Here is a 57,671-nt window from a genome sequence, read left to right as displayed (position 1 = left end):
ACACCCACCATCTTACCGATGTGAAAAAGTACGTCAGATGAGATGTTAAAACAATTGTGTTGGAGTGGTAGTTCAGTTGGTTAGAATACCTGCCTGTCACGCAGGGGGTCGCGGGTTCGAGTCCCGTCCATTCCGCCATTTTCCTTAGTTCTAATATATAAATCTATTAACTCAGGAAAAGGTGAATCCACATCTCATAGATGTAAAATATGATTGGGTGTGTAGCTCAGTTGGGAGAGCGTCGCCCTTACAAGGCGAATGTCGGGAGTTCGAACCTCTCCACACCCACCATTCATATGATTGTTTTTGCTATATGAATCCTTTCTAGTAGTCCTTGATGTATAAGTATATGACTGTCTTAGTAACTATTTATTCCCTTTTCTAAGATTTTAATGTTGAGCTATTCTTAGTCTTCTAATTTTTCATGTGGCGAATTTGTGACCATATGGTGATCCTCTCTAATATTCTGATTTTTAGTCTATTCATTAAAATAATACCAGATCCATATTTTAGCCCATTCTTCGACCTTCGCTCGTTTTAATCCATACGGTAAACATGATGTTTTTGGTCACAAGATTTCTGTAATCAAATTTGTTGTCATGTGACTTTAATGCACCTAAAGTGTATTTTTCTGCATTCTCATAACTGGCTAACAAAGAAATTAGTTGTTAGGGCTAATTGGTATTTTATAACTAAGCTGAAAAGTCAATGTGCCTAATACGCTTTTAAAAGTAATCTCTTTTTGTCGTACGTGCTTCTGCGTGAGTCTTTGCATTAACCCCCTGTGTCAGCTTTTCTATAGAAAAGGCAGCAGCACAAACTCCATGTAGTGTTTCAGCCAGCTGCCTATTTTTCTAATAGTCTGTTTTGGGGGTTATATTAAATCAGTCCGCTACTTAGCTTTGTTGCGTATCGTTTTAGAACATCAACTTCGTCTTTGATTTTGTCTGCATCATAATCTTTCACAGAACGCACGCAACTGATACTTGCTTGAATCTTTCCATCTTGGCTTAGGATAGGAACCGCTAAACCAAATACGGTTTTATCTACTTCTGAAATCGATAACGCATAGCCGTCATCTCTGATCTTTTGTAGATTTGCTCTAAAATCTTTCCAGTTAGTGCCCAAATGGGATTGTTCTATTTGACTCGGGTTTTCAACAAATAGACGCATATGCTGAGCGTTAGGTAAAAATGCCAAGATGGCTTTAGAGGTTGCTCCACTAAACAGAGGTCTTGGAATTCCTCTTGAATAACTAAGGCTAGTTTCTAAATTACCAAAGTGATAAACGCAGACAACTTGATCCTTAAATAGTCTACAAACCAACCAAGCTTGTTTGCCTTCTAGCTCGTACGGTTGTTGTTCAATGTCTTTAGATAATCTCACCAAAGGATCAGATAAGCGTAACTGACGATCCCATTGAATAATACGTGAGCCCAGACTGTAATTGCTTTTTCCTGTTTGAAACAGTAATCCGGCATCTGCCAATTCTTTGGTGTATCGGTATCCGGTAGATCGGGTGTAGTCAAATTCAGTACAGATATCGTCCACAGACCAAATAGGCTTTTCTTGGGTAAACAAGTCTAAAATGCGCAACATTCGCTCTAAACTGCTGCGTTTTACATCTCTATCATTAATTCCTGCGTTTTTATCTTCCAATTTTGTAAGCCCATTTAATTTAGTTATGTTTAACGATACTGATCCGCTCACTAAGTGCAATACCTTGCCGTGCTCATTCCCTATTTAATTGTACCTTGTAATGAAATTAATCTCCTAGAGTTTAGACTGCTTGAATAATGTAGCTGATGTACATCGAAATTAAAATAATCTCACATTGTAGGATTTGTTGATTTTTTATCAATTTGAAATTATAGTGTTCATAACAAACAATCTGACAATCAAAAAAACTGGCATAGCTCCCTATTGTGAGAGTGTCATAAGGAGGAAGAATGAAATTAGTGTCTTTTGAGTTCCAGAATCGTAGCTCTTATGGTGTGGTGGTAGATCACGTAGTGAAAGACCTTGAATCAATGAAGTCTAAGTTAGGCCAAGATCTTCAGCAGGTTTTGCAAAACGGTAATTTGACGAAGATAGAGCAACTCGATTTATCCAATATGCCGGAAATAGCATTGGATGAAATTCGTTATCTACCTGTCATTGCAAGCCCAAACAAAACGCTTTGCATTGGTATTAACTATGCGACTCACGTTAAAGAAACAGGTCGTGATATGCCTGTGTATCCAATGATTTTTACTCGTTTTGCCGATACTCAAGTGGCACATGATCAAGCAATTGTACGACCAACTGCCTCACACAAGTTAGATTTTGAAGGTGAGCTTGCTGTGGTTATTGGTAAAAAAGCCCGCCATGTTGCAGCGAAAGACGCCTTAGATTATGTGGCTGGCTACTCTTGCTATAACGATGGCAGTGTTCGTGATTGGCAAAAACACACCATTCAGTTTGTGCCAGGAAAAAACTTCCCTAGCACTGGCGGTTTCGGGCCTTTCCTTGTTACTACCTCTGATATTTCTGATCCACAAAAGCTTCATCTAACGACGCGTTTAAATGGTGAGGTAATGCAGGATACCGATACGGACGACATGATTTTTTCTGTCGAGAAGTTGATTGAGTACTGCTCAACCTTTACCGAACTGGCTCCTGGCGATGTGATCGTTTCAGGAACCACAGGCGGTGTAGGGGCATTTCGTCAGCCACCAGTGTGGATGAAACCTGGTGATGTGGTTGAAGTGGAAATCTCTGGAATAGGCATTCTAAGAAATACCATAGTAGACGAAGAGCAAAAATAGAGTTGTTTCTTCGCATTTCATTGCTCTTTCTTAATTTACATTGAAGAAAAAGTAATGAGGAGGCTGTGTTTTTTAACAATAATAAAGAATTTCATTCTCACTTTTAAAAAGGAGAGTTGGTATGGCACTTAATGCACATTTAAGCCATTTGGCGATTGGCAGTCCGGACCCATTAGTAATGGTAACCTTCTATGAAAAAGCCATGGGCAACACCATTGAAGAAATTGACCAAGGTTATCTTTCTACTGGCCCAGGTAGAAAGCTTTTGTTCACTTCTGGAAAAGCGAAAGAACTTAAATATTTTGCCATGGGGATGACAGAGGAAAATTTAGATCTCTTACGTGATGCTTTATTGGCGAAAAATGTCCAATTAAGTGCTTCACCATCGCCTCTTTTTGATGATAAAGCGTTTGCTCTTCAGGATCCTGATGGTAACTGGTTAACCTTTGGCGTTGAGGAAAAAAACAACTCTCAAGCCGAATTGCCAGCTCGCTTACAACACTTTGCTTTTGCCACCAACAACATTGAAGAAATGGTGGATTTTTATCAAAACACTGTTGGTTATTTAGTCAGCGACAAGGTTTTTGATGAAAATAAAACATTAAAAACTGCCTTCTTAAGAAGTGATAATGAACATCATTCGTTAGCTATCTTTCAAGCCAAAGAAAAATGGTTTGATCACCATTGTTATGAATCATCCAACTGGAATGCCATTCGTGATTGGGCAGACCATTTGTCAACTTTTGATATTCCACTGAAATGGGGTCCTGGCCGCCATGGTCCAGGTAATAACCTGTTCATTTTTATTCATGATCCAGATGGTAATTGGTTGGAAATCTCCGCGGAACTACAAATTCTTCCTGAAGATGCTCCAGCAGGGGAGTGGGTTCATGAGCCTAAAACCTTGAATTATTGGGGGCAAGCGTTTTTAAGAAGTTAAAAACGGTTCTCTAGACTGGCGTATCAACAAAATTTCATGGGCATGATGGAAATTCAGTCGTGCGGCTGGAGCGGTTAATGAATATGAGTGAAAAAGTCTTAAACGAAAAGTATGAAGTTGTCGTTATTGGCGGTGGGCCAAGTGGTATGACGCTTGCTAACTTACTGGGTAAATACGGTGTGAAAACGCTTGTTCTTGAGCAAAATAAACACACGGTATTAGAGCCAAGAGCCGTATCGATTGATGATGAATCATTAAGAACGATGCAAGCCATTGGGCTGCATGAAAAAGTGAAGTCTTTTTGTGCATTGGACTATGGGTCTGTTTACTACGGCGTTGATGCTAAACCTTTTGCCAAAATTGAGCCTACTGCCAGCGAATATGGTTACCCTCGTCGTAATGCTTTTTCACAACCTGATCTAGAGGCGACTTTGCGAGAAGGCGCAACGAGATACGAAAGTGTTGATGTTCGCTTTGGTCATGTCGTGACTCATTTTACCCAAGATGATAATGAAGTATTTATTACCGTTTTGGCTGAAGGACAAACCTATGAGGTCAGAGCCGATTATCTTGCGGCGGCTGATGGCGGAAGAAGCTTCACTAGAACATCCTTAGGTATTCCTTTGGAAGGTTTAACCTACGGTCAAAAGTGGCTAATAATCGATATTAAAGGTACGAAAGATACCTTCCGCCAGACTCGAGTCTATTGCAACCCTAAAAGACCTGGGATTAATTTACCAGGGCCAAACGGCACTCGTCGATTTGAGTTTATGGTTTTACCTGGTGAAACCGATGAGCAGGTTGTAGAAGAAGACTTTGTTAGAGGGTTAATGGATCAATACGGACCAGATCGTGATGCCTTTATCGTTAGAAAACAGGTGTATGCCTTTCATGCTCGTAAGTCTGCGCAATGGAAAGTCGGGCGTATTTTCCTATTAGGTGATGCTGCACATTTAACACCTCCTTTTGCTGGACAAGGTATGAATAGTGGATTACGTGATTCTGCTAATCTGGCTTGGAAACTCGCCTGGGTTATTAAGCACGGTATGCCTGATAAAATGTTAGCAACCTATGAAGAAGAGCGTATGCCTCATTCCTGGCAGTTGATCGAAATGGCTGAGATGCTAGGACGAATAATGATGCCTAAAACTGTGTTTAGAGCAAAGTTGATTCAAGGCTTTTTCCGCTTGCTTGGCCTTTATAAACCTGCTCGCGATTATGTAACTCAAATGCGTTACAAACCGAAGCCTCGATTTCCTAGCGGTTGGTTCGTTAAAGATGCATCTGACAAAAATTCATCAACAGGATTAATGGTCGCACAACCTTGTTTAGAAACGCCTGAACGTGAGCATGTGTTGTTGGATGATATTTTACAGACCGGGTTTTGTTTGGTCGCTTATTCTGACTGTCCTGAGTCTGCATTCGATATGCTTAAGCCTTATAGCGCTGTTTATAACGAGAAAATTCATCGTGTCTGTATTACTCCTAGGATTTGGAATCCTGTTGAAATTCAGAATGAAACAGTTGTTCGAGATTATAAGGACGAAGCAAAAAAATGGATTTTTAATCGCTCATCATCGTCAATATTTCTAATAAGACCAGATAGATACATTGTCGCAGAAATAACACCAAAGAATTTAGCATCTATGACTGATTCATTACCTAATTATGTTCCTTCTTGAGTGTTAAATATCGTTTTAAAAAGAATGAGGTAAGTAATTAAGTAATGTTTTAATTAATAGAAAAATGAAAAACAGAAATGCATCTAAAATTGATAATAACAAAAAAAGGTAATCGAGATGAAAGCATTATATTTGAAAAAGCTTTGCTCTTTTTGTAGTGCAACAGCCGTTGCTTTGACAATAAGTGTTACTAGTATGCAGACGATTGCAGAAACTTTACGTCTGAGTACGCCCGTCCCTCCAAGCCATATTTTTTCTAAGGTATCAATGAAGTTTGCCGAAAATTTAAGCGCTAGAACGAATGGTGACTTTAAAATTAAAGTTTTCCCATTTGGCAAGTTGGGTAGCGATCCTGAAAACACATTAATGATTCAAACTGGAGCTATTCAGTTTGCCGTTATTCCCGCTGCATTTATGGCGAATCGAGAGGAGTCGTTAAATGCTTGGCTGCTTCCTGGACTGTTCGATGATGTTGAAGCAGCTGGAGCTGCGACCCAATTGCCCGCTGCTCGAGAGATGTTAGCAGCACTCGATAAACAAGGTATGATAGGGCTAGGTTATGTCTTTGCAGGAATGCGAAACCTTCTTGCCGTCGATCCAATATCAAATCTAAAAGAAATTAAAGATAAGAAAATTCGCACTTTCCCAGGGCCTATTTTTAATGATTGGTGGTTAACTTTTGGTGCCGCTCCCACTGCACTCCCAACGCCAGAAATCGCATCAGCATTAACAACCAATTTAATAGATATTGTCGATGTCGACCTTGATTTGGTCACGGCTCTAAAGCTCTATCAGCAAGCCCCTAATTTAGCTATAACCAATCATATGGCATTTCCAGGCATTATGGTGGTATCGAAAAAATGGTGGCAAAGCAAAACACCTGAACAGCAGTCTGTGATCCGTGAGGTATTTTTAGATGCTGAGGCGTGGGGAGTAAAAGCACAGGTTATGGCAGAAGAGAGTAACTTAAAAATGCTTAAAGATGCCGGTGTTGTGATAACAAATATTAAGAAAAGTAGTTACGCCGCTAACACGGCTGAGATTCTGAACAAATACGTTAGTAAAACGTCATTAATTTCTGATTTTTACGAGCAAGTGAACGAACAAAAATAATACAGCGATTGGGGAGGCTCACTGGATACTTTTCTAGTGAGCAAGGAGAATGTGATGTTGGCTTTGTTAAGTTGGTTTGATGATCGGCTCGCTCAAGTAGAGAAAATACTGTTAATAACGTTAACCTTTGCTTTGGTGACTCTACTTATTGCGCAAGTTTTTCTGCGTTATGTTTTAAATAGTCCTTTATTTTGGGCAGAGGAAGTGGCTGTTCAAGTTTTTGTGGCAATCAGCTTTTTTGGGGTTAGTTATCTAATTTATCAAAAACAGCTAGTTGGAATTGATTTCATTACTGTGATACTTCCATCCTCTTTTCGGTTGGCAATAGAGTGTGCCTTTCAAGTTATCTCGCTATTAACCTTAATGGTTATGCTGGTTCTTACCTTTCAATGGGTAACTGAGCCAATGGTTCAAAATGAGCTATCTCCAACGACTCAGCTACCACGTTGGTATAACTATTCGATATTACTGATTGCTTTAGGTTCGATGAGCTTTCATCAATTAAAGCACTGTTTCAAATCCCTTAGCGGGCTGTTTCGTGGAGGAAAATCATAATGGCTACGATACTAGTCTTTTTTCTTACTTTGTTCTTAGGCCTGCCCATTTTTATCACTTTACTCATTGGGTCATTGGTGTTCCTAGAGCAATCTGACTTAAATATGTTAATGGGGTCTTTACCGCTACAGTTTTACGGTTCTCTTGAAAAGAGCGGCTTGCTGGCTATTCCATTATTTATGATGGTAGGGGAGTTGATGAATCGAGGCGGTCTGACTGATCGTTTGATTAGTTTGGCTTCTCTGTTCGTGGGGCGATTTAAAGGTGGGCTTGCCTACGTGAACCTATTAACAAACGCCATTGCTAGCTCTATTTTAGGCTCAGCACTCGCGCAAATTGCCGTCATGAGTCGAGTGATGATTCCTGCGATGGAGAAAAAGGGTTTTGACCGAGGTTTTTCATCTGCCGTGACTATTGCTGGTGGGTTATTAGGGCCAATTATACCGCCATCTATGGTGATGATCATTTACGGCGTTATTGCATATCAGCCGGTAGGAACCTTGTTTATGGCCGGAGTATTACCCGGCCTGCTTCTGACCCTTGCTTTTGGGATTGTCATTTTTTTAACAGGCTGTCTTTCTGGCTTTCCAGAAAATACCGAGAAGGATGTCCCTAAAGTTCGTTTTACGGAAGTGCTAAGTAATCTTACGCCTCTTTCGATACCTATTTTGATTGTCACTGGTATAGGCGCGGGCGTAATGACTCCTACAGAAGCAGGTGCAATTGGTGCCTTACTTTCTCTTTTAATCGGTAAGTTTGTCTATAAAACCATTAAATGGAAGGAGTTACCTGATGCACTTTTTCATGTTTCGCTTAATTCTGCTTTGATTACAGGATTAATTGCCGCTGCTACTATGTTTGGCTGGGCCCTTTCATTTGAAGGTGTCCCAGATCGTATAGTGGAAACTATGTCATCATGGACCAATTCATCATTGGTTTTCTTGTTACTGGTAAACTTGCTTATTATTTTTTTAGGAATGTTTTTAGAAAGTATGAGCATTCTGATTGTTATGGTGCCCATTGTGTTACCAGCAGCACTTGCAATGGGTATTGATCCAATACATTTTGGTGTGGTTATTAGTTTAGCTACTTTAGTTGGATTAGTGACACCGCCTTTAGGTCCTGGATTATTTGTCGTTAAGGCCAGTACGGATATTTCTATGTCTAGGCTTTTCATGGCGATGGCGCCATTCCTTTTTGCCATGTTTCTTTTTATGGCAATAATCAATATATTACCTATTTTATCATTATGGCTACCTGGATATTTAGGTTTACTTTAGTTTTTCCTATCAAATTTCTACTTATTAACTTTAGGAGATAATATGGAAGAATCTTATTTTTTACAGGGTGAGACTAGAGTCCTGCATGCGCATTTGTCACGAGCTAAAGCGCTTATTGAGCAAGATATGGAGTCTTTATCTGGCTTGTCTGCACAGACATTACGCTATGTTCATGCAACAGGCAGAATCGATGATCGAAACAGTTACCTAGATTTTGTTCCAAGTGTGGAATACATAAGTATCGAAACCGATGGTCGAAATATTGATTTAATAGGTGATGTAGCAATTATATCTGGTGTTATGTCCATGTGTATTTATAAGCAAGGTGACGATTCGCCAATTTACCCTACATCATTTTTCATAGAAGTATGGCGTCAATATGAAAATAAGTGGAAACTAAATTTTTTCCAGTCTACAGCATCTTCTAAAAAATAGATCGAATTAAAAATTCAAATGATGGAGAGTTTTCATGTTTATTTTCTGGTTTTCGGTTGGGTATTTATAATACTTATATTTTCAATAAATTGTCACTAAGGAGTAAAATTGGCATCTTCAGACAATTATTAAATTTTTATTAGAGGTAATCTTATATATACCATTATTTTTGATTTTTAAAGCTGCTATTAGCAACTTTTTCTTAATAGAATCTGCTGATGATAAGGTGAATTCACCTACTAAAACTAACATCGTAACACCTAAAATGATCGGGAAAAATGGGATAATAATCCCCTTGTTATTCCATAAATTTCTATCATGTCAAGAGCCTCATTTGAGGCTCTTTTTTTTGCGGTGTAAAAGAGCTACAGCGCTAGGCTCGGCCTATACGCAGAGCTGAAACGGTCATGCATACTTTAACGTGGGGATGTTTTCTGTTTTGAGAGCCATTAATACGGCAAATTAGACTAAATGAATACTAGATTAATCTTAATATGTGATATTTATTGATTGATCCCGTATATTGGGATATGTTTACTTTGAAGTATGACCGTCTTAAGCTTCTAGCGCATCATTTATTTGACTTTAGGTGTTGCTCAGTGCGTAGGTGGTTGGAGAGCTTTGAACCATGACTATAAAAACAACTAAGTTGATTATGATCAGCATGAGGTTTGTATAAAATGAATATAACCAATAATAGCCCAGCAAAATATTCCGATTTCTCACGACAGTTTGTAGATGGCGAGTGGGTATCTGGATCTTCATCTCGTTCCTTGGAAAGTGTCAATCCGTTTAATAATGAGGTACTTTGCACTATTCCGCTCGCTTCATGTGATGATGTTGATAAGGCTTTTCACTGCGCTCAATCTGCACAGATATCTTGGGCAAAAATAGATGCGGCAGAGCGAATAGGTTACATAGAGAAAATTCTTTCTATTCTGAGTGACCGAAAAGAAGAGATTATTGAATGGATCATTCAAGAAAGTGGAAGTACGCGTATTAAGGCAACTTTAGAATGGCAGAGTACTTATGCATTAACCAAAGAATGCATGAGCTACCCTGATCGTGTTGAAGGCAAAATAATGAGTCATCCGGTTAATGGCAAAAAGAGTTTTGTTTTTCGAGAAGCACTTGGTGTTATTGGTGTCATCAGTCCGTGGAATTTCCCTCTTTACTTAAGTATTCGTTCTATTTTCCCTGCTATTGTGCTCGGTAATACCGTTGTTGTTAAACCTGCGAGTGATACGCCCGTTACAGGGGCGTTGCTGATCGCAAAGATTTTGGATGAGGCGGGGTTACCACCAGGTGTTTTTAATGTCGTAGTGGGCGCAGGTAGTGAAATAGGTGATTATTTTTCAGCGCATAAAGTACCAAGTTTAATCTCTTTTACCGGCTCTACCGATGTTGGTCGTAACGTTGGTCGGATCGCAACCGGCGGGAAGTACATTAAGCGTATTGCATTAGAGCTAGGAGGAAACTGCCCTCTTGTCGTGCTTGACGATGCGGATTTAGATGCTGCGGTACGAGCAGCAGTACTTGGGCGCTTTTTGCATCAAGGCCAGATTTGTATGAGTACAAACCGTATCATAGTTGATAAGTCTCTCTACGCTGATTTTTCCGAGATGTTTGTTGAGCGTGTTCGTAATCTTAAAGTTGGCAATCCATTTGAAGCAGACACAATTATTGGCCCTATTATTAATAGGCAGCAGCTAAATGGCTTGCTGAATAAGATCAAGCACGCTGATGCTAGCTTAGACAAGCTGTTCGGTGGTGAGCATCATGGACAACTTTTACCGCCACATGTCTATGGCAATGTTTCCAATAGTCATGCGTTAGCACAAGATGAAATATTTGGGCCTGTAGTGTCTTTAATTGCTGCGGAGAACGAGTCGCATGCTTTGCAGATTGCGAATGATACTGAATATGGGCTGTCGAGTTCTGTCTTTACTTCAGATATGGATCGAGGCATTAACTTCTCTCGTGGTATCGTTGCGGGTATGACGCATATTAATGACATCACAATCGATGACCAGCCTAATGCCCCTTTTGGTGGTGAGAAAAATTCTGGGCTTGGTCGCTTTAACGGCAATTATTTGGTTGACGAGTTCACGCGTACGCATTGGGTTACTTGGCAGAACGCACACTCGAATTACCCTGTTTAACATCTATCGATTCAAGTAACTGCAACGATTGAATAGAGATAAAAAAATCCGATTAGTAAAACTAATCGGATTTTTAGGTTATTTAGCCTAATGCAATTCTTAATCGAATAGTATTAGGCTTAATGGCTGCTATTGCGCCGTCTTAGTTTTTAGGCACTCAACTCAACTGCAAGCTCTACAGGACCTGTACCTTTTGAGGACGTGATCGATAGCATTTGGAATAATTGTGGATCAGTCATCTTTAGTGTCCTTTTTCATTTCTACAATTCAAAGACTTACACATTAAAGCGGGTATTGCGGGGCCTCACCTTTCAATGTTAGCCATTGCCACTGTGTAAACTCTTCCCAGTTAGCAGGACCACCAATACTGGTTCCATTACCAGATGCGCCAACACCACCAAATGGGTTAATAATTTCATCGTTTACTGTTTGATCATTTATATGTAATAACCCTGTTTGTAAATGCTCTCCTAGCGCTAATGCCCTGCCAACATCTTTCGAAATAATGGCTGCAGATAAGCCAAATTCGGTATCATTAGCCAGCTCTATTGCTTCTGCATCTGTATCGAAAGGGACTAAAACTGCCACAGGCCCAAACACTTCTTCAATAAAAGCAGGGTTATCTTGTTTTACACCGCTAAGGACCGTGGCCTCAAAAAATAAACCATTGTAGTTTCCTCCGACCTCCAATGTTGCTCCTGCTTCGACAGCGGCTTTAACTAGGCTCGCGGCATGGTCCCGTTGCTGCTCATTGATTAATGGACCTAATGCAACTTGCTCTGTGGCAGGATTTCCTGCCGGTAAGTTCTTCGCTTTTTCAATCATCATAGCTTTGAACTTGTCATAAATTTTGCGCTGTACCAAGACTCGACCGGTAGACATGCAAATTTGTCCTTGGTGTAAATAAACTCCCCAGGTGGCATTGGCTAATGCAATATCTAAATCCGCATCTTCAAGAATAATGAGGGAATTTTTACCACCTAGTTCCAATGAGACTTTTTTAAGGTGTCTGCCAGCCGCTTCGCCAACTTTACGACCGGCGGGAGTTGAACCGGTAAATTGAATCATTGCTACATTAGGATCAGCCACTAATGCGGCACCTGCAGCGCCATCACCGGGAAGAACAGATAGAACACCTTTAGGTAAACCTGCCAATTCAAAAATACGTGCGATCACAAATCCACCGGAAATAGCAGTGCGAGGGTCAGGCTTTAATACGACACTATTTCCCAAGGCAATGGCTGGAGCGACAGCACGCATAGCCAGGTACAGCGGAAAATTAAAGGGAGAGATAACACCAACGACGCCTAACGGTTTTCTTCTTGCAATACTAAGTCGGCCAGCGCTAGATGGGAGAACTTGCCCGTGGCTTTGAGATGGTAGACTTGCACTTTCAATTAGAGACTTAATGGTAAAACTCAGTTCAGCTTGAGCTTTAGGTCCAATTGAGCCGCTTTCTTTTACTAACCATTCTAGGATTTCATCTGAGTGTTGCTCTGCGATGCTAATGGCTTTTCGCAAGATGCTCGCGCGTTCATCGTAATGTAGGTCAGCCCACTTCTTTTGTGCTTGTCGCGCTTCTTGGCAAGTCTTATGGATTAGAGTTTCATCGGCCATGCCTATATTACCGAGGGATTTTCCTGTGGCGGGTTCAATGACTGAGCTTAATGCTTTTGTCGGGCGGCTCCACTCACCGGTAAAAAGTGCTTCATCCCATAATGGAGCAGGTAAGAATTCTGTAGTGTTTTTCATAGTTTGCCTCATTTTTTATTGATTTTGTTTTAACTTCTTTATACCTATTAGTAGCCCATAGGCTCCCGTACCTAGTACCACGCCCCAAAAGGCTGATCCTATACCGAATAGCTGAATACCAGAGGCAGTTGTCATAAACGTAATAGCAGCTGCATCAATACTAGACTTATCCTCTAAAGCGAGAGTAAGGCTATTAAATATGGCTCCGAGAAGAGCCAACCCAGCGATAATTGCAATCATTTGTGCAGGGAAAGTGGTGAAAAATAGAACAATGCTACCTGCGAAAATACCACCAATTAAATAAAATACACCATTAAAAATACCTGCTATATAGCGTTTATTTGGATCTGGATGGGCATCTGGACTGGTGCAAATAGGCGCAGTAATCGCAGCTATAACAGTGGTTATACCTCCAAAAAAAGCGATAGGAATGGAGACTAGCCCAAGTACACTGATAACTGGGCGAGTAGGCACTTGATAATTAAATGTTTTTAAAATAGTAAAACCCGGTAAGAACTGACCTGTAAGACTAACAATAACGAGGGGAAGCGCTAGGCTTAAAGTTGATGACCAGCTCCACTGTGGTGATATCCAAATAGGTGATGCCAATTGCCATGTAAAATGGCTGAAATCGGCATGTAAAACCGTAATAGATAAAAAGCTACCTAGGGCAACTAATAACATTAAATAATAGGTTTTACTGATGGCTTTAAAAACAACAAAACCAATGAGCATCGAAACCGTCAAAATTGGAATGCTGTTGAACGACTGAAAGGCAGAAATACCAAAGTTGAATAGAATTCCCGCCATCATAGCAGCTGCGACGCTCTTCGGAATCCAATGGATGACTTTGTCAAACCATCCACTTATGCCAATGAAAAAGATAATAATGGCAGCCGTTATATACGCTCCAATAGCTTCATTTAAACTAAGGTTTGGAAACAGCGTCACAAGTAAAGCGGTACCCGGTGCAGACCAAGCAGTAATAATCGGTACTCGAAAATAGATGCTAAGGGCAATACCACTGATCGCAGCGCCAATCGATATGGCGAAAACCCATGATGTCATCATCTCTGGTGAAATATTAGCGCTGTTAGCTGCTTGGAAAAAAATCGCCAATGGACCTGAGTAAGATACAAGCACAGCAACCAATCCAGCAGTGATAGTTGAAAGGTGTAAATCTTTTAGCATCCTATCGTCTCCTTCACAGGACTTCTAAAGCCTATTGTTTCGGTTACCCTTTTACAGCTATGGCCTTAACTTCTAGGAAATACCCAGGAATACCGCACAGAGATGCCGCCCCAATAGCTGTCCAAGCAGGTAGACAATCACCAAAATAAAGATTACGAACTTCCATATAGAGTGGAAGATCCCTCATGTCAGTGTGGTAGCTGGTGACTTCGACAACATCGTTAAAACTCATCTTTGCTGTGTTTAATACTGCTTTCATATTTTCAAAGCATTGAATGAATTGTTGGCGTTTGTCTTCGACGAGTTGTCGCTCTGAATTGCGTCCGATTTGACCCGCAATATAGAGAGTACTACCGACTAAGACGCCAGGAGCGTAGCCGATTTCATCACGAACGAATTCCATGCCTTTAGGTACGATAGCTTTACGACTTGTCATTTTTATTACCTTACAAGTTTTGTGTTAGGGATAACTTTTGCAATAAGTCACAACCAACCAGCAGAAATATGACTGGTTGTGATGAACTAACCTAAATCACCACCGCCAACGGGAAGAAGCGTGCCTGTGAGGTAAGACGATTCGTCACTCGCGAAGAATAAAATAACATTGGCTTGCTCTTCGGTTGAGCTATAACGATGCATTAATGATGAATCGATAGTTTGGTCGACAATTTCTTGATACCAAGCTTTTTCCTGTTCTGACATAACCTCTTGGTTGCGTGGTATTTTTCGCTCACCAACGTCTGTACCGCCTGGAGCCACTGCGTTAACGCGAATACCATATTTAGCATTTTCAAATGCTAAAGAGGCTGTCATGGCGTTAACGCCTCCCTTAGCTGCAGCGTAGGGAACTCGGTTTATACTGCGGGTAGCGATTGAAGACACATTGACTATGTTGCCAAATTTTTGTTTTTGCATAGTGTCTAGTACTGCATGACAACACCATAAAGTAGGGAAGAGTGAACGTCGTATTTCTGCTTCAATTTGCGCTTCTTCATAGTGCTCAAACGGTTTGGCCCAAATAGTGCCACCCACATTGTTGATCAAAATATCAATGCGGCCGAATTTCTCTACAGCTGAGGCCATGGCGTTGTGACTGTCTGTAAATTTCTCTAAATCAGCGATGATGACTAACACATCTTTTGCGCCTGCGGCTTTAGCCTCTTCAGCTACGTCATAAACTAGCTCTGATCGATCAAGTAATACTAACGTGGCATGTTCCTTTGCCATTTGCAGCGCTACTTGGCGACCAATACTTTGTGCCGATCCAGTAATAACTGCCACCTTATTTTCGAAACGTAGTGCTCTCATTTTGTTCTTCCTTAATGGCTGCTAGCGGCGAATTTTTCATAGTAAAAATTAACAGGTGTGATGTTTTTTTCTTTCATGAATTGACTCACTGCTTCTACCATAGGCGGCGGTCCACATAGATAGATATCCAGATCGCCATCATTCAAATGAGACGGCGTAATATGTTGAGTCACATAGCCTTTTTGTGGCCAGTTACTTTCTTCTGAAGCGACACACGCGCTAAAAGTGACCTGTTCTATTGTTGCAGTCAGGGCTTCTAGCTTTTCTATCTCTACTAAATCTGCATCATGGGTAACGCCATAGATGAGATGAACTGGTTGGTTTGTTCCTATGGCTTTAATTCTTTCTAGCATGGCAAGAAAAGGGGCTAATCCGGTGCCTCCAGCTAACATTAAAATTGGGCGTTTGATATCACGTAAATAGAAGCTGCCAAATGGACCACTCAAGGTGATATTGTCACCTACCTTTGCTGTTTCTGTCATAAACGTGCTCATTAGGCCGTTTGGCACCACACGTATTAGAAAGGATGCAGAGTCATTGCTTTCTTGAACTAGAGAGCTAAAAGAATAGGCGCGTTTTTGGTCTGTTCCTGGCACATGGACATTGACATATTGGCCGGGTAAGAAGTTCATCGACTTCACCTGATCGCCCGCAATGCTAAAGCTGAGGGTTGAATCCGATAGGCGGTTAATATCGGAAATCGTGCCTTTGACATCTTCTTGTTGGCTGCGGACACAAACTTCGGAAGAGGCCGGAACCGAAATAGCGCAATCGGATTCTAATCGCATGCAGCAAGTTAATACCATTCCTGCTTCTGCTTCTTCATCTGATAAGGCGTCTTCTATATAGCCTTCCATTTCAAATTGACCTGACTCAGATTTGCATTTGCAGGTACCACACGCACCATCGCGGCAATCCATCGGGATGTTTAAGCCAGAGCGATAAGCTGCGTCAGCAACCGTTTCTCCCGGAAGTGTTTGCACAAAACGGGTGACACCGTCTTCAAAATTCAGTGCGATTTTATACATAGAAATCACCTTGAGCCCCTTTCTGGGGCGGCTTTTTATTATTCTGTTATCTAAAAAGAAAAAATGTAGTTGGCTGAAATTAACTTGAAATACACAACATAATTAAACGTGGTAAACATCAATCACGTGGTGGATGTAATCATTTACCAAGATGATTTTCTTACGCTTGATTTGTATTTGACCTTCGGCATTTTTGACTAAGGTGACAAAAGTGGTACCAAAGTAAGTGTCTACTGTTTTGTATCTGTAGCTGTTTGTGCTCCAGTTGTAGCGAACCGCTGTACTTTCTTCCGAGTTTTGCATGATCTCAATATTGCTGATCATGTGACTGGTTCTGGCTTCAGGTAGGCTTGATGCACTGGAACGTTCGGTTTTGATCCGAAAAACACGATCTTCTAGACCACCTTTGTGGGCGTAGTACATTAGAGAAACTTCTCTGTGCGGGTCGGTAACAAGCTCACCATCGTCATCCCAACTTGGCATCCAATAATCTACATCAGGGTGATAATAGGTCAGCCAGTCATCCCATTTTTTGTCATCAAGACAGCGAGCTTCGGCATACAAGAAATTACGTACTTCATCATATTGAATTGTCATGGTGTGCTCCTTATCGCTGCTCTTTATCTTTTTGAAGGGCGTTTGTCATCGCGTCTACCCAATATTGATGCTGGACTTTGAATAGACCCTCATCTTCAGATTTCCTACCACTTAAAAGAGGGGTTAAATGTATCTTTTGAGCGGCTTCATCTGGGCCTTGCACCCAGTGTTCAGCGCCACGAGAAAGATCATTCCAAGGAAGATCAGTACCAAGAAAGCCTTCTTGGCAAGAACGAAACTCTTCTAAATCGTCTGGTGTTGCCATGCCTGAAGCGTTAAAGAAATCTTCGTATTGGCGAATACGTTGAGCACGAGCTACATCACTTTCACCTTTAGGTGCAATGCAATAGATGGTTACTTCGGTTTTGTTGACGGAGATAGGGCGGAAAGTACGAATTTGAGAGCTGAATTGATCCATTAAAAAGACGTTAGGGTACAAGCACAAATTACGCAGATTAGAAATCATCCAGTCGGCACGCTCTACACCAAAGTCTTTTTCTAGCTCAGTGCGACGTTCTGCTAATGGACGATCCTCTGGGTTAGGCCAGCGCATCCATAATAAAATATGACCATGTTCAAAAGCATAGAAGCCGCCTTGTTGTTTGTTCCAAGTGCTCGCGTCCATGGCTTTGGTTTCATCTTCAACAGCACCTAATTTGCGGCGTGCAGTCGTAGCGACATAGTTCCAATGCACGGAAGATACATGGTAACCATCTGCACCGTTTTCGGCTTGAACTTTCCAGTTGCCATCATAAATATAAGTGGAAGAGCCTCTTAGCACCTCTAAACCTTGTGGTGATTGGTCGACAATCATATCTATTATTTTTGCCGCTTCGCCTAGATGTTCTGTTAGTGGCTTAACATCTGGATTGATACTGCCAAATAAGAAGCCTCGATAGGATTCAAAACGAGCAACTTTCTTAAGATTATGAGAGCCATCACAGTTAAAGGAAGAAGGGTAGCCAGCGTCTGTGGCGTCTTTTACCTTAATAAGCTTGCCTGAGTTATTAAAGCTCCAACCATGGAAAGGGCAGGTCATTACTGACTTGTTACCTTTTTTCGTACGGCAAAGCATTGCGCCTCTGTGGCTACAAGCATTAATAAAACAATTTAGTTCATCATCTTTGTTGCGAGTAATAAAAATAGGTTGGCGGCCCATATAACCGGTGAAAAAATCATTCTTATTAGGGATTTGGCTTTCATGAGCCAGATAGATCCAGTTGCCTTCAAAAATGTGTTTCATTTCAAGGTCAAACAATTCTGGATCGGTAAACATATCTCGACGAGCTCGATAAAGACCTTTGTCCGTATCGACTTCCATCATACTTTTTATTTTTGTAATGAGTTCGTTATGCATTGTAATGCCCTCCTGATTTATAAACAGATTAGGCTTTGAGGCTACTAATCACTATCCAGCTTGTGTTTTTCTTTATCCTTTATCTGCAAAAAGGTTTTAGAGTAAAAATGTGAGGATAACGATGGAGTGGGTGTGCTGTAAGGGAGTCCGGCAAATCACTTGTTTTTTAATTTATTCAAAATTCCTAAAGTTTTTAACTCGAATGAAATGCTTGTGTTTACCGTGTCTTCATGATTATTGTTACTGGCATCTTTATCCCAATTAACATACACAAGGCCATATAATAGCTTTTAATTGCGTTACAAGTGATTGGGAAAAAGCCACTTCCTGTGGCTAGGGACAGATGATAAGCAATTAACAATTTTAAATCGCACACCGATAACTAAATTGTTTTTTTGATGTTCTACCGATTTATTCTTAGGAGGCTCATCCATGTTTAGCCTATCAATATCATGATGATTAAGTGCTGAGTGGATGTAATTCACTACATTTAGTAATTAGCTTACAGTTGCAGCACGTTCCTTATTGGCGTTTTTTTCTTCGTAGAAGGCTTCTTCATTCTCAGGTGTAATCCCATGCCTTTTTTGCCAAGCAGCTAACCAAGCAACAAAGAACGGAAGAATAAAAGCAGTAGTAACTACCGCCGCAGCGATTTGGGCAGTTGCAGCTCCTTGGATAGTTAAATAATTCGGATCTAAAGAAGCAACTATAGCAGGTGTAGCGATAGCATTACCGGCGACACTTGCCTCAGAAGCAGCAGAAACTAAATTCCTACATTGTTTAGGGTGTCTGCGTATCACGTGCCAGATATATAGAGCTGCAATAGCTGCTCCTCCAGAAATTACTGCCGCAGCAATTCCTAATAAAATCCCAATAGATCCTTGCCCTAGTAATACCTCTAAATTGATTCCAGCCCCAATTGTAAAAGCAGCAAAAGGGATAATTAGTTTCTCCCCCGGTTCTAAAAATTTCTTGGCGATAGTGCTACTATTTCCAAGAATAAACCCAAAGATCATCGGAAAAACTGCAGAAAAAAGAGCTAGAAGCGGAAATGCAGCAAGACCAGCTACACCAAGAGCAACCATAGTAAGGAAAGGCCCATCATTAATCGAAAGTATAGAAATTGCCCCTTTGTCAGTTTTATTGCCAAATTGACTTGTAAGTGCCACAAATAGTGAACCATTTGAGTTGGACATTGCTGCAATAATAGCTAAAGGCAATAGCCCAAAAAGCATGCCTTCTGGAGTGAAGAAAGCAACAGATAGACCAAAAACAACTGCAATGCCAAATTTTGAGATTAATAGGACAAAACCTTTTTCTACAGACGGTAGAGCTGATTTAAAGCTAATTTGAGAGCCCACGGCCAAGAAAAAAAGACCAATCAAAACAGCTAGCCCATTTTTAAAAAGGGCTGTAGTGAAACTGCCAATATTTAATATGTCAGGAGCTAAAGTATTAACCATTACTCCAAGAAATAGAGGAACGATCATCAATGCCCCAGGTATTTTTAAAACCTTAAGAAATAGTTTGTCTAAAATTGTATGACTTTCCATATGATTCTCTTTTTTGTTTTTGTTTGATCCTTTGATAGTAAAGTCTTCATGGTTTTTTTATCTAATACTATAAAGGTTTTTTTTTATACCTATAAAGTATCTCTTTATAATTTTGATCATGATTTTTTATGAGATTGATAAGGTTTTAATCATTTAAATAGACACCACAGCCCATAAAGGCATTATTTCTTAACTTTTTAATATAGAGAAGTTTACTAGCAACTTGGTCTGTCTGTGGATTTACAAATCGAAACTGGTATGACCTCGCTTCTGATTTTGCAACCTTTATCATGTCTTGTACCATTAATTGTCCGTCAGCATCTTTGGCATTATAAAGGTTTTTACCTACTAACTCTGGGTTTGCTCCGTACGCTAATACTTCACCACTAAAGGTAATAGCAACGATAAATAGTTCACCATAAATGAAGCCGCCATTAGGATCCGCAAAATCACAGAAGGCTTTTTCTTCCCCGTGTTTTTCTAGGTGCTCATAGGCTTTGTTAAGTAAGTTTTCAGCATCTTCTGGATGAAAAAGGCGGAATTCGCCAATAGTCGCTTTGGCAAGTTTAGAGAAATTAGAAAGCTTGGTAACCGCACTGAGGTTTGAATGTTCATCTTTACGACTTTCGTCCATTGCTGAAACAATGTGCTGCAAAGTTTCAGAAAGCCCGACGGCGGTATTTTTTTGTTCGGTCGTTGTATGATTAATGTTTTGTACCTCTTTTGCTACTCGCTCTATTTGTTCAACAATGTTTTTTAAAGCTTGCTCTGAAAAAGTCGCTTCCTGTTTTGCTTGCTGAGTAGCTTGTTCACTTGCGGACATGTTCGCTAATGCATTTTGTAGTTCAGATTACATTACGCCCACTGTTTGGCTTATTTGTTCTGTCGCGTTAGCTGTTTCTGTGGCGAGCTTACGAACTTCGTCAGAGACAACAGCAAAGCCCCGTCCATGTTCGCCAGCTCTTGCTGCCTCTATAGCCGCGTTAAGTGCTAATAAATTGGTCTGTGAAGCAATGCCTTTGATTAATTCTACGATCTGATTAATCTCATCATTGCGTTTACCAAGCTTATTCATAGTGGCTGCACAGAGGTTAACAAGGTCGGAGATTTTATTAATAGACATCAGGTTTTTCTGAATAGTTTCTTGTCCTTCACCTGCCACTTTCATGGCCTGCGTTGCATTTTGGGTAGCAATATTACATATTTGTGCGACATCTAAAGCTGTTGCCGACAGTTCCTCACTTGCGGCCGCCGAGGTAGTTAATTGGTCGCCCACAGTATCAATATTATGAACTAGATTTTCTGAGTTCTTTTGCAGTAACTGTGCGGATATAGACACATTGACCGTTCCTTCAGAGAGATACACTAAGGTATTTTTTAGACGATCAGAGAATGCACTGATCGACGCCGAAATGCTGTTGTCGGTGAGCTTTTTTTTATCAATTTTTACTGTGAAATCTCCATTGGATAAGGCTGTAGTCATTGATCTTAAGTCGTCCGGTGGATTTCGAGATCGTGATTGAATGTTTGATTTTAATGGGTAAATAGATAAAAAAATTAAAATGATGGCTAATCCAAATGTCATTTGCATCAGCAAAGATGACGCTTCATTTGTGGCCAAATTGATACCCAAAAAGAAGCAAAGCACAACACAAAGTACAGGAGTAAGGACGTTAATTTTAGACATAGATGTTCTCGATAAGGTTGTTTTTATTTTTTTTCACCTTAGCTCAGTCGTTAATCAAATCGCAACACTTTGTAATATAAATTTTTGAATTTAATAAATGTGAACTTTTGTCTAGTTGCATTTTTTGGACATAGTTCTGCATCTATTGGCTATTGTTATTGCTTGGCCTTCTCTTTAATCGATAACGTTTATTAATAAATGCTATGTAGAGGCCTAGAATGAAAAATAAAAATAAGATTCTGAATACTGCTTTATTGGGAATGTCACTGGTAAGTTTCAGCACCGCTCTGGTTGCTGCCGAGCAGGATCCTATTAAAGTGGGCGTCATGTTACCCTTTAGTGGTGTCTATGGTGGTTTAGGTGAAGCTACTAGAAATGGACTGAAAATGGCTTTACAGGAGCACGCAGCGGATCTGCAGGGGCGTAAAATTGAATTCATTGAAATGGATACGGAGGCAAAACCTTCCCGAGCTCCTGAAATAGCGAATTCCTTGTTAAATAAATCTCATGCCGATTTTATTATTGGTCCGGTGCATTCAGGCGTTGCGATGGGGATGATCAAAGTATTGAAAGATAAAGATACGATTATGATTATTCCGAATGCTGGGGTAAATGCAGCAACAGGGCCATTATGTGCGCCTAATATTTTCCGCACTTCTTTTTCTGCTTGGCAGCCTTCTTATCCGATGGGTAAAGTCGCCTTAGAACAAGGCTTCAAAAAAGTTGTGACTTTAAGTTGGAACTACGGTTTTGGCCAAGAAAGTCTTGATGCATTTGAAGAGTCCTTTACGTCAGGTGGGGGCGAGATAGTTAAAAAAATGTTGGTCCCTTTCCCTAAAACTGAATTCCAATCCTATTTATCTGAAATCGGGTCTATTCAACCAGATGCTGTCTTTGTGTTTTTCGCAGGTGGCGGAGCGGTGAAATTTGTTAAAGATTATGATGCGATGGGGTTGAAAGGAAAAATTCCCTTGCTTGGTGCTGGTTTCTTAACGGAGGGAACGCTTGAAGCTCAAGGTGATTCAGCTGAAGGCATACTTACTACGCTGCATTATGCAGACCCGCTTAAAAATGAAGAAAATCAAACATTCCGACGTGGTTATGCCGACAAATTCGGTAAGCCGTCTGACTTATACGCTGTGCAGGGATACGATACAGGTTTGATGATTGCCAGTGCAGTAAAAGCACTTAATGGTGATATCAGTGATCAGAAAGCGCTGATCTACGCCCTAGAAAACACTAAGGTGAAAAGCCCTCGCGGTGATTTCACTTTCTCTAAAGCCCACAATCCAATTCAAAATATTTATCTTCGTCGTGTTGAAAATGGTGAAAACCAAGTAGTGAAACTAGCAGCCTCTGCTCTTGAAGATCCGGCCCGCGGTTGTTCAATGTAAGTTTCTTTGCTTGTTTGCGCTTCTTTAGATTGCATTTTGATAGTTATCTAAAGAAGCGAATTTTTTCTTCTTAACGTCGTAGGTTTTCTAATGGATAGCACACTTTTTATCGTGCAGCTGATCAATGGTCTTCAGTATGGGCTGTTACTCTTTTTGATCGCTTCTGGCCTCACATTAGTGTTTGGCGTCATGGGTATTTTGAATTTGGCTCATGGCTCTATGTTTATGGTGGGAGCTTATCTTGCTTGGTATTTTGTTCAGCAAACAGGCAGCTTTGCTTTTAGTGCGGTGATTTCAGCCGTCATTGCTTTATTAATCGGCTTTCTAGTCGAACGGACACTGATTCGTCAGTTATATCGCCGTAATCATCTTGATCAGGTTTTACTCACTATAGGCATGATTTTTGTCTTTAACGCACTGCAGGGTCTGTTGTGGGGTAATGATCCGTTAGGCGTAGATGTGCCGCAAGCATTGTCTGCCTCTATTCCTCTTGCTGGAATTATTGAGTATCCGGTTTATCGCATTTTCGTCGCTGTGTTCTGTGTCGTGGTTGCGGGTGTCATGTATTACGTAATCAGTAAAACACGCTTAGGGATGTTGATTCGCGCAGGTGAATCTAATCGCGAAATGGTCGAATGTTTAGGAATAGATATTAGCCGACTTTATACCATTGTCTTTGCGATTGGGGTGATGTTGTCTGCTGTTGCGGGTGTGGTGGCGGCACCGATTAGCTCTATTGTTCCTGGTATGGGCGAGCATATCTTGATCACCTGTTTTGTGGTGGTAGTTATTGGCGGAATGGGATCGATTAAAGGCGCATTCATTGGTGCACTGATGGTAGGACTGGTGGATACGTTTGCATCAGTTTTAGTCCCCGAACTTTCTAGCATGATGATTTATATTTTCATGGCCTTCATTCTTTTATTAAAGCCTCAAGGTTTGTTTTCTTCTTAATTTGGAGGTGTGGTTATGTTGTTAAATAAACGGGCCGAGCGGCTGTTTGTATGGATATTTTTCCCTTTAGCTTTGTTAATGCCGATGTTTCTTGAGCAAAATGAGTATTACGTTAATAAGCTAACGACCATCATGATTTTATCAATATTTGTCATGTCACTAGATTATCTTGTGGGCAAGTGTGGATTGATTACATTGGGTCACGCTATGTTTTATGGCTTAGGTGGCTATATTTTTGTGATGATTGCGCCTGAGTACGAAGCGGTTAATTTTTGGATATATACTTTTTATATTTGTGCGATTTCTGCCACGGTCGCCTTTGTTATTGGTTTTTTAGTGTTACGTACCAATGGCATTTATATGATTATGATTACCCTCGCGTTTGCACAAATGACTTTTTATTACTTTTCTGACTCCATTGATTTTGGTGGTACTGATGGTGTCTTTGTTTATGTTAAGCCTGAGACCAGCATATTTGGATTAAGCTTATTTGATCTGGATAATCCAACACACTTTTATTACCTCTGTTTGTTTTCTTTGTTTAATACTTTGCTCTTTTTTAAAGTTCTAATTCGTTCTCGATTTGGTCGTCTTGTGGATGCAATTCATGCGAATCCTGGGCGCACTGTGGCGCTAGGTTACAACATTTTTATCTACCGTTTAGTGAGTTATGTAGTTGCGTCAGCGTTGGGTGCCTACGCTGGGTATTTATTTACTTTACAGTACGGCTTTGTAAACCCTTCGATGTTGTCTTGGACAACCTCTGGTACCGCACTTGTTATGTCGATTTTAGGTGGAATGGGCAGTATCTATGGGGCGATTTTAGGAACGTTGGTATATGAAGGTTTGCATTATTCATTAGAGCATTTAACCGAACATTGGCTGCTCTTTATGGGAGGGCTGATTATTTTGATGGTGATGGTATTTAAGAAGGGGATTGCTGGCTTCTTAGAGGATCTTTTGGAGAAACGTGATGGAAAATAATGTCATTCTAGAAACAGAAGGCTTATGCAAATACTGGGGTGGATTGAAGGCTTTGGATGATCTGTCTTTAGCGTTTTATGATAACCAGTTACACGGTATTGTGGGCCCAAATGGCGCAGGAAAAAGCACGTTATTGAATATGCTATGTGGTCATTATAAACCGACAAGTGGCAAGATCCTTCATCAAGGCGAATCGATTAGTTCGATAAAGCCTTATGAATTTGCTCGTCGTGGCATTGGACGAAGCTTTCAAAAAACCAATATTTATAGCAATTCGACGTGTCTGGAAAATTGTTGCGTGGCTGTACAGCGCTTGATGGGCGGCAGCTTTAATTTCTTTCGTTCACGATATTCCCAGAAAATGCTCGACGAGATTGCCACGCAAGCTTTGGAAAAAGTAGGGCTTGGACAGCGACGCGATCATATCGCATCACAGATAAGCTATGGTGAGCAAAGGCAGCTTGAGATCGCCATGGTATTGGCAACTTCGCCAGAGGTTTTATTGCTTGATGAACCGATGGCCGGTATGGGGCATGAAGAGTCACAGTTGATTATCGATTTACTTAGTCGTCTAAAAAAAGAGTATTGCATTGTTTTAGTTGAGCACGATATGGATGCCATTTTTGAGTTATCGGATCAATTGACTGTGATGGTTGACGGGCAGCATTTGGTGACAGGAAGTGTGGATGAAGTAAGAGATGATCCGCGTGTAAAAGAAGCTTATCTTGGGCAAGGCGATGAGGTGTATTGATGAGTAATCTATTGGAAATAAAAAGTCTTCATAGCTTGTATGGTGAAAGTCATGTGTTACACGGCGTTAGCTTTTCGTTAAATTCAGGCCAAGCCCTTAGTTTGATGGGGCGAAATGGCATGGGAAAAACCACTACCTTGAAGTCTATTTTGGGGCTAGTGACACCTAGAAGCGGCACGGTTTCGTTTAAGGGTGAGAACATTACCAATTTAGCCACTTGGCAGCGGATGAAACGAGATATTGCTTATGTTCCAGAAGGTCGAGGAATGTTTCATAACTTAACGGTTAAAGAGCACTTGCAGGTGGCAGCTCGTGCGAATAACCAAGGCGAAAAAACTTGGGACTATGATCGCGTACTTGATACGTTTCCACGCCTAAAAGAACGACTTTCAAATTTAGGCACACAATTATCTGGTGGTGAGCAGCAAATGTTAGCGATAGGCCGAGCTCTAGTGACCAACCCAGAATTGTTGATTTTAGATGAAGCAACAGAAGGGCTTGCGCCACTCATTCGCAAAGAAATTTGGGAAGTGATCCGCACGATAAAAGAAAGCGGTATATCGACCATTATTGTCGACAAGAACATTCAAGTTTTACAAAAGCTTTGTGATCGTCATGTGGTACTTGTGAAGGGGAAAGTCGTAATGAACCTTGACGCAGAGCAGCTACAATCTAACTTAGCCCAAGTTGAAGGCTATTTAGGCGTGTAATGGCTTTATCCGTCTTCTGTCAGTCAGACAATATGATTATACTGATGTGTTTAAGTTACGCATGACAAGGAACGCGCTGTAGATTGTTCTATTAACGGCAATCTAATTTATGGGATTCTGGCTCTTAGAGCCAGGCGTTTACACGCTTCTTTGTCATGACAGTACTGCTTTTATGTTTTTATAGGTGTATATCGGATGTCTGAGACAACGGAAATGAAACAAGATAGTACGCGTCAAGGAATTGGCTCTTTGGAAATTGGTTTAAGAATTCTAAATATTATTGCTCAATCTCCTAAGCCTCCGACTTTAAAAAGCTTATCCGATCAGCTGTCTCACTCACCAAGCCGCTTACATAAGTATCTTGTTAGTCTATTAAGAATGGAATACATCACTCAAATAAATGGCAGTCAATATGCTTTGGGAAAGGCCAGTTTGACTTTAGGCATTGCATCAATTAAAAAAATAGATCCAATTAAGCAAGCGTTGGAAGCGGTGGAGCGTTTATCTGAGGAAACGGATAAAACAGTGTCTGTGACTATTTGGAATGGTCACGCACCCTTGGTTATTAAGTGGTTAGATGCGAGTCAGCAAATTGCAGTGAATGTGAGATTAGGCACAGAACTCTCGCCATTTTTTTCTGTTTCTGGGCGTATTTTTTTAGCCAATCTGCCTTTGGCTAGACGATTAAAATTGGTAGAGGACTTTTATTCAGATTTACCTGCAAAACCTCGCTTTCAGGGAAAGCCGCTGAATCAAGAAGCCTTTAATGAACATTTAGATGCAATCAAAGAAAGTAATCTTTGTACATTTTCTGGTGATTTTTTACCGGATATCAATGTAATTGGTAGTGGTATTTATGACATCAATGGCAATGTCTCTTCTGTTATAAGCCTAATGGGAATGGCTAATGACTGTTGCACTAAAGTAAATAGCTTATACACAAGATTGGTCAAAGAGTACGCGAATAAAGTGACTGAAGAAATATGTGGTGCGGCTTCTTTTTAACCCTTTTTTTTTGACCATGGAATAGGAAATCCCTTCCTTATCCACGTATTTTATTTATCGACGCTTTAGTGTTTCCGAAGGCAATTCTGCGAACATTTTTCGGTAATCAGACGAAAAGCGCCCAAGGTGAGAAAAACCATAATCCAGCGCAATTTCAGTGACGTTACGTATGTCACTATTCATGATAATTTCTTTTCTTAAGTGTTTAAGCTTAGATTGCTTGATGAAAACTTTTGGAGTGATGTGGTAGTGCTTGGCGAATAGGTTGTAGACTTTTCTGATACTGATATGGGCCACATTTGCTAACTCTTCTACATCAATATCCTCTTTGATATTTTCTTCAATATGTTTGAGTAATGCATTGAAATTGCGATCGTTCAAGTCTGAGTCTAAGATGGCAGGGGTATTATTGTCGAATTGTTGAAATAGCTTGCGAATAAGTAGGTCGCGATAAGGTAATTGCATTTGCAATAAATCGAGTTCAGCGTCATTTGCTTCGTGCAAAATAGCTCCCATCAAGCTAAGAAATCCCAAAGACTTATCTAATTCAATAACCTTCCTTTCAAATAAAATTCCAGAGCTTGAAATAACCCTGTTTTGCTCCAGACATAAATCTCTAATAAAGGCTTGTGGAACTTTGACAATGATTTTTTCACAATCTGCAGAATAGGAAATATCCATTTTTTCGTGTGGGTTCATCATCAAAGCTTGGCCTGGCTTTAGCAATAAAGACTCTTCTTCAAATTGCCAGCAACATTGACCATGAGTGACGACTTGAAAGTGGTAAATGTCATTTAAATCAGCACAGTGAATTTTAACTTCGTTACCATAATGGATTGAAGATAATCCTAATTCGGCAAAATCTCGATGTTTTAGTTGGGAGCAGAATTCGTCTGAATCCTTAACAGACTCAGACAGCAAAGTATGATGTCCAATGTGGCTGTTTATGTAATCTGATACTTCTAGCGGATGAGCCTGATTAAAAATAACGGCATTGCTTAGGGCATTAGTAAACATAGTTGAAGACCATTTTTGTAATTATTGTTAGTTAATTTATATTAGGTGAACTTTGCGAAGCTGGCAACGCCTAATTTTCAGTCAATATTTTTAGCTTCTTAACGAGTTATAAATGAGTATTTCGAGTTTGTTTTTAACGCTTTATTGGCGTGCACAGCAGCCGTAAAAACTATAAGGGTTATCTCGAGTAGGGGGAGCATAAAACACCTCTTATTAAAGTGAATAAATGTCCAGTTAGTCTGACAAGATCAGGCTTTTTAAAGTGGAAGTTATCCTTGACATACAACATTAGACCACTGCTGAGTGACTGAGTGTATCGTTGGAGCACATTAACATATGTAACGATTTGATCCGGATTATAGTCTTCGACAGAGTGTACATAGCTTATACTCGCTTGGATTTTTCCGTCTTGACTGAAGAGAGGGAAGACTAAATCGAAAACAGCTTGATCTACTTCCGAGATAGACACTGCATAGCCTGCATCTCTGATTTCTTGAAGATTACTTCTAAAGTCTTTCCAGCTTGCTTCTGAAAGGGATTGTTCTATTTCTTCTGGGTTGTCAACAAATAAGCGCATATGCTGACTATTGGGTAAACATGCCAAAATGGCCCTTGACGTTGCACCACCAAAAAGCGGTCTAGGAATGCCTCTAGCATAACTAAGGTTGGTTTCTACGTTGCCAAAATGATAAATGCAGACGACTTGGTTTTTAAAAGGTCTACAAACTAACCATGTTTGCTTTTCTTTCAGCTCATAGGGATGTTGCTCAAAATCTTTCGACAATCTTATCAGAGGGTCTGATAGGCGTAGCTGATGATCCCACTGAATGATGCGGGAGCCAAGACTATAATTGCTTTTTCCTGTTTGAAATAACAAGCCCGCGTCAGCAAGTTCTTTGGTATAGCGATATCCGGTAGAGCGGGTATAGTCGAATTCATGACAGAGGTCATCCACAGACCAGATAGGTCGTTGTTGAGTAAACAAGCCTAAGATACGCAGTATACCTTTCAAGCTATTGCGTCTTGCATCCTTATCGTTCACTTCTCGTTTTGTATGTTCCAATGTGAAAGCCTGCTTTGGTTGATTGTTCCTAACGTCGTCATTCGAATGGTACCTTTCTATCCCATTGTCCATCTGATCTATAGTCCTATTTTATGAAATTATACCATTTTCGCTTATTATTTATAATTATTTAAATCCTATTTTATGGGATTTGTTGATATTTATTTATTTTGGGTCTATATTGAAATAATCATACATCTTTTGCATGTCTCACCAGTGAGAATGCCTGAAGGGGGAAGCATGAAATTAGTGTCTTTTGAGTTCAAAAATCGTCGTTCTTGCGGTGTGGTGCTAGGTCGTCTAATGAAAGATCTCGAATCCATGCAATCTCAGCTAGGAAAGAATCTTCACAAGGCTTTGCAAAACGCTAAGATCGAGCAACTCGATTTATCCAAAATGTCAGGAATTGCGTCGGATGAGATTCGTTACGTATCCGACGCCATTTCCAACCCAAACAAAGCACTTTTTATTGGCATTAACTATTCGACTCACATTAAAAAAACAGACCGTGATATGTCTGTTTACCCAATGATCTCCAATCGTTTCGTCGATACTCAAGTTGCGCATGAGCAAGCAGTTATCAGATCAGCTACCTCGCATAAGTTAGATTTGGAAAAGTTCCATTAAAATTACCTAGTTTGATAATAGTCTGTTCGCTACAAAATAATAAAAATGAGTTCAGAGGATAAAAAATGCAGAATCGATCTATGACAGTACTTTCAAATTACAGAGCTGGTGAATCTAGTTGCGCTCATAATTGGACGGATTATCTGACAACGTATATTGATAATATATCAGATAAGCCTAAACTCTCTGGAAAGAATTTCTTTGAAAACAAAGAAAAAAATAAAATTTCGTGCAATATAGAGAGTGGTGTCCTGGGCTGCTTAAAACTTGAAAGATTAAGAGAAGCGCCCTACAAATTTAAACGAGATAAAAAAACAACCGCTGATTACTTGTCAAATCCAATCATTCTAATTTTACAAATATCAGGTTCTGCATCTATCACGGGTATGAGTACTCCTGAATGCTTGGAGTCTGGCAAAATGGTCGTTATAGATACTCGTAGTTCCTTTGAAATATCCAGCATTGAATCTTCAGACCAACTGATTGTGACTATACCCAGGAATAGTGTTGCCATAGCTAACGAAATAACTCATACCCATAGTAACCGATTTGAATGTAAAAATGGATTAGGGAAATTACTATACGACTTGCTAAAACAATCCATCGAAAACTATGAGTTACTGAATGAGTCTTCAAAAACTAGTATTGCCCAATCTGTCTTACAACTCATACCTATTATTGTGGCTCCTAGCTATCCAACGACAGGCATATATTGTGGTAATACAGGGATCATGATCCAAAGAATAAAGCAATATATTGAAATGAATTTATCAGATCCCTACCTAGCAATAGAAAATATAGCAGCAGAAAATAATTGCTCAGTCAGAACTATACATCGATTATTTAAAATTAATGATCTAGGTGGGGTGAGCCACTACATATGGAATCGTCGCATAGTATCGGCTGCCGAAATGCTTATTGATTCTGGTTATTCAGGCAGCTCTATTACTGATATTGCTTTTAATTGTGGTTTTAGCTGTAGCGCTCATTTTAGTCGTTTATTCAAGTCATATTACGGAGTTACGCCTAGAAAATATAGAAAATCTATATCGATGGTAAATTGAATTGTCTTGTGGTAATAGTGATTTTTTAAAGGCTAGGGAATCTAATTTAAATTTCTAGTCACATTTATTTTCAATGAATTAAGAGTAGTATCTAGCTGTTTAGAATAAAGCTTTATATAGTGTTTTTGTTGTGTTTATTTATGTATTTTTGGTTAAAAAAGCCATCATATTTTTATTTGACTATGTGAATAATGAGTCAATATTTTATTTTTCTATATGGGAGTTAGAGTTAAGGAAGTTAAAATTTGATATTGAGTTAATAGTAAAATATTTGAATTTTTGGTAAGAGTTCTAAGGTGGTTTTTGCGAATTTTTGCCAATTTAACCAAGGGTGATGGTTTTTTTTGTGATATAAAAATAATGATAAATCAAAAAGGTATCTAAAATGAAAATTAATAGTTTCTTACATTATTCCATTTTCGCTTTTGTTGTTTTTAGTCAGTTTATATTTGCTGATACATTACGTCTTAGCTCACCTGTTCCAGAAGGACATATTTTTCATAAGGTTTCTGAAAAATTTGCGGATGAGTTAAGAATACGTACAAATGGTGAATTAGATGTTGAAATATTTCCAGCAGGTGAGTTAGGCGGTGATTCAGAAAATGCTATTATGCTTGAGACAGGAGTTATTCATTTCTCTGTTATTCCTATTGCCTTTATGACAAATCAAGAAGAGGCTTTTAATGCTTGGTTTTTGCCTGGTTTGTTTAATAATGTAGAAGAGGCTGGTCGTGCGACTAAACTTCCCGCTGCGCAGCAGATGCTTTCAAGCCTAGAAAATCAGGGGGTAGTCGGAGTTGGTTATGTTTTTGCAGGAATGCGTAGCCTGCTGTCAGTCGAACCTATAGACAGTATTGATGATATAAAAGATCAAAAAGTGGCTGTATATACGATACCTATGTTTACTGATTGGTGGTTGAGTTTTGGTGCGGTTCCCACAGCCGTCATTATGCCAGAAGTTCCAGCCGCACTAGCTCAGAATGTCGTTGATGTAATCGATCTAGACCTTGATTTAGTTATGGCGTTACAGCTTCAAAAGCAAGCATCTAACCTAACTATAACTAATCATATGGGGTTTCCTGCATTTATGGTTGCATCAAAGAAATGGTGGGATAGCTTAACGGTAGCGAATCGTAAATCTATTAATGAAGCATTTTCTGAAGCAGAGAAGTGGGGGTTACAGGAGCAATTAGCAGCAGATGAAAGAAATATTTCTTATTTAGAAAGTGTAGGTGTTTCTATAAATAAAATTGACAAGAGTCAATATAAAGAAAATGCGGATATGGTTATTGATAAATATACAAATAAAAACAGAACTATTTCTGAGTTCTATAATCAGGTAAATGCACAAAAAAATTAGATTTACGTTTTTTAGTTTCTAGCTACCTGTAATGTTTTGGTTTTGCCGGTGGCTGTGTTTAGTAAGTTTTTGAGTTTTTTAGATTTTTGGCGCCAAATTATAGATGAGCTTAGAACTTTTTATGAAATCTTAATTTTTTAAATTATTTTATCAGACAGTACATGGATCTAAGTTTCTAATGTTTTTATTTATAATAAATATTGGGTGCTTTTTTGTAAGTATTATAGTTAAAATTTTTTTAAATAAGAGTTTTTTATTATTTAAAGTTAAAGTTCGCACTTATGAGAAAAACTTATAAGAGTCGTTATATTTAAACTGGAGATAGGAAAATATGAAAATAACAACCCCTTCCTTACAAGAGCCATTAGAAGACGAGTATCTAGTTGATGGAGTCAGCGCAGACGGTGAGGTGCCATCTGACTTAAATTTAAATGGCGGTGACTTAGTTGTGAAGACCCTTCAATCCGTCGGCGTCAAACAAGCATTTGGTATCCACGGTGCACATATTGATTCTATCTTTCAAGCTGCTTTATCTTCTAATTTTCCAATCATAGATACGCGACATGAGGTTTCTGCCGGTCATGCAGCTGAAGGATATGCTCGTGTTTCAGGACAATTTGGTGTGGCATTTGTTACGGCAGGAGGTGGTTTTACTAACGTTACCACATCACTAGCGAATGCTTGGCTTGATCGTACACCGGTATTGGTAATTACTGGTTCTGGATCACTAATACAAGATGAAACCAATACGCTTCAGGCGGGTATTGATCAGGTTGCTATGGCATCACCTGTAACTAAATGGGCACATCGTGTCGTCAAAACAGAGCACATTCCACGCCTAATAAAACAAGCTATTCGGATCGCTACCACCGCCCCCCAAGGCCCTGTATTGCTCGATATTCCTTGGGATATCTTAACTCAGGCAAGCGAGTTTAATGAAGCCGCTGAGTTTTTATCTTGTTCTAAAACTGTCCCTGAAAATGGGATTCAGGAAGCGGTTGAATTATTAGACTGTGCTGCACGGCCAGTGATCATTGTTGGTGGTGAGGTTCCTCGTGGACATGGCGCTGCAGCGCTTGAGTTGCTAAGTAGCATTACTGGAGTACCGGTTGTATCTGACTTTGAGGGGGTGGCCGCTTTATCAGGTCTTCCTGATGATAAAAACTGTGGACTCCTGCAAGGGCTCTTTGGTCTGGGAGAAAATGTACCGGATGTCGTAATCATGGCAGGTGTACGGTTTGGACTCACAACGTCTCACGGCTCAGGAACTTTAATTCCTCATTCTGCAAAGATCATCCAGATAGATCCTGATCCACGCGAATTTGGCAGGCTTCAATCTATTGATATTGGATTGACAGGTGATGTGTCGGCAACACTGGACGCTTTAGCAAAAGCGGCAGTTCTTAATGATAACGATCCGATTAAACACCAGCCGTGGTGTCGCTATCTAGCTACCTATGTCGCTTCACGCTTTGATCGGCTCGAACGAGAGTGTCATTCATCGCAGTCTGATCGCATTCACCCTTTCCTTGCCTCGCGCTTGGTAAGTGACATTTTAGCGCCAGGTAATGTTGTCGTTGCGGACGGTGCGCTAACCTATCTATGGCTTAGTGAAACGATTGCCCGTTCTAAGCCTCATAGCTTTCTTTGTCACGGATATCTCGGGTCTATGGGGGTCGGTTTTGGCACAGTTTTAGGTGCCCAAAAAGCGGCAACTGAAGAAGACAAACGGGCGATTCTAGTTACTGGAGATGGTGCTGTTGGGTATGCGCTGGGTGAGTTTGACTCTGCTTTAAGAAACAACTTACCGATTATAGTAATTGTTATGAATAATCAAAGTTGGGGCGCTACTCAGCATTTCCAAAAACTTACTCAAGGTGCTGATCGGGTAACGAAAACAATGCTTCCTAATGGACGCTATCATGATGTTGCTGAAGCTTTAGGTTGCATAGGATATCTAGCGACAGATGAAAACAGTTTACGGGAAGCGTTGCTAAACGCTTTAAAAGATGATCGGCCTGTGTGCATTAATGTGCAAGTTGAACTCGATCCTATACCGCCAGAAGAGCGAGTGATTATGGGACAAAAACCATTTGATGAAGATTTTAATGAGGAGTCTGAGAAATGAAAATTTTAACTGATAAGATCGTAATCGTCACTGGAGGTGCCAGTGGTATTGGTCGTTCGATCGCGATTCGTGCTGCTCAACTGGGGGCCCGGGGTGTCTTAATTGGTGATTTATCTGAGTTACCTAAAGAGGGTGGAGAGAGCACAGCCTCAATTGTCGCATCTTATGGTGCTATATCACGCTTTTTTCGGTGTGATGTATGTTCACGAGATGACCTAGACGTACTTATTAGTGCTGCGGAAGAGTTTGGGGGGGTAGACGTTATGGTATGTAATGCCGGTATTGCCATTCCAACTGATGGTCCTGATGTCTCTGATGCCGATTTTAGTAAGTTGGTGGATGTGAATCTACATGGTGCTCTTAAATCTGCTCAGCATGCTGGCAGTGTTATGAAGACCCGCGCAACGGGTGGAAGCATCGTCGTTATCTCTAGCATGGGAGGGCTACGGGGTGCTGGGTTTAACCTTGGATATAGTATGACGAAGGGTGGCGTGAATATGATGACGGCATCTTTAGCTGATGCTTATGGACCGGAAGGTATCCGAGTTAATGCTGTATGTCCTGGTTTGATAAACACTCGATTGATTGAGTCATCACCAAAATTAGCAGGTGAAATGGACGCATTGCGTCAGCGAATGCCGCTACGTAGGCTTGGAGAAGCTGATGAAATTGGTGATGTTGTTGCTTGGCTAGGTTCAGACTTATCTTCTTTTGTAACTGGCGCTGTGATCCCTGTAGACGGTGGTCAAACAGCTGTAATTTAGGGTAATACTTATGAACAAACATATGAGTGAAGTGACTGATCTAAGAAATATTCAATCGAACTATGCCGATGTAAATGGTATCAGATTGCATTATGTTGACCAGGGGGCCGGACCAGCGGTGATATTTTGTCATGGTTTCCCTGAGACATGGCGTAGCTGGAGTAATCAGATTGCTGCATTAGTTGAGTCTGGATATAGAGCTATTGCCTTGGATATGCGGGGCCATGGTGGTTCATCTTGTCCAAATGATGTGGACGATTACAGTGTGATTCATACGGTAGGGGATGTAATTGGCTTAATGGATTCGCTTAGTATTCAAAAGGCTGTGATCGTTGGTCATGACGCTGGTACAACGACCGCTTACCATGCCGCTCTTATGAGACCAGATAGGTTTTATGGAGTGATGGCCCTTTCGATCCCGTTTATGCCGAGAGCTCGCATCAATATGATGAATGGGATGATCGAAAATTCACCTGATAACTTTTATATGCGTTACTTCCAATCCCCGAGTATGCCAGAGAAGGAGTTGGATGCAGATCCTATAGCTACACTACGACGTATCTATTTTCACAATAGTGGTGAGAATCCGCATGGTCCTTCAATGATGGAGACAAACGAATTTGGTGCTATTTTACCGAACCTTCAAGCTCCGGCAGGTGACATAAGCTTTATTTCTAATAATGAGTTAGAGCAGGCTGCAGAAGATTTTCGTCGAACCGGATTTCGTGGAGGCCTTAATGGTTATAGGGTTTTTGACCGAAACTGGGAATTGACTGCGCCTTGGGTTGATATGAATTTGTCAGTACCTGTCACCTATATCGGTGGCGAGCAAGATATCGTTCTTCATTTCCCGGGCTTTCGAGAAGCTATTGCAGCTATGCCAAATTCAGAAATCGTCCAAGCTGCTGGGCATTGGATTCAGAAAGAGGCGCCTGGAGCTGTGAATACACATCTATTAAATTTCGTACTGAAGGTAACAAGTGTTACTCCATGATGGGGTATAAAAGCCACACGTTCTGACAAGCGATCAGTTATTCGACTAAGTGCATAGTGCTGTGACAACGTGAGCTGTTGCGGCATTCTTGCATGAACCTCTTTAATAGGTGGAACGCTATATAGAGAACTGACATCAAAATTTCAACCTCAGATTGAGAGCCTAAAAGTGGTTGAAGAAAAAGTAGTTGGTCATTGGGAAGTTATGTTGCCTATGAAAAAGATAACCAACATCACGATATTAGTGAGGTGTATCACATAATTATTATGAAAATTTTTTGTCTAGAATAAGGAGTGAAGTTAAGCCTTAAAAATCATTTAAAACTTTTGAGTGGGGGGTGATAATATATTCTTGATTTTTATCTCTCTTATGTCTGAGTTTTATAGCTTTATTCGACCTGCTAAGATGATTTAATTTTAAGAGTTTTTTAATGTATTTCTCACCTAGTTATAAATATTAGAAACTTAAAATATCACTAAGATAAATACCTGGAAATACGCCAAAATACCTTACCTTTTCCTAAAGATGATCGATTCCTAATTTCCACTCTTATTTTTACCCTCTTGTCAGTATTTTCAAAATTCTAGGGTATGGAAATATCATATATTTAGTATAGGCAATGTAGTTATTCATATTTGATGAATGATTATTTTATAGGTGGGAAATAATCCACATATCAAATATAAAACCTATATCTGTCACTCTAGGCCAAGTTTGTCCTTTATAGACAATTAATCCTTTTTTTTTTGAATACACTAACTATTACAAAAAAATAAGAATCGAGGTGCGTTATGTTCAAAGTTAGAGAGTTATTATGTCTGATTATCAAATCTATCACTAAGGTTTTTTCTTTTCAGATTTTATCTGTGCAGCTCTGGATACGCACCCTGGATCCTAGTCTATTAAATAAATCCAGTTTAATTGCGAAGAAGGCATAATCGATGAAATCAATTGATAAAAAAACATCGTGGTTTGCCTTAGTTGTCGGTCATATTGCAGGCATGATCGATTTGGCTGCCTTGCCAATATGGGTTGGCACACTAATTGTTGGTTACAACTTTCTTCCTACTGAGGCAGGTGGATTGGCCACATTATTTCTAATGGGTGTTGTTCTATGTAACTTAGTGCTATCACCCATATTCCATAAGATTAATGGTCGCTGGATCGCCCCTTCAGGATTTTGGCTAAGTGCAGTAATGTTTTTGTTCATGACACAGACAACATCATTTCCACTAATGGCTATTTTACACTTCGTAGCCGGTGTTGGTGCAGGTATTGGAGTCTCATTAACCCATGGCTCAATGGGCCTCACGAAAAACCCTCATCGCGTGTTTGCAATCGGTAGTATTGGCCTCGGATCGTTTGTTGTGCTTTATCTTGGAGTTACGCCAAAATTCATAGCCTCTTCAGGCCCATCAATGTTGTTTTGGGTCTTTGCTGGAGTAATGGGTAGTGCTGCTATTATCCATACACTCTTTTTCCCAAGCGTTACGCCTAATACGACAAACAAAGAGACAACTAGTAAGGAGCGTCCTAAGTTCACCGCTAAAGTCTGGTTTCTAATCATTGGGATTATGTTAATGGCTATGAATAACGCCATGATTTTGAGCTTCGCAGCTCAGGCGGGAATTAATATGGGGTTCGGTTCTGAACGAGTCCAAATGGCACTGATTAGCATGGGGATTGTAGCTATTTTTCCTGCCATGATTGCCGCAATATTGCAGTATAAAATGTCACCGATGCTGGTTGCACTATTCGGTGCGATATTACATGGAGTTTGTGCATTGTCTCTTATGTCTGCAAATAGTTTCCTTATTTTTATTCTGTCTCTGATTATTTTTCCGTCCATTTTAATGTTTACACATACATTTCTATTCGGTTACTTGATGAATTTAGAGCCTACAGGGCGTGCTGTATCAGCGACGCCAGCAATGATCATGACTGGTTCTGCCATTGGCCCGTTTTTAGGGGGAACGTTAGTTCAAAATTTTGGGTATACCGCATTGGGAATTACCGCGATGGCTTTAGCAGTAATCGCATTTATATCTTTCTTTAAGTCAAAGAGTATTGATTATTCTCTGGAGGCATGTAAGGCCTAGTAAAGCGTTTGTTTGGTTTGAAAAATAAAAAATAAAAATAGAGTGAGGTGTTTTATGTTTAATTTGGATAAAAGTGATCTTTTCAAGGTTGTATCTGTTTCTTCGGTTATATTTTATAGCGCCAGTTCCATGGCTGTTAATCCTAACGTGACTTTACCACAAGATATTAATTTAGGGCTTACAAGTTTTTATGATGGTATTACCGGTGGGCCAGGTTGGACTTACCTAGCTTATGCTAAGAAAAATCACTCCACTTCACTAAAAAACCAAAAGGGTAATGATTTAGCCATATTCGATAAGGCTGATTTTGATGCCAATATTTTGATTAACCAACTAGACTATAAGTTCAAAGAGATAGAGTCTGGTGGGAGCTTTGGCGTTGGGGCTATACTACCTATCATTAATCTTTCTTCAGCAGTCGGTAATAGTGGACCTGGGCCTAGTTTAAAAGATAATAAAACAAAGCCTGGTGATCTTACATTATACTCATATTTTCAGTTTCCGATGACAATGATTGAAGGTGTGCCTATTTTCTCTCATCGATTAGCGCTGGATGTCTCTCTTCCTACTGGAGGATATGATAAAAAAATAGATATAAACCAATCTTCCAATATGGCAACAGTTATACCTAACTGGGCTTTTACATTGTTTCTTTCAGAACGGTTAGAAGTAAGTGGCCGAGTTAGTTATATGTATAATTTTGAAAACTCTTCGCCTAATGGTAGTGCTCCTCTCGATTTTAAAGGAGAGAATGTTGATAATATCCAAGCAGGCCAGGCGGCTTGGTTAAATTTTGCCTCTTCTTATAAGTTGACACCGGAATTTTATATTGGAATTAATGGATATTATTTAAAACAATTAACAGATGACAAAGTTAACGGTCAAAATTTTTCAGGTTCTAAAGAACAAGTTTTCGCAATTGGGCCAGGTGCATTCTGGATGGCTCAAAATAGAGAGAGAAGCGTTTGGTTAAATGTTTACCATGAATCAAAGGTGGAAAATAGATTTAAAAACGATTACGTAGTTCAGATGAGATATATTCAGAGCTTCTAGTTATGACTAAGTGTCAGATTATAATTGGCTAGCTCAGTTTGATAATTAATTCACTACTTTTAACGACTAATCATTACATTAGAAGATCTATCTTGGAGATATAATAATGAAAAAGCCCAATAAATGGATTAGAGAAGAAATTGCTTCATTAGATCCGGAGAAGGATTATGTTCGAATATGGAAATTGACCAATAGCTATGGCCTAAATGATTTCATGCAGAACTTTATTTACGCTTTGACGTTCCCTAATTTTGTGGTAACTGAGTGGGGTTCCAGGGCTATATGGCGAGAAGATGGAGGCAAAGTGATTGATCGCTCTACGCATAGAGTGGAGCAGACCGGTAGTGCGAACGCATTATGGTGGTACTATGGGCCTCACGATCCACGCACTAAGAAATCTATTGCGGGGATCAATAAGTTACATGCTTATCACGCTAAGGATATGCCGGGCGCGTTTAGTTACAATGAAGACTATATTTATGTCTGTTGTTTTACTGCTATTACCATGCATAGATTACTTATAAAAATGGGTTTGCCCGGTATTTCCGAAAAAGAGAAAGTGGCCGCTCATTTATTCTGGCGTGATATGTCAGAGTTGTTTGAGTCTGAAGGCGGTAAGCCGTTGTATGGGTACCCAGAGGATTTTGATGCTCTAGTGGCTTTCTGTGAAGAGTATGAAAATAGAGAAAGACCCAAGCCTGAGCGTAGTAATTTAGTTGGCGTTGCTATCCATGAGCAGTTTGTGTTCCGCTTTTTTCCTCCAGAGCTACATTGGCTTGGTCACCAATTGCTTCGATCAATGTCGTTATCAACGACTCTTGATACCTTAAGAATTGAGCGAGCCTACCCTCAAGCTCAGGAAGTACTGCCTAAATTAATGGGCTTGGTATTCTGGTATCAGGAAAGCTTTTTTGATGACCCTAGTGAAGCGTATATTGAACGAAGAGATGCGATGTCGGCGGAAGAAAAAGCTAAAGTTCGTGAAGAAATCCGTCAATTGGATTCTGCTTTTCCTCAGCATTTTCTTTCGCTTTATCAAGATGACCCTAAGTTTTCTGGTTGCCCTTATCATGCAGCACTCAAGCAATATGCGCCTAATAAAGATTCAGCCGTTTCAGAGGAGTTACATGAGATAGAGAAACAAGCGGGTGTGATTGAATAGAAAAATTGGGGTGGGGGAGTTTCCCCCTTAACCCCAAACTAATAGGGAACATGCGAATAAGTCTCTGCCATGAGATAATCACTTTTTAAGCCATCGAGACCAACAACAAACGTCGTAAAACACGTAAGGAAATTTTTCCTTTCTCATATGAATGAGTTGATAACTTGGGATCAACTAGAAGCGGTTATTGAGCCGTTCTATCCTAAACTAGGGAATGGCAGAAGATCTTATCAGCTATCAATAATGTTCCGTATCCACTGCATGCAACATTGGGACAACATGAGTGATTCTGCCATGGAGGATGCCTCGTATGAGACTACGTGCATGCGCTTTTTCGCTGACTTATCGTTAGAAAAAACCATTACTTATTTAGATAGTTGATCACACCACCATCATGAATTTCAGGCACTTATTAGAGAAACACAAACCTTCGTGACAACTTTTTAAAGAAGTGAGCAGATGGCTGTCTGACGCAGGTATTTATCTCAAAGAAGGCACCATTGTGGATGCAACCATTATTGAAGCGGTCAGATCGACTAAGAATAAAGCCAAAGAAAGAGACCATGAGATGCACCAAACTCAAAAAGGTAAGCAGTGGTTCTTTGGCTTAAAAGCCCATATTGGTGTTGACGCTAGAACAGGGTTAACTCACAGCGTGAGTACAACGGTGCCAAGGTTTATGATATCACGGAAACAGAGATCCTTCTTCATTGCGAAGAGTGTTTTGTCTCAGCGGATTCTGGCTATCGTGGCGCTCAAAAGAGAGAAGAGTTAAAAGGTGTCAAAGCAGGCTGGTTGATTGCAGCTGGTTTTTAGGGAATTGGCCAAGCAAAATAAGAATCTTAAAAAAACACTCTAGAAAAAATAAACAACCCATTCGAACGGAATATATCAAAGCCAGTATTCGAGCAAAAGTTGAACATCTCTTAGAATCATCAAGTGTCAGTTTGGTTATAGAAAAGCTATTTATCGTGGGCTGGCTAAAAGTGACAGTAAGCTCGGTATGCTGTTTGCTTTTGCAAACGTGTATCGAGTTGACCAGGTGACCCGAGCCGCAAGGGTGTAACCCGTTTAAAAATCATTAAACTAGGTTCAATTATCTTGTTTAGTGGTAGAAAAGTGATCAACCAGCCACATTACTGACTGCCACTGGGCTTTTTAGAATGTTAAGGCGTGCGCAGCTCGACTTGATCGCATGTTCTCTAGCAACGCCTAATTTACAGTCAATATTTTTAGTTTCTTAACGAGTTATAAATAAGCATTTCGAGTTTGTTTTTTAACGATTTATTGGCATGCCTAGCAGCCATAAAAGCTTATAGTAGTGATTATTTATTAACTTAAGAGCGTTACTCTAACGCCCTTAAGTTGAAGCCTAGATCACTAATAACAGATCACTTAGAGAGAAAGTTCTTAAGTAGAGCAGTGAGTTGATCTGGTGATTCCACCGATGGAACATGACCAATCTGATTAATAACTTCTAGCTTGTCGACTTGCAGCAACGAAGCAAGTGTTTCCATCAGTTCAGGTGTCGTCGCGACGTCTTTTTCACCACAGATTAATTGTATCGGTAGTGAACTTAGCCCTAATGTATCGGTGAGATCCATATTGCCAAGCCAAGCACAGAGTGCGCCGTAACTGAAGTCATCGACGTTGGCGAGCTGTTCTTGCCAGTAGTTTGCCAAGGTAGGCTTGGTCTGCACGCTGTTTTCGCTAAACCAACGTAGCACTAAGGTTGTAGCCATACTCTCCAAACCCAGAGCCATGACGTCTTTTTGGCGGGTTAGCCACGCTTCTTTACTACCAATTTTTGCTCCAGTGTTGGTTAAGGTTGCACTTAACAAACGCTCAGGATATTGAGCCACTAGTTGTTGGCCAATCATGCCGCCTATGGATGTGCCCACATAGTGAAATTGCTTAATACCCAGTTCATCGCATTTTTCAATCAATGGGTTGATTAAGGCATTTGCTGTTAATGGGGAGGTGCTTGGGTCAAGGGCGTCGCTTAGCCCATGACCTGGAAGATCCCAGCGAATGACTCGAAATTGCTTCAATAACTCTGGGACAACACCATCCCAAACTCGGCTGTTCATGCCTAAAGGGTGACCAAGCACGATAGTGGGCTTATTACTATCACCTTCAAGTGTAAAAAATAGCTTCTTCATCAAATGTCGCTCCGTTCGATCAGCATAGCAATGCCTTGTCCGACGCCAATACACATAGTGCAAATGGCATAGCGTCCGTCAGTACGTTTTAGCTGCATAGCGGCAGATTGTAATATACGAGCACCTGACATGCCTAATGGATGCCCGAGTGCAATCGCACCACCATTTGGATTAATTCGTTCATCTTCTGCTGAAAGCCCTAATTCTTGCATACAGGCTAACCCTTGCACGGCAAAGGCTTCATTCAATTCGATCACATCCATGTCGGCGAGAGAAAGGCCAGCACGTTTTAGCAATTTTTGTACCGCGGGAACCGGACCCATGCCCATTACTGTCGGTTCAACGCCTGCAGTTGCCATACCGATGATTTTGGCTAAAGGCTCTAATTTGTAGCTTTCAACCGCCGCTTTACTGGCAATCAACATAGCTGCGGCACCGTCGTTTATACCGGATGCATTGCCTGCCGTCACTGAGCCATTATCTCGAAACGGCGCTCTCAGTTTTGCTAAATCTTCCAAGGTGGTATCAGGACGTAAATGTTCGTCTTGATCGACGATGATTGGATTACCACGTTTTGGCTTGATCGTAATCGGGGTTATTTCTTCGGCGAAGCGGCCTTCTTCTTGTGCCGCTTTGGCTTTTTGTTGAGAGCGCAAAGCGAATGCATCTTGCTGTTGACGCGTTATTTTGTAGCGCTCAGCAATATTTTCCGCCGTTTCTGGCATGGATTCAGTGTCATACAAGGACTTCAATACTGGATTGATAAAACGCCAGCCCATGGTGGTGTCTTCCAATGTTTGCTGTCTATCGAATGCGGCGCTTGGTTTGCCCATAACGAATGGAGCACGAGACATGGATTCAACACCGCCCGCTAAGATCAATTCGGCTTCACCGGCTTGAATGGCTCGAAATGCGGTACCAACCGCGTCCATACCCGATCCGCATAAACGGTTCATTGTGGTGGCGGACACGCTATAAGGCATGCCAGACAGCAGCGTTGCCATGCGCGCCACGTTACGGTTGTCTTCACCTGATTGATTGGCGCAGCCAAAAATAGCATCATCAATGGCCGCGGGATCAAGGTTTGGAGCATCACCTAGCACGGCTTGAATGACTTGAGCTAGCATGTCGTCTGGGCGCACGGCTGCAAGGGAACCTGCATAACGGCCAACGGCGGAGCGTTTAGGGTGACAGATGTAAACCGAGCTCATATTGCCTCCTGAGCACTGTGTGCTTTTTCAGTTCGTGCTTTTAATTCGCGTAATACGTGCAGTTCATTTTCGCTTGGTACTGGTGTCGTCTCAAGCGCCTCGGCGAATTTGATTTCCCAACCTGTGGCTTCAATAATGTCTTCTTTCGTTGTGCCTGGGTGTAAGCTCGTAACGGTCAGTTCTTTGGTTGCTGGGTCTGGTTTTAAAATACATAAATCCGTAATAACCACGCCTGGGCCACGACCGATATTTGGTAAATTATCGCGGCCTTTGCCATCACGGCCAAAACCAATCGTAGTGATAAAATCCACGTCTTTTACAAACGTACGTTTTGAATGTTTAACGGTAATAAAAACTTCTTTGGCGTTGGTAGAAATTTCCGGCGCACCACCACCACCCGGTAAACGGACTCTTGGATTTGCATAACTGTGAGCGCCATTTTTGCCGCCTTCAGGATGATTAGCAGCAATAACCGTGGTATTCAAATTGGCAAAACGGTCGATCTGCGCTGTCCCTAAAAAGCCCACATCGATGTGGCCACCTTGTAGCCAATAACGGAACATTTCTGGTACAGATACGGTGGTGAGAGCCGATTCACACAGTTCGCCATCACCAATAGACAACGGCAGCACATCGGGTTTGGTTTGCAAGGTGCCAGATTCGTAGATCAGGGTAACATCTGGAGCATGAGTCAAACGCGCTACGTTAGCGGCTTCGCTAGGCAAACCAATCCCCACAAAACAGGTCATATTATTGGTTAAGGCGCGTGCTGCTGTGATGGTCATCATTTCAGCAGAAGTATATTGAGTTGTATCGTTATGGGTTGTCATATTAAACATCTCCTTGGCCAAACACATGGGATTCCAACCATTGGTTGAAGCTGTCTCTGTCGCGACTGATGTTGTCCCATTGTTTGTAATAGTTGTTGTCTCTGTCGTAATAACCAAGCGCATAAGAAGGCTTTGCTCCTTCCGGTGCGACTGCAATCGCGTCAATTGCCCAGGCTGGTAAGACGCAAGCGTTTTGCGTGACTTTCAAGTCATCGACAATCTCTTCTACTGTGACAATGCTGCATTTAGCGGACAGTACAACTTCTTTTTGAACGCCAATAATTCCTTCGATAAGCACATTGCCTGCGCGATCGGCTTTTTGAGCATGAATAATGCCCACATCCGGTTTAATGGCTGGAATGGCCGCTAACTGTTCACCAGTAAAAGGGCACGTTATGGAGGCAATCTCTTTGTTGACCAGCGGTAACTCACTACCTATGTAGCCGCGAAAAACCGCTAATGGTAAACCCGCCGCGCCAGCTTCATAAGCATTCGCCATAGCAGCATGGCTGTGTTCTACCGTTTCTAGTGCGCAAGGGTAATCGTTTTCTATGGCATCACGAACTCGATGAAGCGAACCAACACCAGGGTTTCCGCCCCAAGAAAAAGTGAGTTTTCGCACACAGCCCGCGCCGACTAATTGATCATAAATCAGATCGGGTGTCATACGAATTAGAGACAGATTGCGTCGTTTCTGACGAATGATCTCGTGTCCTGCAGCGAAGGGTATTAGATGGGTAAAGCCTTCAAGTGCAATGGAGTCACCATCTTTTACATAGGTGGCGACAGCGTCTTTCAATGTCATAAACTTCGTCATAATATTTCCTGTTCGCTATACGAATTTAAGTTTGCAGTGCGAACAATATAAATCAATCTAGGATTAATGGTCAAGCCAAAATTTTGTTTTTTCTTTTTTTCTCAGGATTTTGATAAAAAACACGATGAAAAGTCTCTTCCCTCTAGCGAGCCTGTGATGAATCATAAATAATGGCGGGGTTATTAATGGCAATGAGTAAACTGGGTATGAATGAGGAAAAGCTGTCACCGGACCATAGAGATTATGTAGGTGCATTGGCATCAGGACTGGATGTCATCATGGCGTTTGATCCGCAACATAAAGAAATGACGCTGTCTGAAGTGGCTGAACAAACCGGCATGGACAGAGCCAAAGCCCGACGTTTTTTGCTGACTTTGCATGCGCTCGGATACATTAAGCGGGAAGGGCGGCAGTTCATGTTAACGCCAAAAGTCTTAGCGCTCAGTTACGCCTATAATGCCAGTAACGATCATCTTAATGTGGTTGAGCATTATCTGCATGACATCACCGCACGACTCGGTGAATCATCGTCTCTTGCTGTGCTGGATCAACAAGACATCATGTATGTGGTTCGCTCACCAGCAGCCCATCGTTTGATGTCTATCACTTTAAGCGCTGGTACACGGTTGCCTGCGGCTTATACTTCTATGGGTCGTATGTTGGTTGCGAAGTTATCGGTTGAAGAACAAAAAGACTGGCTCAACAATGTTTCTCTTGAAGCGTTCACTCAGCATAGCATTGTCGATAAGCCTGCTTTTGAGCAGATGCTTTTACAGGTCGCGGAGCAGAATTTCTGTATAGTGGATCAAGAACTTGATCTTGGCTTGCGTTCGTTAGCTGTGCCGGCGTTCACTTTTGATGGAACCTTGCTTGGAGCGATTAACCTGAGTACTAATGCATCGCGAGTAAGCCATCAAACCTTGATAGAAGAATGCTTACCTGCCCTGCAGGAGGCAGCAGAACAGATTCGGCTGCATACCAAATAGCATTGTGGTCGTGAATCGTCATAAACTGTTTGGCTGATTCTCAATCAGTTTTCCGAGGATCTTGACGGCTAGCGCCGTAATGGAATCCATAGGTTCTTTTCTACGACTAAAAATAACAGGACAGGTGATGGACTTATCCTGCAAAGGAATAAACACCACATCATCTCGTCCAAAATGCCTTACTTGCTCGGACACCAGAGCAAACCCCATCTCCGAAGCCACCAAGCCCAAAGCTGTTTGTAGGTCATTGACCTGTTGAGTCACCTTTGTGGTCAGACCTCGGCTGGTAAACAATGAAGTACAAATATCCGCGAAGGTAGGCGTCGCCGCTTTGTTTGCCGGATACAAAATCATCGGCATCTTCGCCAGTGCTTCCAGAGTCGGCTCGCCTTTTTTAAGAAGAGGGTGGCCAACATGTAATGCCACTAACAGGGGTTCTTGGAATAAGGTAGTTTGCTCCACTTGTTCGTCGGGAATGGTTAAGCGACCAAAACCAATATCAATTTTACCTGTTTTTAACGCCTCGATTTGCTCACCGGTTTTTAAATCATGCAGCAAAATATCCGCGTTAGTTTGTTGGCGTAAATCTCTCACTAAGGAGGGTAATTGGCCGTAAAACACGGATGGAACAAAACCAATGCTGAAGACGGCTTTTTGTTCCTCTGCAATTCGGCAAGTATTTTCAATGACCATATCGGCCTTCGCCAGCATTTGTTTTGCTTGTTCCCAAAAATATTCTCCTGCGGGCGTCAGTGTTAATCCTCGGGAGTGGCGCTCAAAAAGTTGCGCACCGACATCTTCTTCTAACTGTTTTATCTGTCTTGTTAATGGCGGTTGAGCAATAAAGAGTTTTTCAGCGGCGCGAGTGAGGTTTTTCTCTTCAGCAACCGCACAGAAATAACGTAGATGTCTTAGCTCCATCATACCTCCAAGGTATTGTGAGTAACCAAATGGTTATTGGCTGCTTCAAATAATCATAATAAAGCTGAGTTACTTATAATGAAAAAATGTAGTTATGTTTTTTATGCTTTGTGTTTCTTGCTTACAGCTAAGATCAAATAGGATAACAAATCAATACCTTTTAGGTATCGCTAGGAACTAAATTGATATTTGTTCTCTGTTTCGAGGGAGTCTAGTGTAAGCAGAAACAATAAACGGATGCACCTTAGCATGACATCGAAAATTACTAATATTGAAACAATGCTTGTAGATATTCCCACGATTCGCCCTCATAAATTATCCATGACATCTATGGCTGTGCAAACCATGGTGATTGTTCGTATCAAGGATGATCAAGGTCGTGAAGGCTTAGGTGAAGGCACTACTATTGGCGGTTTGGCTTATGGCCCAGAAAGCCCAGAAAGTATTAAAATGAACATCGATACTTACCTTGCTCCTTTGCTTTTCGATCAGCCACTCCATAGCATAAAATTTCTTATTCAACGTTTAAGCATGTCTGTACGAGGCAATATGATTGCTAAATCAGCTTTGCAAACCGCATTGTTGGATTTGCAAGGCAAGCATTTAGGAGTTCCTGTCTCTACTCTCTTGGGCGGCGCTATTCATCAACATATTCCCTGTCTTTGGGTATTGGCTTCTGGCGATACAGATAAAGACATTGCAGAAGCAAAAGCACTGATCGCTTGTGGTCGTCATTGCGACTTCAAACTAAAAATCGGTTCTCGACATGTTAATGACGATGTAGCTCATGTGGCGGCTATCAAAGCGGCATTGGGCGATAGTGCGAGTGTGCGAGTCGACGTAAACCAAGCGTGGAATGAGTCAACAGCAGCAAAAGGTATGGCGGCGCTTCAAGAAGCGGGCGTGGACTTAGTTGAACAGCCAACCCCTGCAAAAGAATGGGACGCTTTAGTCCGATTATCACAAAAATTCACGATTCCTATTTTGGCGGATGAAGGTGTTGCTGATGCCTCAGATGTTTTCCAGCTTGCTCAGCGGGGGTTTAATGGTGGTATTGCATTGAAAATTGCCAAAGCGGGTGGACCAATTGAAGCGCTTTATGCGGCTACCGTGTCATCTGCGTCAGGTATGGAATTATATGGTGGTACTTTATTAGAAGGTTCTATTGGTACTGCGGTGTCAATACATGCTTGGTCTACCTTACCGAAATTGCATTGGGGAAGTGAAATGTTTGGTCCTCTTCTTTTGCAAGATGACATTATAAAACAGCCGCTTAGCTACCATAACAATGGGGTAGATGTACCGGATGCGCCTGGTTTAGGTATTGAAATTGACGAAGAAAAGCTGGCCCTTTATCGACGTAAATAACACAGCACCAACGCAAACAATCATGAGGAAATGAACATGCTTTTTAAAGTTGAAATGATGGTGAATATTCCGAAAGATCTTCCGGTTGCAGAGGCAGATGCAATCAAATTGAAGGAAAAGAATTATTCACAAGAATTACAAAAAGCTGGGATTTGGGTGCACTTATGGCGGGTTGTCGGACAGTATTCAAATGTGAGTATCTTTGATGTGAAAGACAATGCTCATTTGCATGAAATCCTTACAGGCTTACCTTTGTACCCATTTATGACGATGGAAGTGACAGCCTTATGTCAACATCCATCTTCCATAAAATAGCGCTAACTATTTAAAACAAAAACAACATTTAATAAAAGTGCTGTTATGGCACACAGAAGCGGAGAGATTGAAATGACTGTTAAAACAATTCAAACAGAAGCAGTACAAACCCTATTGAAAAAAGTGGCTGGCTTGGATAATGACCAGGGTAGCCCTCGTACGAAAGAAATCATTTTTCGCTTAATGTCAGACATCTATAAGATGATTGAAGACCTAGACATTACTCCAGATGAGTTTTGGCATAGCGTGAATTACCTTAATGAACTGGGTACTAATAAAGAAGCGGTTTTGCTAGCTCCGGGTCTAGGTTTTGATCATTACCTAGATATTCGTGAAGACGCTAAAGACGAAGCAGCGGGTCTACTTGGTGGAACCCCGCGCACTATTGAAGGCCCTCTGTATGTAGAGAATGCTCCAATATCTGATGGTGAAGCACGCATGGACGATGGCCAAACGCCGGGGCAGGGCATGTGGCTTCACGGCAAAGTATTGGATGAAGATGGTAATCCAGTTGCTGGTGCGATTGTCGATATTTGGCATGCAGATTCGAAAGGTGGTTACTCTTATTTTGATCCTACACAAAGTGAATTTAATCTACGTCGCAGAATCGTAACGGATGAACAGGGCTGCTACCAAGCTCGTAGTATTGTGCCAAACGGCTACGGCTGCCCACCAGATGGCTCTACAATGAGGATTCTTCGTCAGCTTGGCCGTCATGGTAATCGTCCTGCTCATATTCATTACTTTGTTTCTAAACCAGGCTTTAAGCATCTAACTACGCAGATCAACTTAGCGGGTGATGAATACACCTATGACGATTTCGCTTTTGCGACTCGTGACGAATTGGTCGTAGAGGCAACGACACTAAATGATAATAGCCATGGTTTTAATGATGAATATTTAGACGTTGAGTTTAACCTAGATGTTCTAAAAACCGATAAAACAGAACTAGAAGACAAGCATGTTCGTGCAAGAGCGACCATTGACTGACCACGTATCATAAAATATCTTATATTTAGATAGTTATGTTTAAACCTTTACTATTAAATTTGGTAAGGGTTTAAACGGCTTTAAAAAGTATATTAATCTATTTATCTAGGATAAGTGTAGTGGTTAAGTAAAACTAACCACCGCTTTATAGTTAACCCAATACTGTTTTTCTTTTTTATTTGGACTTATACCAGCATTGTGCTGATGAGGACTTAACTGACTGTAATAATCGATGATGTATTTCATGATATGGTGTTTAGCTTGTTCAAATGAGTGATAACCATACGGTGGCACCCATTCTATTTTTAAGCTTCTGAAGAATTGTTCCATTGGGGCATTATCCCATCAATTTCCACGTCGGCTTAAGCTTTGAGTCATTTGGCATTGCCACTGCGTTTGTCTGAAATCACAACTGGTATAGTGGCTGCCTTGATCACTGTGAAACATCACGACGTTTATACGCCATTTTCAATGCATTACTTGTTAACTCACTATTTGGTGACAGAGACATGGCACAACCAACTGGCTTACGAGCATTAATATCCATCACCATGGCAAGATAGGTCCAACGTTTCACTGTCCAAATGTAAATCACATCTCCACACCATACAATGTTTGGTGCCTCAACATTGAAACGATGGTCTAAATAACTTAGTACATCAAGATATGCATTCCCCGTATTTTTATAGGTGTGATTTTGTGTTTGACAGCTCTCTAGTCCTAGCTTTTTCATCAAGTGCCAGACTCTGTAGCGACTTAATGGCGTTTCTTTATCAGCCGCCATATCGGAGATACTACGAGTACCACCTGAGCCTTCGCTTTTATCAAAAAGCTCTTACACCAAGACTGTTTTCGCTATTCTTTTAGCGCTAGTAGGCTGCTTAGAGCGCTGTTTCCAATGGTGAAAGCTACTTCAATTTACATTAAACACATCACACGGTTTTTGACAGGTTAGCTCTTCTTAAGTTTTCGGTTATCGAAAACTGTTCAGGGAGTCGGACATCAAGAGAGCGGTAGCCTTTTTTAGAGTATCTTTTTCCATTTCAATGTCTCGAATACGCTTTTCAAGCTCTCGTATCTTTAACTGTTCGGGCGTCATCGGAGTGGCTTTAGTGCTTTCATCTCGTTCTTGTTTCAATTGACTCCATTGTTGAATAACCGACATTCATAGCTTCTGCGGCTTCTCGGACGTTGTAATCTTGGTCAATGCCTAGCTGTGAGGCTTCTAGTCGAAATTCCAGACTAAAGTTAAGCTTTGGCCTTTTACTCATGTTGTCACCTAATTATCTATTGGTGAATATTAGCACCTCTAATTAGATGGCCAAATTAACTGTGCCGCTACAACTCCTACCCGATTTTTCTCTTATTTTTTCATCCTACAAAATACATTTCTCTACGATTTCCTTACAAATTAAATCTCTTATAGTTATTTTTCAGAGAGCTCTCATCTGTTGCGCATCACTTTTTGTCCTTTTTAGCCTACTATTGTGTAAATATTGTATTGCTTAAGAAATACTTGCTGGTAATATCAGGATATGTGCTTCTATACTTGAAGCGTATAATTGACTTAATGATTAAAAAATAAAATTTCCAATAAAAATAACAATGGAGCTTATTTATGACTACCTCCTCAAAATTCTTGTTTAAAGCAAGTCTCGTTGCTGCTTCTGTGGCAGCGGCGTCATCAGCCTATTCAGCTGGTTTTGCTTTAAATGATCACAGTGCTACAGCCTCAGGTAAAGCCTTAGGTGGGGTGGCAGCGTCTAATGAAGACATCTCTGCTAGCTTTTGGAACCCTGCGTTATTTGTAAATGCCAATGAAACGACCGTCTATGTATCGGGTGCTTATGTCATGCCGAGTATGGATGTAAGTAATATTTCTGCGACTGATCCACTATCTAGTGCTCTTTCTATTTCTGGATCCTCCACTAACAACGACTCAGTCGATAATACATTGGTCCCAGCTTTTTATTTTGCAAAGCCGCTATCGGATAAAACTGTTTTTGGTGTTTCCTTGAATGTTCCATTTGGACTATCTGGTGACTATGGACAAGATTGGAAGGGGCGCTTTCATGCCACTGAAACGGGTATTCAAGACATTGCTTTGAGCTTTTCTCTTGCTCATCGTGTTAATGACTGGGTCTCCGCTGGTGCCAGTGTACAGATTCATCGTGCAGAAGTTGTTTTAGAGTCTGCTGTAGGTTCAACTACGGCAGCAGATCGTGAAGGGGTTGGTCGTATAGAGGCTGATGATATTGGTTACGGATATGCTTTAGGTGTAATGTTAGAGCCGAAAAAGGGTACTCGTATTGGTTTAGGTTATCGCAGTGAGGTTGAGTTTGATTTTGAAGGTGATGTCAAATACAAAGGCAGTGCCGCAGCCTTAGCTTTTCTAAATTCAGCTGCAAATTTAGAGAATGCAGATGTTAGTGACTCGATAACTTTTCCTTCGGTTTTGTCTATCAGTCTTGAGCAAGATTTAACGCCAAAATTGGTGTTAGGGCTAACGGCCATCAGGACGGGTTGGGGAGTGATGGAAGAGGGTATTAATATCGATTTTGATAGTAGTCAATCTAATTCTAGACTTAAATTCGGCTTTGATGATCAATGGATGTATTCTGCGGGTTTAACCTACGCATACTCTGATAAGTTGACGTTACGTACCGGTTTGGCAATGGATAACTCACCAGCAACGGATGAGTATCGTTCGGCTCGAACGCCAGATGGCGACCGTAAATGGGTTTCAGTTGGCGCAACTTATGACTTCAATGAAATGACGTCTGCGACTTTTTCGTTTACCCATGTGATGATCGAAGATGTGTCTGTTGACCGAGATGGTACAGGGGAAGATGCTGCACGTGGTACATATAGTGCAGATTATGAATCTTCAGCTAATGTTGTTTCTGTCGCGATGAATATGGCGTTCTAATTTATCATTACATAAATTGTTATTGCGTTTAAAAAAGCCAGAGTTCAATTTGAACTCTGGCTTTTTAGTGTCTGGGGTACGGTGTTCTTTGAGATATTGATATCTTATTGGTTTGATCTTAATAGACCATACGCAGCTCTTTGGCTTTGGCGTTATTGCTTTCTGTCCAGTCTGACATAGGGGACGGTTTACCAAAATAATATCCTTGTAGTGTTTGGCAGCCTAAAGCAGTTAGCAGAGTGGCTTGTTCTTTTGTCTCTATACCTTCAGCGATGACTTTCATGCCAAGGGACTCGGCAAGCTGTATGGTGGATTTCACTATATCTACATGTCGTTGGTCACCAGGTAGTGGTGAAACAAAGCGACGGTCTATTTTGAGGATGTTGGCAGGGATGTCTACAAGTTGTCCTAGAGAGGCTTGGCCCGTGCCAAAGTCATCAATGGCAATGGAGTAGCCATATTGCGATAAGCTTCTTAAACGCTTATGTATGAGCGGGTGAGTCATTACAGGGCTAGTTTCTGTGATCTCAAGCTCAAGCATGTCCCCAAGCCATGAGTTATCAGCAATTAACGTCATCAACAAAGCAAAGAAAGAATCATTCATTAGCTCTTGGCCAGCTAAATTGAATGCGATAGGCGTGTGAATGTGCTCTTTATGCCACTCAGTTAGAGTAGTGACGAGTTCCAGTACTAGGTTTTCGGCAAGAAGTGGAAGTAGCCCTAATTTCTCGGCAATTTTAATGAAGGTTGTGGGTGGAATAAACTTTCCATCACATTGCCATCTGGCGAGGGCTTCAAAGGAGCATATTTGTCCATTTGGAGATACCTGTGGTTGTAGCCAAATCGCGACCTTTTTATTCTTTATCGCTGTACTGAGCTTTAAGCCAAGTTTGTGTTCTTCAACGAGTTTGTGTTCAAGATCATGGTTGTAGTACGAGAAGCGACCGGTGCTGTTTGAATACTCCAAAGCCATTTCACAGTGCTCTAACAGTTCTTCTGCTGTTCTGCCATCCGTGTGGTAATAGGCGATCCCAACTTGATAATCTATATTGAGTTTATTTCCATCAACCGTTATCTGGCTCGGCAGAACGGAGTGAATGAGAGTTGAGAGGTTTTTTTGGATTAAATAGGTTTGTCCTAATGGAACAAAGCAAGAAAATTTCACTCCGCGTAAACGACCTATAATAGCTTGTTTTGAAAGTTTCTTTTGCAGAGTCTTTGAAAAATTGAGAATAACCTTGTTGGCGCTGTCTTTGCCATATTGCTTATTGAGCAATTTGAATTGACTAATACGGATAATAAACATCGCGCCTGTTAAATGCTTGTCTTGCTCATTTATGCGTTGATTAACCTGTCTACAAAAGTGTCTGTGGTTTGGAAGCAGAGTCAGTAAATCGAAATGTGCTAAGCGACTATTGGTTTGTTGCGTGTTTTCTAGTTCTTGCTGTATTGCCCGCAACTGAGTCGTATTTTGCAGATGAAGAACATAGTAGCCGTGTTGGGTTAATGAGGCCCGACGAATTTCAATGTGTACGTTAGTTTTTTGTTTTAACGTACATTCGGCTACGTTTGATTGCCAAAAAAAGCGTCCTGTATCACCGAGAGGGGCTAGCCAGTCAGTAATAGTAGAATCAGAAATATGGGTTTTAGGGGAATCTGTTAGTAGCTCTCGAACCAATTGATTGGCCTTAAGTATTCGCCCTCGTTGATCGCATAATAGGGTTGGTGTCCCTGTGTTCTCAAAAAATTCTTCGTACATTGCGTAATTGTCATTTAGCTTTTGATAAAGCAGCTTCATGTGAGAAGCATTGTTTTCGAGTGTATGAATGATTCTAGAGACTGCTAGCGGTAAGCCTAGATTGAGCGTTGCAAAGGTCAGTAACTGAAAGTAAAAAGACGAGGCGATATCGGTTTGGCCGTTATCTAGCCCGTTGCTCGTCATTAAGTAAAAAGGATATATATTGGCAACCATTGCTACTAAAGAGGCTCTGAAGCTGAACAGTAGGCGAGTAATGAGAGGCAGGGAATACAAAGATACTAATGCGTATTTTGCAGCATGAAACTCTTCGCTTAACGTCAGTAGAAGAAAGCTGGTTGTGATTAGGGTAATAAGAAATAGAATCGCTGTAATCTTGGCGTATTTTCTACTGAAATAAAGAAGTCCACCAAGGAGGCAAAGGTACGTACTATTGATGCCTAAAAAAGTGAGGTCTTGATAAGTAATTAGATAATGTACTTCTGAAACCGAAAAAATACAGATCGTCAGCGCGATTAAGATACGCAGGGCGCTTTGTTGAAATGCTTTTTCATCGCCCTCTATTGAGGAGTCTGAATCTACTAAAAAATAATTCTTAAGAAAATTGATAAACATTAATAAACTTCATAATGCGAAAAAATAAGCCGCAGTTATTTGCGGCTTTCAATAGACAGTACCTAAAAATCAAGAACTTGACTACGCTAGTTTATAATTTAAATTAAAAATTATGCGTTAATTTGCCTTAAATGATTGTCCCAGTGTACGTTAGGATGTTTTTTGATCACTTTGCTGACGTTTTGGACAGGATTGCTTTTTAGCTGAGAGCCTATGCCGCTTGTTAATAAAAACTCATAGGCGTTATCTGTCGCAACAAGACCACAAACATCTCGGCAATTTTCAACGCCAAGAAAGGTTTTTGAACTCACGTGCCAGTAGGCAACTAAGCCGCCTCTTGGGGTGCTGATGGCAAGTATTTCACCTGAACTATCGAAGCAAACGCTGCCGCAATATTGCTTAAAGCGGACTCGCACTTCTTCCGGAATCGGCAGATATTCAAGCTCTGCTTGATCAAGACGAGATATAGCAACCAATGGCACTTGGTCCCACATCTCACCTTGATATTGAAAACCTAAAGCAACGGTTCCTTGTTGGTTAACGTCAAGATGTCGAATGCTCAACTGATGTAAATCAGCGCTATTGGCGGACTGATTTAAAACAGTACCATCTTGCAGATTTAGATAAGTAACATTAGGTTTCATGGTATCTAGATTTAAGATTTTTCGATCTTCATCTGGGTGCGTCATTAGTCCGCCATTGGCAATAATCAGCACTTGGTCATTTAAAAGTACGGACTCGTGAGGGCCAATTCCGTTACTGCTAAAAGAATGAAGTACCTGACCGCTTGGCCAATCGCGCACAAATATTTTGCCTTGTCCTGTCGGATAATGGTTTTCTTGGGTAATTAAGCGCTTACCATCAGAAGTAAATAGGGCATGACCATAAAAATGATGGTCTTTACTTGGCTTGATGCGAGTAATTTTTTGATGAGTGGATACATCAAAGAAATCCATAAAGAAGCCAGGTCTTCGCGCAACAATACCAACAATGCTCTGGCTCGGGTGGATAACAGGAGCATGGGCTCTATCTAGCAGCTGAGTACTCCAAGCAATATCGCCATTTTCTTTGAACAGGCCAAAAAAATGTTCTTTCTTATTTAAAGAATACGCAGAGGCATAGAGCTTCTTGCCGGAATGTTGTTGGGTTAATGTTGCCCATGATGGCGTACTAACGACTGCACCGCTCAAGGCACTCATCGCAAGGAAAGACCGTCTTGTCAGCATCTTAGGTTAGTCTCCGTCTCTGCTGTTAAAACCAATCTGGAAACCTAGTTGAGTGACCATGCTTGATAAATAAGATTGGCTGTTAGAGATAGATTTCACGAGTGGTTTTGCCAGTGAGATGCGTTCTTCTTGCGTATGGTTTGCATGGAAGAAGTCTCTTGGCAATTGAAGCGCCAACTTTATGTTCTGAGTGAGCTGTTCATCAAACTGATCCGCGAGGACCGGGTTGGTTTGCTTTGCTAGATCATATAGAGATGGTGAGCCTACATGATAAATTTCACGGTAAGACTGCAGATTTTTTTGAATAGATCTTAATGAAAGATCACTTCGATAAAACTCGGCAAGTTTTAGGTTTTCGCGACTGTTATAACCAATAGGTGTTTCGAGCTTGGCGTCTTTGACGGCCGACATATGCTCGATCCATTGCTGCAAAAATAACTCCAAGGCGACTTTTTCGGAATCAAAGCCAGTACCTTCTTCATCGAATACCCAGTCTTGTGCCTTTCCATCTTGCCATTGTTTGGCAACCGCAGTAGCACTTTCTAAATGATGAGTGGCCACTTTTTCAAGTAATCGGCAATGCTCCGCAGATCTTGTTGGCTCAAAATCAGGGTGGTACAGCAAGCTTTCAATCGCCGTTAAACCTCTTACTGCAATACTGGCTGATGTCCAAAACTTCGGTGCATCCATAGCTGCAGGATCACCTTGTGCTAATGCTCTAAGCTGGCGTTGAGTAACGCCTTTTTTGTCGGGCCAATATTCAAAAGCGTAATAGCGCATAAAGTAAGTGACGGGGCCAAAATTGAGCCATTGTACCTGTTGCCAATCCAAAGCGTTGGCCTGAAAAGCCTCTTGTGCGTCATTAAGCTTTGCTTTAGAAGGGGAAGCGCAGAGCTCTTCTGTGCGAATTTGTAATGTCTTTGACGATTCTGTGTAGGCCTCGTAGCCTTGCTTGACGACATTGGTAAC

General features: G+C 40.9%; 49 protein-coding genes, 3 tRNA genes and 2 pseudogenes (2 of these 54 cut by a window edge). 32 read left to right on the top strand and 22 right to left on the bottom strand.

Annotation, left to right across the window (positions count from 1 at the left end; genetic code table 11):
- The 3 genes from AC2A4J_RS17395 to AC2A4J_RS17385 all read left to right on the top strand — a co-directional run.
- Positions 1–10: transfer RNA gene (locus AC2A4J_RS17395), tRNA-Val, on the top strand (it extends 66 nt beyond the left edge of the window).
- Between the two features lie 51 nt (positions 11–61).
- A tRNA-Asp gene (locus AC2A4J_RS17390) sits at positions 62–138 on the top strand.
- A gap of 77 nt (positions 139–215) precedes the next feature.
- Positions 216–291 (top strand) — tRNA-Val (locus AC2A4J_RS17385).
- A gap of 588 nt (positions 292–879) precedes the next feature.
- On the opposite strand, the gene AC2A4J_RS17380 is transcribed toward AC2A4J_RS17385, so the two are convergent.
- Positions 880–1,659, bottom strand: coding sequence for an IclR family transcriptional regulator (locus AC2A4J_RS17380; RefSeq protein ID WP_484176926.1), 780 nt, complete (start codon positions 1,657–1,659; stop codon positions 880–882).
- Positions 1,660–1,949: 290 nt separating this feature from the next.
- On the opposite strand from AC2A4J_RS17380, the gene AC2A4J_RS17375 reads away from it, so the two are divergent.
- The 8 genes from AC2A4J_RS17375 (at position 1,950) to AC2A4J_RS17340 (ending at position 10,974) form a co-directional block, all read left to right on the top strand.
- On the top strand, positions 1,950–2,807 hold the full coding sequence (locus AC2A4J_RS17375; RefSeq protein ID WP_484176925.1) for a fumarylacetoacetate hydrolase family protein: 858 nt from the start codon (positions 1,950–1,952) through the stop codon (positions 2,805–2,807).
- A gap of 121 nt (positions 2,808–2,928) precedes the next feature.
- Positions 2,929–3,747: a VOC family protein gene (locus AC2A4J_RS17370; protein ID WP_484176924.1), complete on the top strand. Its 819-nt coding sequence runs from the start codon at positions 2,929–2,931 to the stop codon at positions 3,745–3,747.
- Positions 3,748–3,824: 77 nt separating this feature from the next.
- A complete protein-coding gene (locus AC2A4J_RS17365) occupies positions 3,825–5,429 on the top strand; it encodes a bifunctional 3-(3-hydroxy-phenyl)propionate/3-hydroxycinnamic acid hydroxylase (protein WP_484176923.1) in 1,605 nt (534 codons plus the stop codon).
- A gap of 117 nt (positions 5,430–5,546) precedes the next feature.
- Positions 5,547–6,542, top strand: coding sequence for a TRAP transporter substrate-binding protein (locus AC2A4J_RS17360; RefSeq protein ID WP_484176922.1), 996 nt, complete (start codon positions 5,547–5,549; stop codon positions 6,540–6,542).
- A gap of 54 nt (positions 6,543–6,596) precedes the next feature.
- A complete protein-coding gene (locus tag AC2A4J_RS17355; protein ID WP_484176921.1) occupies positions 6,597–7,097 on the top strand; it encodes a TRAP transporter small permease in 501 nt (166 codons plus the stop codon).
- On the top strand, positions 7,097–8,377 hold the full coding sequence (locus tag AC2A4J_RS17350; RefSeq protein ID WP_484176920.1) for a TRAP transporter large permease: 1,281 nt from the start codon (positions 7,097–7,099) through the stop codon (positions 8,375–8,377). The genes AC2A4J_RS17355 and AC2A4J_RS17350 overlap by 1 nt, the downstream gene beginning before the upstream one ends.
- Positions 8,378–8,419: 42 nt before the next feature.
- The gene (locus tag AC2A4J_RS17345; RefSeq protein ID WP_484176919.1) at positions 8,420–8,812 is read left to right on the top strand and encodes a nuclear transport factor 2 family protein; all 393 of its coding nucleotides are present in this window, start codon (positions 8,420–8,422) and stop codon (positions 8,810–8,812) included.
- Between the two features lie 680 nt (positions 8,813–9,492).
- Complete coding sequence (locus tag AC2A4J_RS17340; protein ID WP_484176918.1) at positions 9,493–10,974, top strand: aldehyde dehydrogenase family protein; 1,482 nt, start codon at positions 9,493–9,495, stop codon at positions 10,972–10,974.
- Positions 10,975–11,256: 282 nt separating this feature from the next.
- Here the strand turns inward: AC2A4J_RS17340 and AC2A4J_RS17335 are convergent, their stop codons facing one another.
- The 10 genes from AC2A4J_RS17335 to AC2A4J_RS17290 form a co-directional block, all read right to left on the bottom strand.
- Entirely contained in the window at positions 11,257–12,726 is a 1,470-nt protein-coding gene (locus tag AC2A4J_RS17335) for a benzaldehyde dehydrogenase (RefSeq protein WP_484176917.1), read from the bottom strand.
- Between the two features lie 15 nt (positions 12,727–12,741).
- Complete coding sequence (locus AC2A4J_RS17330; protein WP_484176916.1) at positions 12,742–13,917, bottom strand: benzoate/H(+) symporter BenE family transporter; 1,176 nt, start codon at positions 13,915–13,917, stop codon at positions 12,742–12,744.
- A 43-nt stretch (positions 13,918–13,960) separates the two neighbouring features.
- Entirely contained in the window at positions 13,961–14,353 is a 393-nt protein-coding gene (locus tag AC2A4J_RS17325) for a RidA family protein (RefSeq protein ID WP_484176915.1), read from the bottom strand.
- An 86-nt stretch (positions 14,354–14,439) separates the two neighbouring features.
- Positions 14,440–15,225, bottom strand: coding sequence for a 1,6-dihydroxycyclohexa-2,4-diene-1-carboxylate dehydrogenase (locus AC2A4J_RS17320; RefSeq protein WP_484176914.1), 786 nt, complete (start codon positions 15,223–15,225; stop codon positions 14,440–14,442).
- Between the two features lie 11 nt (positions 15,226–15,236).
- Positions 15,237–16,253, bottom strand: coding sequence for a benzoate 1,2-dioxygenase electron transfer component BenC (gene benC, locus AC2A4J_RS17315; protein ID WP_072838231.1), 1,017 nt, complete (start codon positions 16,251–16,253; stop codon positions 15,237–15,239).
- Between the two features lie 102 nt (positions 16,254–16,355).
- On the bottom strand, positions 16,356–16,850 hold the full coding sequence (gene benB / locus AC2A4J_RS17310) for a benzoate 1,2-dioxygenase small subunit (RefSeq protein ID WP_100187548.1): 495 nt from the start codon (positions 16,848–16,850) through the stop codon (positions 16,356–16,358).
- Positions 16,851–16,860: 10 nt separating this feature from the next.
- Complete coding sequence (gene benA / locus AC2A4J_RS17305) at positions 16,861–18,207, bottom strand: benzoate 1,2-dioxygenase large subunit (protein ID WP_484176913.1); 1,347 nt, start codon at positions 18,205–18,207, stop codon at positions 16,861–16,863.
- 497 nt (positions 18,208–18,704) lie between these two features.
- Positions 18,705–19,760 (bottom strand): 2-keto-3-deoxygluconate permease, encoded by a 1,056-nt coding sequence (locus tag AC2A4J_RS17300; protein WP_484176912.1) that lies wholly within the window; start codon positions 19,758–19,760, stop codon positions 18,705–18,707.
- A 145-nt stretch (positions 19,761–19,905) separates the two neighbouring features.
- On the bottom strand, positions 19,906–20,583 hold the full coding sequence (locus AC2A4J_RS17295) for a cache domain-containing protein (RefSeq protein ID WP_484176911.1): 678 nt from the start codon (positions 20,581–20,583) through the stop codon (positions 19,906–19,908).
- Positions 20,584–20,610: 27 nt separating this feature from the next.
- Positions 20,611–21,447 (bottom strand): methyl-accepting chemotaxis protein, encoded by an 837-nt coding sequence (locus tag AC2A4J_RS17290; RefSeq protein WP_484176910.1) that lies wholly within the window; start codon positions 21,445–21,447, stop codon positions 20,611–20,613.
- Positions 21,448–21,665: 218 nt separating this feature from the next.
- Here AC2A4J_RS17290 and AC2A4J_RS17285 point away from each other — a divergent pair, with 218 nt between their 5' ends.
- The 6 genes from AC2A4J_RS17285 (at position 21,666) to AC2A4J_RS17260 (ending at position 27,245) form a co-directional block, all read left to right on the top strand.
- A complete protein-coding gene (locus tag AC2A4J_RS17285; protein WP_484176909.1) occupies positions 21,666–22,841 on the top strand; it encodes an ABC transporter substrate-binding protein in 1,176 nt (391 codons plus the stop codon).
- A 90-nt stretch (positions 22,842–22,931) separates the two neighbouring features.
- On the top strand, positions 22,932–23,795 hold the full coding sequence (locus AC2A4J_RS17280; protein WP_072838226.1) for a branched-chain amino acid ABC transporter permease: 864 nt from the start codon (positions 22,932–22,934) through the stop codon (positions 23,793–23,795).
- Positions 23,796–23,810: 15 nt separating this feature from the next.
- Positions 23,811–24,779 carry a branched-chain amino acid ABC transporter permease gene (locus AC2A4J_RS17275; RefSeq protein WP_484176908.1) on the top strand — a complete coding sequence of 323 codons (969 nt, stop codon included), beginning with the start codon at positions 23,811–23,813 and terminating at the stop codon, positions 24,777–24,779.
- Positions 24,769–25,530: an ABC transporter ATP-binding protein gene (locus AC2A4J_RS17270; protein ID WP_484176907.1), complete on the top strand. Its 762-nt coding sequence runs from the start codon at positions 24,769–24,771 to the stop codon at positions 25,528–25,530. The genes AC2A4J_RS17275 and AC2A4J_RS17270 overlap by 11 nt, the downstream gene beginning before the upstream one ends.
- Positions 25,530–26,240, top strand: coding sequence for an ABC transporter ATP-binding protein (locus AC2A4J_RS17265; RefSeq protein WP_484176906.1), 711 nt, complete (start codon positions 25,530–25,532; stop codon positions 26,238–26,240). The genes AC2A4J_RS17270 and AC2A4J_RS17265 overlap by 1 nt, the downstream gene beginning before the upstream one ends.
- Positions 26,241–26,435: 195 nt before the next feature.
- A complete protein-coding gene (locus AC2A4J_RS17260) occupies positions 26,436–27,245 on the top strand; it encodes an IclR family transcriptional regulator (RefSeq protein ID WP_484176905.1) in 810 nt (269 codons plus the stop codon).
- A gap of 54 nt (positions 27,246–27,299) precedes the next feature.
- Here the strand turns inward: AC2A4J_RS17260 and AC2A4J_RS17255 are convergent, their stop codons facing one another.
- Both AC2A4J_RS17255 and AC2A4J_RS17250 read right to left on the bottom strand, forming a co-directional pair.
- Complete coding sequence (locus tag AC2A4J_RS17255; RefSeq protein ID WP_484176904.1) at positions 27,300–28,262, bottom strand: AraC family transcriptional regulator; 963 nt, start codon at positions 28,260–28,262, stop codon at positions 27,300–27,302.
- Between the two features lie 178 nt (positions 28,263–28,440).
- The gene (locus AC2A4J_RS17250) at positions 28,441–29,325 is read right to left on the bottom strand and encodes an IclR family transcriptional regulator (RefSeq protein WP_484176903.1); all 885 of its coding nucleotides are present in this window, start codon (positions 29,323–29,325) and stop codon (positions 28,441–28,443) included.
- 240 nt (positions 29,326–29,565) lie between these two features.
- Here AC2A4J_RS17250 and AC2A4J_RS17245 point away from each other — a divergent pair, with 240 nt between their 5' ends.
- The 10 genes and pseudogenes from AC2A4J_RS17245 to AC2A4J_RS17200 all read left to right on the top strand — a co-directional run bounded on the left by AC2A4J_RS17245 (position 29,566) and on the right by AC2A4J_RS17200 (position 41,642).
- A complete protein-coding gene (locus tag AC2A4J_RS17245) occupies positions 29,566–29,952 on the top strand; it encodes a hypothetical protein (protein ID WP_484176902.1) in 387 nt (128 codons plus the stop codon).
- Positions 29,953–30,017: 65 nt separating this feature from the next.
- Positions 30,018–31,016, top strand: coding sequence for a helix-turn-helix domain-containing protein (locus AC2A4J_RS17240; RefSeq protein ID WP_484176901.1), 999 nt, complete (start codon positions 30,018–30,020; stop codon positions 31,014–31,016).
- A gap of 385 nt (positions 31,017–31,401) precedes the next feature.
- Positions 31,402–32,376 carry a TRAP transporter substrate-binding protein gene (locus tag AC2A4J_RS17235; RefSeq protein ID WP_484176900.1) on the top strand — a complete coding sequence of 325 codons (975 nt, stop codon included), beginning with the start codon at positions 31,402–31,404 and terminating at the stop codon, positions 32,374–32,376.
- 331 nt (positions 32,377–32,707) lie between these two features.
- Entirely contained in the window at positions 32,708–34,504 is a 1,797-nt protein-coding gene (locus AC2A4J_RS17230) for a thiamine pyrophosphate-binding protein (RefSeq protein ID WP_484176899.1), read from the top strand.
- A complete protein-coding gene (locus tag AC2A4J_RS17225; protein ID WP_484176898.1) occupies positions 34,501–35,268 on the top strand; it encodes an SDR family NAD(P)-dependent oxidoreductase in 768 nt (255 codons plus the stop codon). Before AC2A4J_RS17230 ends, AC2A4J_RS17225 begins: the two co-directional genes overlap by 4 nt.
- Positions 35,269–35,278: 10 nt before the next feature.
- A complete protein-coding gene (locus tag AC2A4J_RS17220) occupies positions 35,279–36,262 on the top strand; it encodes an alpha/beta fold hydrolase (protein WP_484176897.1) in 984 nt (327 codons plus the stop codon).
- A gap of 941 nt (positions 36,263–37,203) precedes the next feature.
- A complete protein-coding gene (locus AC2A4J_RS17215; RefSeq protein WP_484176896.1) occupies positions 37,204–38,361 on the top strand; it encodes an MFS transporter in 1,158 nt (385 codons plus the stop codon).
- Between the two features lie 54 nt (positions 38,362–38,415).
- The gene (locus AC2A4J_RS17210) at positions 38,416–39,414 is read left to right on the top strand and encodes a SphA family protein (RefSeq protein WP_484176895.1); all 999 of its coding nucleotides are present in this window, start codon (positions 38,416–38,418) and stop codon (positions 39,412–39,414) included.
- 106 nt (positions 39,415–39,520) lie between these two features.
- Positions 39,521–40,576, top strand: a complete 1,056-nt coding sequence (locus AC2A4J_RS17205; RefSeq protein WP_484176894.1) for a hypothetical protein — start codon at positions 39,521–39,523, stop codon at positions 40,574–40,576.
- Between the two features lie 92 nt (positions 40,577–40,668).
- Positions 40,669–41,642: pseudogene (locus AC2A4J_RS17200) on the top strand (IS5 family transposase).
- Positions 41,643–41,967: 325 nt separating this feature from the next.
- Here the strand turns inward: AC2A4J_RS17200 and AC2A4J_RS17195 are convergent.
- Genes AC2A4J_RS17195 through AC2A4J_RS17180 form a run of 4 tightly spaced genes read right to left on the bottom strand, consistent with a single transcriptional unit; the run spans position 41,968 to position 45,596 of the window.
- A complete protein-coding gene (locus AC2A4J_RS17195) occupies positions 41,968–42,738 on the bottom strand; it encodes an alpha/beta fold hydrolase (protein ID WP_484176893.1) in 771 nt (256 codons plus the stop codon).
- Positions 42,738–43,949, bottom strand: a complete 1,212-nt coding sequence (pcaF, locus tag AC2A4J_RS17190) for a 3-oxoadipyl-CoA thiolase (protein WP_484176892.1) — start codon at positions 43,947–43,949, stop codon at positions 42,738–42,740. Before pcaF ends, AC2A4J_RS17195 begins: the two co-directional genes overlap by 1 nt.
- A complete protein-coding gene (locus AC2A4J_RS17185; RefSeq protein ID WP_484176891.1) occupies positions 43,946–44,779 on the bottom strand; it encodes a CoA-transferase subunit beta in 834 nt (277 codons plus the stop codon). Before AC2A4J_RS17185 ends, pcaF begins: the two co-directional genes overlap by 4 nt.
- A 1-nt stretch (position 44,780) precedes the next feature.
- Positions 44,781–45,596, bottom strand: a complete 816-nt coding sequence (locus tag AC2A4J_RS17180; RefSeq protein WP_484176890.1) for a CoA transferase subunit A — start codon at positions 45,594–45,596, stop codon at positions 44,781–44,783.
- 185 nt (positions 45,597–45,781) lie between these two features.
- Here AC2A4J_RS17180 and AC2A4J_RS17175 point away from each other — a divergent pair, with 185 nt between their 5' ends.
- Positions 45,782–46,582, top strand: coding sequence for an IclR family transcriptional regulator domain-containing protein (locus tag AC2A4J_RS17175; protein WP_484176889.1), 801 nt, complete (start codon positions 45,782–45,784; stop codon positions 46,580–46,582).
- A gap of 18 nt (positions 46,583–46,600) precedes the next feature.
- Here the strand turns inward: AC2A4J_RS17175 and AC2A4J_RS17170 are convergent, their stop codons facing one another.
- On the bottom strand, positions 46,601–47,503 hold the full coding sequence (locus AC2A4J_RS17170) for a LysR family transcriptional regulator (protein WP_484176888.1): 903 nt from the start codon (positions 47,501–47,503) through the stop codon (positions 46,601–46,603).
- A 249-nt stretch (positions 47,504–47,752) separates the two neighbouring features.
- Between AC2A4J_RS17170 and AC2A4J_RS17165 the strand changes: the two genes are divergently transcribed.
- From AC2A4J_RS17165 to catA, 3 genes are all read left to right on the top strand, one after another.
- On the top strand, positions 47,753–48,871 hold the full coding sequence (locus tag AC2A4J_RS17165; RefSeq protein ID WP_484176887.1) for a muconate/chloromuconate family cycloisomerase: 1,119 nt from the start codon (positions 47,753–47,755) through the stop codon (positions 48,869–48,871).
- 36 nt (positions 48,872–48,907) lie between these two features.
- Positions 48,908–49,186 carry a muconolactone Delta-isomerase gene (catC, locus tag AC2A4J_RS17160; protein ID WP_484176886.1) on the top strand — a complete coding sequence of 93 codons (279 nt, stop codon included), beginning with the start codon at positions 48,908–48,910 and terminating at the stop codon, positions 49,184–49,186.
- A 72-nt stretch (positions 49,187–49,258) separates the two neighbouring features.
- On the top strand, positions 49,259–50,176 hold the full coding sequence (gene catA / locus AC2A4J_RS17155; RefSeq protein WP_484176885.1) for a catechol 1,2-dioxygenase: 918 nt from the start codon (positions 49,259–49,261) through the stop codon (positions 50,174–50,176).
- A 123-nt stretch (positions 50,177–50,299) separates the two neighbouring features.
- Here the strand turns inward: catA and AC2A4J_RS17150 are convergent.
- Positions 50,300–51,447, bottom strand: a pseudogene (locus AC2A4J_RS17150) (IS3 family transposase).
- A gap of 347 nt (positions 51,448–51,794) precedes the next feature.
- Here AC2A4J_RS17150 and AC2A4J_RS17145 point away from each other — a divergent pair.
- Complete coding sequence (locus tag AC2A4J_RS17145) at positions 51,795–53,105, top strand: OmpP1/FadL family transporter (protein WP_484176884.1); 1,311 nt, start codon at positions 51,795–51,797, stop codon at positions 53,103–53,105.
- A gap of 118 nt (positions 53,106–53,223) precedes the next feature.
- Here AC2A4J_RS17145 and AC2A4J_RS17140 read toward each other — a convergent pair whose 3' ends face one another.
- From AC2A4J_RS17140 to AC2A4J_RS17130, 3 genes are all read right to left on the bottom strand, one after another.
- Positions 53,224–55,476 (bottom strand): EAL domain-containing protein, encoded by a 2,253-nt coding sequence (locus AC2A4J_RS17140; protein WP_484176883.1) that lies wholly within the window; start codon positions 55,474–55,476, stop codon positions 53,224–53,226.
- A gap of 110 nt (positions 55,477–55,586) precedes the next feature.
- Positions 55,587–56,702 (bottom strand): DUF1513 domain-containing protein, encoded by a 1,116-nt coding sequence (locus AC2A4J_RS17135; RefSeq protein WP_484176882.1) that lies wholly within the window; start codon positions 56,700–56,702, stop codon positions 55,587–55,589.
- A gap of 6 nt (positions 56,703–56,708) precedes the next feature.
- Positions 56,709–57,671 carry the 3' portion of an imelysin family protein gene (locus AC2A4J_RS17130; RefSeq protein ID WP_484176881.1) on the bottom strand. The gene runs 96 nt beyond the window's last position, so only the last 963 of its 1,059 coding nucleotides appear in the window; the start codon falls outside the window, past its right edge — the gene reads right to left on this strand; its stop codon occupies positions 56,709–56,711.

Source organism: Marinomonas sp. ATLA20, from assembly GCF_057180105.1.
This window is presented reverse-complemented; position numbering and strand designations above follow the sequence as displayed.

What these genes read in the sequence shown, in the direction of transcription:
- AC2A4J_RS17340 (WP_484176918.1), top strand. Translation starts at nt 9,493, where the DNA reads ATGAATATAACCAATAATAGCCCAGCAAAATATTCCGATTTCTCACGA.
- AC2A4J_RS17230 (WP_484176899.1), top strand. Translation starts at nt 32,708, where the DNA reads ATGAAAATAACAACCCCTTCCTTACAAGAGCCATTAGAAGACGAGTAT.
- AC2A4J_RS17170 (WP_484176888.1), bottom strand. Translation starts at nt 47,503, where the DNA reads ATGGAGCTAAGACATCTACGTTATTTCTGTGCGGTTGCTGAAGAGAAA.
- AC2A4J_RS17290 (WP_484176910.1), bottom strand. Translation starts at nt 21,447, where the DNA reads ATGTCTAAAATTAACGTCCTTACTCCTGTACTTTGTGTTGTGCTTTGC.
- AC2A4J_RS17330 (WP_484176916.1), bottom strand. Translation starts at nt 13,917, where the DNA reads ATGCTAAAAGATTTACACCTTTCAACTATCACTGCTGGATTGGTTGCT.
- AC2A4J_RS17275 (WP_484176908.1), top strand. Translation starts at nt 23,811, where the DNA reads ATGTTGTTAAATAAACGGGCCGAGCGGCTGTTTGTATGGATATTTTTC.
- catA (WP_484176885.1), top strand. Translation starts at nt 49,259, where the DNA reads ATGACTGTTAAAACAATTCAAACAGAAGCAGTACAAACCCTATTGAAA.
- AC2A4J_RS17135 (WP_484176882.1), bottom strand. Translation starts at nt 56,702, where the DNA reads ATGCTGACAAGACGGTCTTTCCTTGCGATGAGTGCCTTGAGCGGTGCA.
- AC2A4J_RS17325 (WP_484176915.1), bottom strand. Translation starts at nt 14,353, where the DNA reads ATGACAAGTCGTAAAGCTATCGTACCTAAAGGCATGGAATTCGTTCGT.
- AC2A4J_RS17185 (WP_484176891.1), bottom strand. Translation starts at nt 44,779, where the DNA reads ATGACAACCCATAACGATACAACTCAATATACTTCTGCTGAAATGATG.
- AC2A4J_RS17235 (WP_484176900.1), top strand. Translation starts at nt 31,402, where the DNA reads ATGAAAATTAATAGTTTCTTACATTATTCCATTTTCGCTTTTGTTGTT.
- benC (WP_072838231.1), bottom strand. Translation starts at nt 16,253, where the DNA reads ATGTATAAAATCGCACTGAATTTTGAAGACGGTGTCACCCGTTTTGTG.
- AC2A4J_RS17300 (WP_484176912.1), bottom strand. Translation starts at nt 19,760, where the DNA reads ATGGAAAGTCATACAATTTTAGACAAACTATTTCTTAAGGTTTTAAAA.
- AC2A4J_RS17285 (WP_484176909.1), top strand. Translation starts at nt 21,666, where the DNA reads ATGAAAAATAAAAATAAGATTCTGAATACTGCTTTATTGGGAATGTCA.
- AC2A4J_RS17215 (WP_484176896.1), top strand. Translation starts at nt 37,204, where the DNA reads ATGAAATCAATTGATAAAAAAACATCGTGGTTTGCCTTAGTTGTCGGT.
- AC2A4J_RS17335 (WP_484176917.1), bottom strand. Translation starts at nt 12,726, where the DNA reads ATGAAAAACACTACAGAATTCTTACCTGCTCCATTATGGGATGAAGCA.
- AC2A4J_RS17255 (WP_484176904.1), bottom strand. Translation starts at nt 28,262, where the DNA reads ATGTTTACTAATGCCCTAAGCAATGCCGTTATTTTTAATCAGGCTCAT.
- AC2A4J_RS17355 (WP_484176921.1), top strand. Translation starts at nt 6,597, where the DNA reads ATGTTGGCTTTGTTAAGTTGGTTTGATGATCGGCTCGCTCAAGTAGAG.
- pcaF (WP_484176892.1), bottom strand. Translation starts at nt 43,949, where the DNA reads ATGAGCTCGGTTTACATCTGTCACCCTAAACGCTCCGCCGTTGGCCGT.
- AC2A4J_RS17375 (WP_484176925.1), top strand. Translation starts at nt 1,950, where the DNA reads ATGAAATTAGTGTCTTTTGAGTTCCAGAATCGTAGCTCTTATGGTGTG.
- AC2A4J_RS17350 (WP_484176920.1), top strand. Translation starts at nt 7,097, where the DNA reads ATGGCTACGATACTAGTCTTTTTTCTTACTTTGTTCTTAGGCCTGCCC.
- AC2A4J_RS17140 (WP_484176883.1), bottom strand. Translation starts at nt 55,476, where the DNA reads ATGTTTATCAATTTTCTTAAGAATTATTTTTTAGTAGATTCAGACTCC.
- AC2A4J_RS17210 (WP_484176895.1), top strand. Translation starts at nt 38,416, where the DNA reads ATGTTTAATTTGGATAAAAGTGATCTTTTCAAGGTTGTATCTGTTTCT.
- catC (WP_484176886.1), top strand. Translation starts at nt 48,908, where the DNA reads ATGCTTTTTAAAGTTGAAATGATGGTGAATATTCCGAAAGATCTTCCG.
- AC2A4J_RS17280 (WP_072838226.1), top strand. Translation starts at nt 22,932, where the DNA reads ATGGATAGCACACTTTTTATCGTGCAGCTGATCAATGGTCTTCAGTAT.
- AC2A4J_RS17205 (WP_484176894.1), top strand. Translation starts at nt 39,521, where the DNA reads ATGAAAAAGCCCAATAAATGGATTAGAGAAGAAATTGCTTCATTAGAT.
- AC2A4J_RS17265 (WP_484176906.1), top strand. Translation starts at nt 25,530, where the DNA reads ATGAGTAATCTATTGGAAATAAAAAGTCTTCATAGCTTGTATGGTGAA.
- AC2A4J_RS17195 (WP_484176893.1), bottom strand. Translation starts at nt 42,738, where the DNA reads ATGAAGAAGCTATTTTTTACACTTGAAGGTGATAGTAATAAGCCCACT.
- AC2A4J_RS17225 (WP_484176898.1), top strand. Translation starts at nt 34,501, where the DNA reads ATGAAAATTTTAACTGATAAGATCGTAATCGTCACTGGAGGTGCCAGT.
- benA (WP_484176913.1), bottom strand. Translation starts at nt 18,207, where the DNA reads ATGCATAACGAACTCATTACAAAAATAAAAAGTATGATGGAAGTCGAT.
- AC2A4J_RS17320 (WP_484176914.1), bottom strand. Translation starts at nt 15,225, where the DNA reads ATGAGAGCACTACGTTTCGAAAATAAGGTGGCAGTTATTACTGGATCG.
- AC2A4J_RS17240 (WP_484176901.1), top strand. Translation starts at nt 30,018, where the DNA reads ATGCAGAATCGATCTATGACAGTACTTTCAAATTACAGAGCTGGTGAA.
- AC2A4J_RS17270 (WP_484176907.1), top strand. Translation starts at nt 24,769, where the DNA reads ATGGAAAATAATGTCATTCTAGAAACAGAAGGCTTATGCAAATACTGG.
- AC2A4J_RS17145 (WP_484176884.1), top strand. Translation starts at nt 51,795, where the DNA reads ATGACTACCTCCTCAAAATTCTTGTTTAAAGCAAGTCTCGTTGCTGCT.
- AC2A4J_RS17345 (WP_484176919.1), top strand. Translation starts at nt 8,420, where the DNA reads ATGGAAGAATCTTATTTTTTACAGGGTGAGACTAGAGTCCTGCATGCG.
- benB (WP_100187548.1), bottom strand. Translation starts at nt 16,850, where the DNA reads ATGACAATTCAATATGATGAAGTACGTAATTTCTTGTATGCCGAAGCT.
- AC2A4J_RS17220 (WP_484176897.1), top strand. Translation starts at nt 35,279, where the DNA reads ATGAACAAACATATGAGTGAAGTGACTGATCTAAGAAATATTCAATCG.
- AC2A4J_RS17175 (WP_484176889.1), top strand. Translation starts at nt 45,782, where the DNA reads ATGGCAATGAGTAAACTGGGTATGAATGAGGAAAAGCTGTCACCGGAC.
- AC2A4J_RS17295 (WP_484176911.1), bottom strand. Translation starts at nt 20,583, where the DNA reads ATGTCCGCAAGTGAACAAGCTACTCAGCAAGCAAAACAGGAAGCGACT.
- AC2A4J_RS17180 (WP_484176890.1), bottom strand. Translation starts at nt 45,596, where the DNA reads ATGACGAAGTTTATGACATTGAAAGACGCTGTCGCCACCTATGTAAAA.
- AC2A4J_RS17370 (WP_484176924.1), top strand. Translation starts at nt 2,929, where the DNA reads ATGGCACTTAATGCACATTTAAGCCATTTGGCGATTGGCAGTCCGGAC.
- AC2A4J_RS17245 (WP_484176902.1), top strand. Translation starts at nt 29,566, where the DNA reads ATGAAATTAGTGTCTTTTGAGTTCAAAAATCGTCGTTCTTGCGGTGTG.
- AC2A4J_RS17365 (WP_484176923.1), top strand. Translation starts at nt 3,825, where the DNA reads ATGAATATGAGTGAAAAAGTCTTAAACGAAAAGTATGAAGTTGTCGTT.
- AC2A4J_RS17360 (WP_484176922.1), top strand. Translation starts at nt 5,547, where the DNA reads ATGAAAGCATTATATTTGAAAAAGCTTTGCTCTTTTTGTAGTGCAACA.
- AC2A4J_RS17165 (WP_484176887.1), top strand. Translation starts at nt 47,753, where the DNA reads ATGACATCGAAAATTACTAATATTGAAACAATGCTTGTAGATATTCCC.
- AC2A4J_RS17260 (WP_484176905.1), top strand. Translation starts at nt 26,436, where the DNA reads ATGTCTGAGACAACGGAAATGAAACAAGATAGTACGCGTCAAGGAATT.